The 57,671-nt window shown below is 36.2% G+C and carries 28 protein-coding genes (1 of these 28 only partly in view); all 28 read left to right on the forward strand.

Features of this window, described 5'->3' with window-relative positions; all coding sequences use genetic code 11:
• A protein-coding gene (locus BB050_RS16430) for a glycoside hydrolase family protein (protein WP_066034317.1) crosses the window boundary here: on the forward strand, positions 1-380 show its end. The gene continues 1,300 nt to the left of window position 1, outside the view; the window shows 380 of its 1,680 coding nt (coding positions 1,301-1,680); the start codon falls outside the window, past its left edge; it ends in the stop codon at positions 378-380.
• Positions 381-629: 249 nt separating this feature from the next.
• A complete protein-coding gene (locus BB050_RS16435) occupies positions 630-1,751 on the forward strand; it encodes a glycoside hydrolase family protein (RefSeq protein ID WP_066034318.1) in 1,122 nt (373 codons plus the stop codon).
• Positions 1,752-1,943: 192 nt separating this feature from the next.
• On the forward strand, positions 1,944-5,291 hold the full coding sequence (locus tag BB050_RS16440) for a glycoside hydrolase family 2 TIM barrel-domain containing protein (RefSeq protein WP_236940346.1): 3,348 nt from the start codon (positions 1,944-1,946) through the stop codon (positions 5,289-5,291).
• Between the two features lie 125 nt (positions 5,292-5,416).
• The gene (locus tag BB050_RS16445) at positions 5,417-8,806 is read left to right on the forward strand and encodes a glycosyl hydrolase (RefSeq protein ID WP_066034319.1); all 3,390 of its coding nucleotides are present in this window, start codon (positions 5,417-5,419) and stop codon (positions 8,804-8,806) included.
• Positions 8,807-8,886: 80 nt separating this feature from the next.
• The gene (locus BB050_RS16450; RefSeq protein WP_066034320.1) at positions 8,887-10,311 is read left to right on the forward strand and encodes a sialate O-acetylesterase; all 1,425 of its coding nucleotides are present in this window, start codon (positions 8,887-8,889) and stop codon (positions 10,309-10,311) included.
• A gap of 268 nt (positions 10,312-10,579) precedes the next feature.
• A complete protein-coding gene (locus BB050_RS16455; RefSeq protein WP_066034321.1) occupies positions 10,580-12,907 on the forward strand; it encodes a DUF5703 domain-containing protein in 2,328 nt (775 codons plus the stop codon).
• 15 nt (positions 12,908-12,922) lie between these two features.
• Positions 12,923-15,382, forward strand: a complete 2,460-nt coding sequence (locus tag BB050_RS16460; RefSeq protein ID WP_066034322.1) for a pectate lyase family protein — start codon at positions 12,923-12,925, stop codon at positions 15,380-15,382.
• 234 nt (positions 15,383-15,616) lie between these two features.
• Positions 15,617-17,632 (forward strand): aceric acid hydrolase, encoded by a 2,016-nt coding sequence (locus tag BB050_RS16465; protein ID WP_083219913.1) that lies wholly within the window; start codon positions 15,617-15,619, stop codon positions 17,630-17,632.
• Positions 17,633-17,818: 186 nt separating this feature from the next.
• Positions 17,819-18,805 (forward strand): pectinesterase family protein, encoded by a 987-nt coding sequence (locus tag BB050_RS16470; RefSeq protein ID WP_066035202.1) that lies wholly within the window; start codon positions 17,819-17,821, stop codon positions 18,803-18,805.
• A 672-nt stretch (positions 18,806-19,477) separates the two neighbouring features.
• Positions 19,478-22,807 (forward strand): SusC/RagA family TonB-linked outer membrane protein, encoded by a 3,330-nt coding sequence (locus BB050_RS16475; protein WP_066034323.1) that lies wholly within the window; start codon positions 19,478-19,480, stop codon positions 22,805-22,807.
• Between the two features lie 19 nt (positions 22,808-22,826).
• On the forward strand, positions 22,827-24,824 hold the full coding sequence (locus BB050_RS16480) for a RagB/SusD family nutrient uptake outer membrane protein (RefSeq protein WP_066034324.1): 1,998 nt from the start codon (positions 22,827-22,829) through the stop codon (positions 24,822-24,824).
• Between the two features lie 101 nt (positions 24,825-24,925).
• Positions 24,926-26,635 carry a polysaccharide lyase gene (locus BB050_RS16485; RefSeq protein ID WP_066034325.1) on the forward strand — a complete coding sequence of 570 codons (1,710 nt, stop codon included), beginning with the start codon at positions 24,926-24,928 and terminating at the stop codon, positions 26,633-26,635.
• 104 nt (positions 26,636-26,739) lie between these two features.
• Positions 26,740-27,429: a DUF3826 domain-containing protein gene (locus BB050_RS16490; protein ID WP_066034326.1), complete on the forward strand. Its 690-nt coding sequence runs from the start codon at positions 26,740-26,742 to the stop codon at positions 27,427-27,429.
• 48 nt (positions 27,430-27,477) lie between these two features.
• Positions 27,478-29,184, forward strand: a complete 1,707-nt coding sequence (locus tag BB050_RS16495; protein ID WP_066034327.1) for a polysaccharide lyase — start codon at positions 27,478-27,480, stop codon at positions 29,182-29,184.
• A 263-nt stretch (positions 29,185-29,447) separates the two neighbouring features.
• A complete protein-coding gene (locus BB050_RS16500) occupies positions 29,448-32,600 on the forward strand; it encodes a DUF6298 domain-containing protein (protein WP_236940347.1) in 3,153 nt (1,050 codons plus the stop codon).
• A gap of 237 nt (positions 32,601-32,837) precedes the next feature.
• On the forward strand, positions 32,838-34,244 hold the full coding sequence (locus BB050_RS16505; RefSeq protein ID WP_066034329.1) for a glycoside hydrolase family 140 protein: 1,407 nt from the start codon (positions 32,838-32,840) through the stop codon (positions 34,242-34,244).
• 225 nt (positions 34,245-34,469) lie between these two features.
• Positions 34,470-36,038 (forward strand): glycoside hydrolase family 28 protein, encoded by a 1,569-nt coding sequence (locus BB050_RS16510; protein ID WP_066034330.1) that lies wholly within the window; start codon positions 34,470-34,472, stop codon positions 36,036-36,038.
• A 64-nt stretch (positions 36,039-36,102) separates the two neighbouring features.
• Positions 36,103-37,020, forward strand: a complete 918-nt coding sequence (locus BB050_RS16515; protein ID WP_066034331.1) for a glycoside hydrolase family 43 protein — start codon at positions 36,103-36,105, stop codon at positions 37,018-37,020.
• A gap of 217 nt (positions 37,021-37,237) precedes the next feature.
• Positions 37,238-39,103 (forward strand): sialidase/neuraminidase family protein, encoded by a 1,866-nt coding sequence (locus BB050_RS16520; protein ID WP_066034332.1) that lies wholly within the window; start codon positions 37,238-37,240, stop codon positions 39,101-39,103.
• A gap of 157 nt (positions 39,104-39,260) precedes the next feature.
• A complete protein-coding gene (locus BB050_RS16525; protein WP_066035203.1) occupies positions 39,261-42,041 on the forward strand; it encodes a glycoside hydrolase family 78 protein in 2,781 nt (926 codons plus the stop codon).
• 268 nt (positions 42,042-42,309) lie between these two features.
• Entirely contained in the window at positions 42,310-43,728 is a 1,419-nt protein-coding gene (locus tag BB050_RS16530; protein ID WP_066035204.1) for an acetylxylan esterase, read from the forward strand.
• A gap of 310 nt (positions 43,729-44,038) precedes the next feature.
• Complete coding sequence (locus BB050_RS16535) at positions 44,039-46,489, forward strand: glycoside hydrolase family 95 protein (protein WP_066034333.1); 2,451 nt, start codon at positions 44,039-44,041, stop codon at positions 46,487-46,489.
• A gap of 178 nt (positions 46,490-46,667) precedes the next feature.
• Complete coding sequence (locus BB050_RS16540) at positions 46,668-48,236, forward strand: MGH1-like glycoside hydrolase domain-containing protein (protein ID WP_066034334.1); 1,569 nt, start codon at positions 46,668-46,670, stop codon at positions 48,234-48,236.
• Positions 48,237-48,502: 266 nt separating this feature from the next.
• On the forward strand, positions 48,503-51,253 hold the full coding sequence (locus tag BB050_RS16545) for a glycoside hydrolase family 78 protein (protein ID WP_066034335.1): 2,751 nt from the start codon (positions 48,503-48,505) through the stop codon (positions 51,251-51,253).
• A gap of 44 nt (positions 51,254-51,297) precedes the next feature.
• Positions 51,298-52,128, forward strand: coding sequence for a BRO-N domain-containing protein (locus BB050_RS16550; protein ID WP_066034336.1), 831 nt, complete (start codon positions 51,298-51,300; stop codon positions 52,126-52,128).
• A 247-nt stretch (positions 52,129-52,375) separates the two neighbouring features.
• A complete protein-coding gene (locus tag BB050_RS16555; protein WP_066034337.1) occupies positions 52,376-53,521 on the forward strand; it encodes a sialidase family protein in 1,146 nt (381 codons plus the stop codon).
• 156 nt (positions 53,522-53,677) lie between these two features.
• Positions 53,678-54,562 carry a sugar phosphate isomerase/epimerase family protein gene (locus BB050_RS16560; RefSeq protein ID WP_066035205.1) on the forward strand — a complete coding sequence of 295 codons (885 nt, stop codon included), beginning with the start codon at positions 53,678-53,680 and terminating at the stop codon, positions 54,560-54,562.
• Positions 54,563-54,742: 180 nt separating this feature from the next.
• The gene (locus BB050_RS16565) at positions 54,743-57,472 is read left to right on the forward strand and encodes an alpha-d-galacturonidase (protein ID WP_066034338.1); all 2,730 of its coding nucleotides are present in this window, start codon (positions 54,743-54,745) and stop codon (positions 57,470-57,472) included.
• Positions 57,473-57,671 lie beyond the last annotated feature (199 nt).

Genomic DNA, 57,671 nt, shown 5'->3' on the forward strand with positions numbered 1-57,671 from the left:
GTTTGGAACCCATTAAAACCATGCATCCGCTTTTTGTTGAAAATCCAATAGTGAGTCAATTGCCAAACGGTCTGTACATCGCGATTTTCGACGGAGGCCCAGACGGCTGGGGACATCATTTACCCAATATGATTGCGTATTCATTATCAGCAGACGGTGTTAATTGGGAAGAAGCGCATTATCTTCCAATAGAAACTAAAGTAGATAAATGGTGGGATATTATGAGAACTCCATTGTGCTTAATCCCAGAAGGAAATGATGTTTACACCATAGTGTATAATGCAATCGATTTGAAAAGAAGATTTCACCCAACAGGAATGGTAAAAGTAAAATTAAACAAAGACGTTATGGAGTCTAAATTGAAAGAATTGAAGAAATAATTGAGCATACATAGAACGCGGATTAAACGGATTTACTTCGTAAAGATGCTGATTTACACAGATTTTATTTTAATTGATTTGAACTAAGGAAATAAAGTAAAGTTTCCCGCAGATTTTGCAGATCAAGCAGAAAAATAATCAGCTAAATCTGCAAAATCTGCGAGAGAAATAAAATAAAAATCCTTAACAATCCGTGTCTTTACGAAGTAAATCAGCATCATCCGCGTACTAAAATATACATAAAGTAAAATGAAAATTAAATATCTAATCGTAGCCATTTCAGCACTTGCCCTAACTAGCTGTGCAACCAAATACAAGAAAAGAGAAATTACCGACAGCGTAATGCAGGAGATTTACGAAGAAATCAAAACGCCTTATAAATACGGTCTGGTGATGGTTCCTACCGATAACTCATACAAAATGGATTGCCCGAGTGTATTTAAAAAAGACGGAAAATGGTACATGACGTATTTAATTTACGACGGAAGAGGTTACGAAACCTGGTTAGCAGAAAGTGATAATCTTTTAGATTGGAAACATCTTGGAAAAGTAATGTCTTTTTCTGAAAACGAAAAACATTGGGATGTCAACCAAAAAGCTGGATATATTGCTATGCAAGACATGACTTGGGGCGGAAGCTACGAATGGGAAAAATACGATAACAAATACTGGATGAGTTATTTTGGTGGAGACAGCAAAGGTTACGAAGCAGGCGTTTTATCTATCGGAATGGCCTACACGAAAGAAGCACCGACAAAGCCGCATGAATTTCAAAGATTAGAAAATCCGGTTTTAACGCCAAAAGACAAAGATGCCAGATGGTGGGATAACAGCACGATGTACAAAAACAGCGTAATTCGTGATAAGGATAAACTAACTGGACACAATTTTATCATGTATTACAACGCCCGCGGAGACAGTATAAATCCTGCTAAAGGAGCAGAACGTATTGCGATGGCAGTATCAAACGACATGAAAACCTGGAAACGTTATGGTGATAAACCATTAATCAACCATCATAAAGGAATTTCGGGAGATGCTTATATTCAGCGAATTAATGATACTTGGGTGATGTTTTATTTCGGAGCTTTTTGGACGGGTTGGAATCAAGGTGCATTTAATCGTTTTGCCGTTTCAAACGACTTAGTAAACTGGACCGACTGGAAAGGCGAAGATTTAGTTAAATCATCTGAACCTTACGATGATTTGTTTGCGCATAAATCATTTGTGGTAAAGCATGATGGCGTTGTCTATCATTTTTACTGTGCTGTTAATAAAGCAGAACAAAGAGGAATCGCCATTGCAACATCTAGAGATTTAGGGAAAAGCAAATTGAATTTTGTGGCACCGCCAGAGAAAAAGAAGAAATAGTTATGAGTTATGAGTTATGAGTTATGAGTTATGAGTTATGAGTTATGAGTTATGAGTTATGAGTTATGAGTTATGAGTTATGAAATATCTTAATACTCCCAACTGAAACAACTCCGTTAGGAAGCTCTCGTCGGTAGAAAAAAACGAATTAATATGTATTTATGTCCCTTAGGGACATTTGAAACAATAATAATGAAATACAATATAAAAGCAATGTTTACATCAAAATTAAATTATAATAATCCATTTCTCAGATTACGATTTTTGACGTATGCATTTTACATTTTACTTTTCACAATTAACATAAAGGCCCAATCCGTTACAGGAGAACCTGCAGGAGTTCCAGAACTTCACAAAAAATACCAGTTTGCTCCTTGGGAAGACCCAACGATAACAAGTATCAATAGACAGCCAGCAAGAGCAACTGCTTATTCTTACGCAAGTGTAGAAGATGCATTAAAAGGTGACAGAACCAAAAGCCGAATCCAAATGCTAAATGGTGATTGGGATTTTAAATATGCTGTAAACCTAAAAGAAGCGTCTAAAGATTTCTATAAAAATACTGTTTCAGGATGGGATAAAATCGAAGTGCCTTCAAACTGGGAAATGAAAGGATATGATAATCCAATTTACAAAAGTGCCGTATATCCTTTTAGACCTATAAATCCGCCTTATATTCCTAAAGATTATAATGGAGTGGGTTCGTATCAAAGAAGCTTTACAGTTCCTGAAAACTGGAAAGATATGACTGTTACGCTTCATTTCGGTGCCGTAAGTTCAGGTTTTGAAGTTTGGTTAAACGGAGAATTTTTAGGCTATGGTGAAGACAGTTTTCTACCATCAGAATTTGATATTACGCCTTACTTAAAAGCAGGCGAAAATGTGGTTTCTGTTCGTGTAATTCGTTGGACAGATGGTTCTTATTTAGAAGATCAGGATCATTGGCGTATGAGCGGAATCCAGCGTGAAGTTTTCATTATGGCCGAGCCAAAATTGCGTATTCAGGATTTCTTTGTTCAAACGAAATTAGACAAAGAATACAAAGACGCTATTTTCAAATTACGTCCGAAAGTGGAGAATTTGACTGGAATGAAAATCAAAGATTACACGATGAATGTTCAGTTATACGATGCTAATAATACGGCGATGTTCAAAGAACCGCTTCAAAGACCTGTAATTGATTTGATTAACGAAAGTTATCCGCGTTTGGACAATGTTCGTTTCGGATTCTTTCAGGAAACGATCAAAAATCCTAAAAAATGGAGTTCAGAAGAACCAAATTTATACACAATGGTCATTTCCATAAGAGATAAAAATGGCAATGTCACAGAAGCCAAAAGCTGTAAAGTGGGTTTCCGTTCGATTGAATTTTCGAAAGAGAACGGGAAAATGCTCATCAACGGAAAAGAAACTTATGTGTATGGCGTAAACCGTCACGATCATCATCCAACACGAGGAAAAGCCGTAACGAGAGAAGACATCAAACAGGATATTACCACGATTAAAAAGTTCAATTTCAACTTTATACGAACAAGTCATTATCCAAACGATTCTTATTTCTACGAATTATGCGATCAATACGGAATCATGGTGATGGACGAAGCAAACCAAGAAACGCACGGAATTGGTGGTAAATTAAGCAATGATCCGCTTTGGACAAATGCTTATATGGAAAGAATGATTCGAATGGTCGAAAGAGATAAAAACCATCCCTCTGTTGTAATGTGGAGTTTGGGTAACGAAGGAGGAAAAGGCCCAAATCATGCTGCAATGTCAGGCTGGGTTCACGATTTTGACATTACACGTCCAGTGCATTACGAACCAGCGCAAGGAAATGCAAAATTAGACGGTTATATCGATCCGCTTGATTCACGTTATCCAAAAACAATCGATCACGCGTATCGATTCGAAAATCCGCAGGATGATTCGTATGTCGATATGGTCAGCCGTTTTTATCCGGGCGTTTTCACACCTAAATTTTTAGTCGATCAAAAGAAAGATACAAGACCGATTATTTTCGTTGAATATTCGCATGCCATGGGGAATTCAGTTGGAAATTTAAAAGAATTATGGGATGAATTCCGCTCGCTTCCAAGAGTTATCGGAGGCTGTATTTGGGAATTTAAAGATCAGGGAATCGTGAAATTTGATTCGAGATCAGGTCAGAATTATTTTGCGCATGGCGGAGATTTTGGCGAAAAATATCATGACGGAAATTTCAACACCAAAGGAATTGTAGATTCTTACGGAAAACCGAAAGGTTCGATTTTTGAGAATAAATGGGTGTACCAGCCAGCGATTTCAACTTTAAACGGAAATCAATTAGAAATTAAAAATCGTCAGGCTGTTAAATCTTTGGAAGGATATATTCCTGTTTTAAAAGTGTTGGAAAACGGAAATGTAATTAAAACTCAGATTTTAAAACCATTTAAAATAGAAGCAGGACAATCGACAACTTTAGATATCAGTTCTTATCTTCCAAAAATGAAAGCTGATGCCGAATATATTTTAAATATAGAATTTCAGCTTTCAAAAGACGAGCTTTGGGCTTCAAAAGGTTACACTGTAGCGGAAGATCAGTTTGTGTTGAAAAAGAAAGAAACTTCAATTGATTTTAGAAATGAAAAAGATGCAGCTTATAAAACAACTGAAACAGATTTTGATTTCCAAGTTAAAGGAAAATCTTTTGAAGTAAAAATCAGCAAAGAAAATGGAGCTTTGACTTCCTATATTTTTAAAGGGGAAGAACAGGTTTTTGCTCCTTTACTGCCAAATTTTGTTAGACCTTTAACTGATAATGATAAAAGAGGCTGGAAGTCTCAAAAATTATTAAAACAATGGTATAAAGCAAAGCCAAAAGTTTTAAGTACAACAATGGGAATTGGAATTGATGGTACTGTAATTACAAGTGAATATGAAATTATAAAAGACAGTGCGAAAGTGCAAGTTGCTTATAAAATCAATGAGAATGGAGTTATAAAAGTAGATTACAGTTTAAAAGCATCAGACAAACTGCCAAACATTCCAAAAATCGGAATGCAGATGGGAGTTAAAAGAAGTTTCGACCAGATTTCATGGTACGCAAAAGGCGAATTGGAAAATTACAGCGACAGAAGTTTTGGTTCGTTTGTTGGGAAATATTCGCTTCCAATAAATGATTTTATCGAACATTATCCAAAACCGCAAGAAAACGGAAACCGATGCGATGTAAGGTGGATGGCATTAAGTACTCCGCAGAAAAACAGCGGATTTTTAGTAGTTAACGATAATAAAGTTTTAAGTATGAGCGCATGGCCTTACACACAGGAAAACCTAAGCGCATCAGGACATACGTACGATTTGAAAGATCCAGGATTTTTGACCGTAAACATCGATTTAATCCAAATGGGAGTGGGAGGAAATGATAGTTGGACAATTGTAGCACAGCCATTAGAACAATATCAGATTAAATCTGGAAATTATGATTACAGTTTTTATTTGACACCTTTCAGCGGATCAAAGTATGAATTGGAAAATAGTTTGAAGAAGTTTAAATATTAGTCAATTGATAATTAAAAATTAAGAATTAATAATTAAAAGAAATCTGCAAAATCAGCTAAATCTGCGAGAGTAAATTTTTCCCGCAGATTTAGCAGATTGAGCAGATTGTAAAAAAACAAATAGCAATGTTTCAAAAAACACAGCTCTTTTTTATACTCCTTTTAGCAAGTATCGTCTCTGCACAGGAGATTCATAAAAAAGAAACCACTTTTCAGCCAACATTAGAATCCTCAAGACCTTGGGTGTATTGGTATTGGATGAAATCGGCGTATTCTAAAGCGGGAATTACAGCCGATTTAGAAGCGATGAAACAAGCTGGAATTGCAGGCGCTTATTTAATGACCATCAAAGGCCCAGCAAATCCGCCTTTGATAGATCCACCAGTTTTACAGTTGACACCTGAATTTTGGGATATGATTCATTGGGCTTTTAAAGAAGCCGATCGTTTAGGTTTGAAACTCGCTTTTCACGGAGCAGACGGATTTGCGGTTGCAGGTGGGCCGTGGATTACACCAGAAATGTCGATGCAGAAAGTAGTATGGTCAACAACTGAAATTTTAGGCGGAAAAAAAGTTGCGTCAAAATTGCTAGTTCCAGCACACTACAAAGAATATTATAAAGACATTGCCACTTTTGCGATTCCGATTAAAGAATACCAAATCACTTCGCAGACGCAACTGCCAAAAGTAACGACATCCAATAACACCGATGCTTCGTTTTTGGCTGATCCTAAAAAAGATGAAAACTTCAAGTTTGCAGATGCAGGTTGGATTCAGTACGAATTTGCGCAGCCTTTTACCTGTAAATCTATTGTAATTGAAACCAAAGGAAGAGATTTTCAGGCACAGCGACTGATTGTAGAAGTGAGTGATGATGGAGTTAATTTTAGATTCCACGAAAGAATGATCGCACCACGTCACGGCTGGCAGGATATGGATCTCCCAAATACACATACGATTACGCCTGTAACATCAAAATATTTCCGATTTGTTTATGATCCAAAAGGAACAGAACCAGGAGCAGAAGATTTGGATTTTGCGAAGTGGAAACAAAACCTGAAAGTGAGTAAAATTACACTTTCGAATCAATCGCTGATTAATAATTACGAAGGAAAGTCAGGAGTCATCTGGCGTTTGACCCCACAGACAACTGAAAAAGAAATTCCAAAATCTGATGCATTCAAAAAATCAGAAATCATCAATATTTCCAATTTTGTTGATGCATATGGAAATCTGAACTGGAAAGCACCAAAAGGAAAATGGAAAATTATCCGAATGGGACATACTTCTACTGGGCATGAAAATGCTACTGGCGGAGCAGGAAAAGGATTGGAAGTAGACAAATTTAATCCGGAATTAATTCGTTTTCAATTGGATCATTGGTTTGGAGAAGCCGTTCGTTCTGCTGGCCCGGAATTGGCTTCAAAAGTGCTGGAAATCCTTCATTTTGACAGCTGGGAATGTGGAAGCCAAAACTGGTCTTCGGTTTTTCAATCTGAATTTAAAAAGAGACGTGGTTATGATCTTGTAAATTATCTTCCAGTTATGGCAGGGATTCCGATAGAAAGTGCCGATTTTTCAGAGAAAGTTTTATACGATGTACGTAAAACAATTGCCGATTTAGTTGCTGATAATTTCTACGGAACTGTCGCTGAAATTGCAAAAGAATATAACGTTATGTTAAGTTCAGAAAATGTTGCGCCAACCATGATGAGCGATGCTTTGCTGCATTACAAATATGTTGATTATCCGGGTGGTGAATTTTGGCTGAAAAGCCCAACACATGACAAACCTTTTGATATGGTTGATGCCATTTCCGGGGGACATATTTACGGAAAAGATATTATTCAGGCGGAATCTTTCACGGCTTTGCGAATGGATTGGGACGAACATCCAGGAAATTTAAAAACTACAGCTGACCGTAATTATGCTCTAGGAATCAATCGTTTATTCTATCACGTTTTTGTGCATAATCCGTGGACGGATAGAAAACCGGGAATGACTTTAGACGATATCGGAACTTTTTTCCAAAGAGACCAAACTTGGTGGAAACCTGGAAAAGCCTGGTTTGATTATTGCCAAAGAGTACAGTTTCAATTGCAAAAAGGAAAACCTGTGATTGATTTGGCAGTTTTTATCGGCGAAGATTTCCCTTCACGTTCTTTTGTTCCAGATCGATTAGTTCCTTTTATTCCGAATGTGTTTGGAAAAGAAAGGTTAGAAAGCGAGAAAATCCGTTTAGAAAATGAAGGTCAGCCAACGGTCAAAATGCCAAAAGAAGTGACCTATTCTAAAAATATCACCGATTTATCACAATGGATTAATCCGCTAAATGGGTATCAATATGATTCTTTCAATGCTGATGTCTTGATCAATCGTGCGAAAGTCGTTAACGGAAAAATTTCATTTGAAGGCGGAATAGAATACGGAGCTTTATTGTTTCCGGGAAGTCATAAAATGGCACCCAACAAAATGTTGTCTTTAGCTTCTGCCGAAAAAATCCTGCAATTGCTAAAAGACGGAGCAACTATTTTTGTGGATGAAAAACCGAATCTTCAACCTGGAATTCATTTAGAAGCGGATCAAAAGAAATGGCAGAATATAATTGATGAAATTTGGAATAACGCCAATTCATCTTCATGGAAAATCGGAAAAGGAACGGTTGTCAAATTACCGTATTTAGGAAATGATTTTGCAGCAATTGGAATCACGCAGGATGTTTATTTTCCAAGTTTAAACAGAGCCGATTCAGAAACATTAGCGTGGACACATCGTAAATCGAATACTGAAGATATTTATTTCATTTCCAATCAAAAAGCGGAGAAACGTTCTTTTGAGGCGTCTTTCAGAATTTCAGGAAAAGTTCCACAATGGTACAATCCAGTTACAGATGAAACTTCGGCTTTAGCCAATTGGAAAATAGAAAACGGAAGAACAATTGTTTCAATAACTTTAGAAGCTAACGAATCTGGTTTTGTGATTTTTAAAGAAGGAACAAAAGAAGTTTTAGCAAAAGGAAAAATAGCTGAATTTGAAAAAGTTCAGGTTTTAGATGAAAATTGGGAATTGCAGTTTGATCCAGAATTCAAAGGTCCAAAAGAAGTTGTAAAAACTAATAAACTTTTTGATTGGAGTACTTCGGGAAATGATCAGATTAAATATTATTCTGGTACTGTGATTTATAAAAAAGAATTTGTTTGGAAAGGAAAAGATACCAATAAAATCTGGCTTGATTTAGGTGAAATTTCTAATATGGCAGAGATTTCCATTAATGGAAAGGACTGTGGAACGCTTTGGACTTTCCCTTTCAAAACTGATATTTCAAAAGCTTTACAAAAAGGAAAAAATTCAATAGAAATTAAAGTCACAAATACTTGGGCAAATAGATTAATCGGCGATCAAAAATTGTCAAAAGAAGAAAGATTGACGTGGACGACAGCGCCATTTCGATTAGAAGGAGAACCGTTGTTGAAAGCAGGATTATTCGGACCGGTTACAATTTTACAGGAGAAATAAATATTAGCCACGAATTCACGAATTTTTTATTAATCTCATTTATAAAAAATTCGTGAATTCGTGGCGAAAAAAAATAGAATATGAAAAAATCAATTATTGCATTATTAACGGTTTTAGCAAGTTTTCAAATCAATGCCAAAATCAAACTGCCGGCCTTATTCACCGACAATATGATGTTACAGCAAAAATCCAACGCACCAATTTGGGGTTGGGCAGAAAAGAACGCCACTGTCGTAATCAAAACTTCATGGGATTCTAAAACCTACAAAACAAAAGCAGATGCTTCAGGAAAATGGAAAACAGAATTACAAACCTCCTCTTTTGGCGGACCATATACAATAGAAGTTTCAGAAGGAAGTGAAAAAGTAACCATCAAAAATGTTTTGTTGGGAGAAGTTTGGCTTTGTTCAGGACAGTCGAATATGGAAATGCCGTTAAAAGGATTTCAGGGACAGCCTGTTAAAAATGGCAATGAAATCATCGTAAGGTCAACCAGTAAAAATATTCGTTTAATTACGATTCCAAGAGCAACAGTTTTAGAGCCATTGCAAGATTTCGAAGGAAAATGGGAAGAAGCTTCTCCAAAATCAACATCCAATTTTAGTGCAACGGCTTGGTATTTCGGATCGCTTTTACAGGAAGTTTTAAATGTTCCTGTCGGATTGATTCACGTCTCGTACGGAGGTTCAAGCATGGAAGCATGGATGAACAAAGAAATGCTGAAAGATTTTGCAAGTGCTAAAATTCCGACTACAAAAGAAGAATTAACAAAAGATCCAAATCGTGTTCCTACGACTTTGTTTAACGGAATGCTTTCACCTGTAATTGGTTATGGAATTAAGGGCTGTATTTGGTATCAGGGAGAATCAAATTACGAAAGAGCTTCTGAATACACCGCTTTAATGAAGAAAATGGTGGGCAGTTGGAGAGCCTTATGGAAACAGGGAGATTTTCCGTTTTATTTCGCTCAGATTGCGCCATTCAATTATGCTTCATTTCATCCAAAAGATTATCAGGAAAAATACAATTCGGCTTATTTGAGAGAAGCGCAGTTTAAAGCTTCGAAGGAAATTCCGAATTCGGCAATGGCGGTTTTAATGGACGTTGGAGAAGAAAACAACATTCATCCAATGGATAAAGAAAAAGGAGGAAACCGTTTGGCTTTTCAGGCTCTGGCAAGAACATACGGAATTGAAGGTTTTGAATTCGAAAGTCCGAAATACAAATCAATGGAAATTAAGGATGGTGCTGTAACCGTTTCTTTTGATGATGTTGCCAACGGAATAACATCGTATGATAAAGAAGTAACTGGTTTTGAAATTGCAGGAGAAGACAAAGTTTTCTATCCGGCAAAAACAGTTGTGAGAAGAAAATCAGTAGTTCTTACTTCAGATAAAGTAAAAAATCCAGTTGCAATTCGTTATTTATGGAAAGACTTCGCGAAAGCGGAATTGTTTAGCGCAGGAGGTTTGCCAGTTTCTTCGTTTAGAACAGACGAATGGTAATTATGAGTTTTGAGTTATGAGTTATGAGTTTTGAGTTTTGAGTTTTGGCGTCTAATTTGTCATTTCGACGAAGGAGAAATCTTCGCAAGTAGCTCCGCAAAGATTTGGACCAAGCATGATGATTTTTAAGGCAACTTAATTTATAACTCTCACAGATTTGGCAGATTTTGGAGATAAAAATAAATCTGCTCAATCTGCAAAATCTGCGAGAGAAAAATAAAAAATAAATAGCTACAAGGTTTTGAAAACCCTGCAGGAAAACGAAAAAATGAAATATATAAAATACATACTTTTCTTCACCACGCTTTGCCTCAAAGCTCAAATTCCTACGCTTGATAATTACAATCAAATCTGGACAAAGCAAAGTGATAATTCATCAGAATCGATGCCTTTGGGAGGCGGGGATATTGGTATGAATGTTTGGGTGGAAAAAGGCGATTTGTATTTCTATTTTTCACGAAGTGGGACTTTCGACGAACATAATACTTTATTGAAATTAGGAAGAGTAAAAGTGACGTTAAGTCCGAATCCATTTGAAGGAAAAGATGGTTTTCGTCAGGAATTGAAACTGAAAGATGGATATGTTTTAGTTGGACAAAATAATACTAAAATCAAACTTTGGGTAGATGTTTTTAAACCGATTATTCATGTTGATTTAGAAAGTAAAAATCCGTTGAAAATGACGGCTTCTTATGAAAGCTGGCGTTATCAAAATCGTTATCCAAAAGGAAAAGAAAACAATGCCAATTCTTATAAATGGGCACCTCAAGGAGAACTTATTACGTACAAAGATTCTATTTTATTTGAAAATAACGGAATCAAATTTTACCACAGAAACAGGGAAAATACGGTTTTTGATGTAGTAGTAAAACAACAAAAAATGGAATCGGTTAAAGACCAAATGCTGAACCCGATTGCGAATCTGACTTTCGGCGGATTTATGACAGGGAATAATCTGAAGCCAGACGGAACGTATTTAGGAAAATATCAATCTACCGATTTCAAAGGTTTTAATTTATCAAGTATAAAACCTGCAAAAAAGCATTCGTTAGAAATATATTTAAACACGAATCAATCTGATTTTTCAACTTGGAATAATGGGTTGAAAAGTTTGATTTCTGCTAACAAAAACACCTCGAAACAAGCCAAAAAAAACACGATAAAATGGTGGAATAATTTCTGGAACCGCAGTTTTATTTTTACTCAAAATAATCAATCGATTGAAAAAGATTCGGTTTACCAAATCGGACAGAATTATCAGTTGTTCCGATATATGCTTGGGTGCAATGCGTATGGAAAATATCCAACAAAATTTAACGGTGGACTTTTTACAGTTGACCCTGTTTTTACCAATAAAGATCTGAATTTTACTCCCGATTTCAGAAATTGGGGCGGAGGAACCATGACAGCTCAAAACCAACGATTGGTTTATTTTCCGATGGCAAAAAGCGGTGATTTTGATATGATGAAATCTCAATTGGATTATTATGTAAGTCTTCAAAAAAATGCTGAATTACGTTCAAAAGTATATTGGAATCATAATGGAGCATCATTCACAGAACAATTAGAAAATTTCGGACTTCCAAATCCTGCTGAATATGAATGGAAACGTCCCGCAGATTACGATCCGGGAATGGAATATAATGCGTGGTTAGAATATGAGTGGGATACGGTTTTAGAATTCTGCCAAATGATGCTTCAGCAAAAGGAATATGCAGGAGAAGATATTCAAAAGTATAATCCTTTTATTATAAGCTGTTTGCGTTTTTTTGATGAACATTATCAATATTTGGCCAAACAACGTGGAAGAAAAGCTTTAGACGGAAATGGAAAATTAGTTTTATATCCGGGTTCTGGAGCAGAAACGTATAAAATGGCGAGTAATGCCAATAGTACCATTTCGGCTTTGCAGGTTATTACAGAAAGCCTTTTAAACCTTTCTGGAAATCAATTGTCAAAAGAAGACTCAGAATATTTAAAAGGATTTCAAACTAGAATTCCGCCTTTGAATTTTGGGCAAATTGAAAACCATAAAGTTTTAGTTCCTGCAAAATCTTGGGAAAGAGTCAATAATTCAGAAGTTCCGCAATTATATCCCGTTTATCCGTGGGGAATTTATGGCATCGGAAAACCAGATTTAGAAACAGCTTTGAATACTTGGAAATACGATGCTGATGCTTTAAAATTTAGAAGTCACATTGGTTGGAAACAAGATAATATTTTCTCAGCTCGTTTGGGATTAACAGAGGAAGCGGCAAAATACAATACCATGAAAATGGCAAACTCAGAAAGACGTTTTCCAGCATTTTGGGGTCCGGGCTTTGACTGGGTTCCTGATCATAACTGGGGAGGTTCGGGAATGATTGGCATGCAGGAAATGCTTTTGCAGGAAGCAGACGGGAAAATTTACCTTTTTCCGGCATGGCCAAAAGAGTGGAACGTTCATTTTAAATTACATGCCAAACAAACTACTACGATTGAAGCCGAACTCCTAAATGGAGAATTGAAGGTATTAAAAGTTATTCCAGAAGAAAGAAAAAAAGACATTATAAATCTGCTTGGAAAATCTGAAGCAGAGAAAACGAAATTAAACTAACTATTACTAACAAAAATGATTAAGAAATTAATAAGTGGTGCTCTTTTGTCCATACTTTTAACCACAAACGGACAAGCACAATCAGTTCAAAATACTGATAAACAAATTATAAAAGTCGATTTTGACTTTTTTCAAAGAAGATTAGAAGAAGTACATGATCCGAGTTATGATTCTTGGGTGATTAACGAAGGAAAAGAAGCCGAAAAATCATTTAACAATGTGTCATTTAAACTAAAAGGAAACTTCACTTCAAAATGGTACAAAGTGGGCATTAACGCTCCATTTTACAATAAACTAGGAAGTGACGGTTTGGTTACAGCCGAAAATTTAGAATTAAAAATCAGCGGATTGAAAGCTGGAAAACATACGCTTTTGACGTTTCATAACGCTTTTGATGTCATTACGGGAAAAACATTTTCTCCGATAAAAATCTTCGTAAACGGAAAACTAGAGGAAACGGTAAATGCAAGTCAAAGGGCTAATGCTAAAGTTGATGCTTCGATGGCGTATATCACTTTTAATACTGAAAAAGGTAAAGATGTAATCGTCCGTTTTGAAATTGATCCGACCTCAAACCCTGATATCGTAAAACAGATCGTAATCAATGGTTTTGAATTGGATACGCCAAACTTAATGAATCAGGCGCGTACTCCAGAACCAAAAAATAGAGATGAACATGTTGAAGTAACCAAGAGTTTACTTTTAAAATGGGATGCTCCAAAAAACGTAGTAGCTCATAAAGTTTATTTTGGAAGCGATAAGAATGCGGTAGAAAATGCAACAGAAGCTTCAAAAGAATTCAAAGGAAAATTAACAGATAAAAGTTTCTCTGCTTCAGATTTATACAGCGGCACAACGTATTACTGGAGAGTGGATGAAGTAGATAACAATGGAGAGGTTACTTTAGGAAATGTCTGGTCGTTTAAACCAGCCCAATTGGCTTTTCCGGGAGCTGAAGGTTATGGGCGTTATGCCGTTGGAGGACGAGGCGGAAAAGTAGTAGAAGTAACCAATTTAAATGACGACGGGCCGGGAAGTTTACGTGATGCTATTAATCAGGAAATTGGGCCAAGAACGATTGTTTTTAATGTTTCGGGGAATATCAAATTGGCTTCGAGATTAGTGGTAAATCAGCCTTATATTACCATTGCAGGACAAACCGCTCCTGGAGAAGGAATTACAATCAGCAGGGCGCCAATCGGATTAACAGGAAATGATGGTATAATTCGATTTTTAAAGGTAAGAATCGGTGGCGGAACGACTTTTGACGGAATGGGATTAACAGGTGCCGATTATAGTATTATTGATCATTGCTCAATTAGCTGGACAATTGATGAATCGTTTAGTTCGCGAGGAGCCCATCATATTACACTACAAAGAACATTAATTTCAGAAGCTTTAAACGTGGCTGGCCATGATAAATACGAAGCAGGAAAAATGCATGGTTATGCTGCTACAATTGGCGGTGATATTGGTAGTTTTCATCACAATTTACTGGCTCATAATTACGGACGAAACTGGAGTATTGGCGGTGGTTTAAGCGGTGATGGATTTTATACAGGAAGATTAGATATCACCAATAACGTAGTTTACAACTGGGGAAAAAGAACAACTGACGGTGGTGCAAACGAGGTTAATTTTGTCAATAATTATTATAAGCCAGGTGCTTCGACAGGAATTTTTGTAGCGTTAAATGCACAGCACGAAGGCGTAGGGAAAGGTATGCAGCGTTATTATTTTGATGGAAATGTGATGCCAGGTTATTTTGACGAAAAATCTCAGGAGAAAGGGAGAAAATCTACTGTAACCAATAAAGAAAAAGTGGAATATGAGACTTTCGTAGACAAGCCATTTTTCCCTTCTTATGTAAATACACAATCTGCTAAAGGAGCTTATAAAAATGTGCTTTCAGATGTTGGGGCGAATCAGCCGTTTTTTGACAAACATGATAATCGAATCATAAATGAAACTTTAAAAGGAACTTTCACTTACAAAGGCAGTAAAAGCGGTTTAGGTGGCATGATCGATAATGAACAAGATGCAGGAGGATGGCCAAATTTTGTTGCAGAAACTCGTCCGTCAGATTGGGATACAGATCACGATGGATTACCAAATTGGTGGGAGAAAGCTTTTGGTTTGAATGAAAATTCAAAAGCTGGAGATTTTTCAGATGCTAATCAAGATAACGATAAAGACGGATTTACGCAGTTGGATAATTATTTAGACTGGCTGGCTCAGCCTCATTATTTTATTAATTTAAAAGATAAAAAAGTTTTAAATGTGGCAGATTATTTTAAAGGTTTTGAAAATAAACCCGTTTACACTTTCTCTGAAGTAAAAAATGGAAAAGCAAGTTTAAAAGGAAAGGAAATTCAGTTCACAGCTTCAGATAATGGTTTCGCTTCTTTCATAGTAACAGTAAAAGATGCAGATGGAGATTCTATGAGCAGAACTATTAATTTCTTTGTTAAGTAAAGAGATTTCACGCAGATTTAGCTGATTTAGGCAGATCTGCGCAGATTTTATTTATAGAGAAAAATCAAAAAATAATCTGCTAAATCTGTTGAATCTGCGTGAAAAAATAGACTGCAGAATAGAAGATTATAATAGATTAAAAAAGAAAAATAAATCAGCACAATCTGCCAAATCTGCGGGAAAAATTAATCTCCCGCAGATTTGGCAGATCTAGCAGATAAAATTAATATCAAAATGAAAAAGAATATCATTATCTCAAGTTTGTTTCTTTCAACCGTAATTTTTGCTCAGGACAAAGGTTTGGTTGCGAACTCACAAAGTCCGTATTCGAAATTACAAAGCGTAGGCTTACAAGATGTAAGATGGACAAACGGTTTTTGGAAAGAACAATTTGATGTAGAAACCAAAAATACCTTGCCGTACATGTGGGATTTGTATCATAGTGAAACATCTCATGCCTATAAAAACTTTGAGATTGCAGCAGGATTAAGCAAAGGAACTTTCAAAGGACCTTCGTTTCATGATGGTGATTTCTATAAGATTTTTGAAGGAATGGCAGCGACTTATGCTGTTACAAAAGATAAAAAACTCGATGCCGAAATGGATAAGGCTATTGCGCTTTTCGCGAAAGTACAGCGCAAAGACGGTTATATCCATACTCCAGTTTTAATTGACGAACGCTGGGGAACTTTAGGGCCAGAAGAAGTGAAAAAACAACTGGGGTTCGAGAAATACAATATGGGGCATTTAATGACTGCAGCCTGTATTCATTATCGTGCCACAGGAAAAACTAATTTCCTGAATATCGCAAAAGGTGTTGCCGATTTCTTGTACGATTTTTATAAAAAGGCTTCGCCAGAATTAGCGCGAAATGCAATCTGTCCATCACATTATATGGGAATCGTCGAAATGTACAGAACGGTAAAAGATCCGAAATATTTAGAATTAGCTAATAATCTGATTGACATTCGCGGAACTACAAGCGACGGAACTGATGATAATCAGGATAGAGTACCGTTTAGACAGCAGACAACCGCAATGGGTCACGCCGTAAGAGCGAACTATTTGTATGCAGGAATAGCCGATTTGTACGCAGAAACAGGAGAAAAGAAATTATTAGACAATTTAGAATCTATTTGGGATGATGTAACGTATCGCAAAATGTATATTACAGGAGGTTGCGGTTCTTTATACGACGGAGTTTCTCCAGACGGAACTTCTTATGATCCATCTGTCGTTCAGAAAATTCATCAAGCTTATGGAAGACCTTTTCAATTGCCAAACGCAACAGCTCACACAGAAACTTGCGCCAATATTGGAAACGTTTTATGGAACTGGAGAATGCTTCAAATTACTGGAGATGCTAAATATGCTGATATTGTAGAATTGGCACTTTATAACAGTGTACTTTCGGGAATGAATTTAGAAGGAGATAAATTCTTGTACAACAATCCGTTGAATGTTTCTAACCATCTGCCGTTTCATCAAAGATGGGGAAATGTGCGTGAAGGTTATATCGCTTTATCCAACTGCTGTGCGCCAAACGTAACGAGAACAATTGCTGAAGTTGGAAATTATGCTTACAATATTTCGAAAGATGGTTTGTATGTAAATTTATACGGAAGTAATCAGTTGAAAACAAAATCTTTAAACGGAGAAGAAATTGAAATTGAACAGCAAACCAATTATCCGTGGGACGGAAAAATAACTTTGAAAATCATTAAAGCTCCAAAAGATCTGCAGGCTTTCTTTTTAAGAATTCCGGGTTGGAGTCAAAATGCGGAAGTTTTGGTTAATAATTCAAAAGTTTCAGACAAAATTGTTTCAGGAACTTATTTGAAATTAAATCAAAAATGGAAAAAAGGTGATGTTATCGAATTGAATCTTCCAATGCCGGTTGAGTTGATGGAAGCCAATCCGTTAGTAGAAGAAGTTAAAAATCAAGTTGCAGTAAAAAGAGGACCTTTAGTGTATTGTTTAGAATCAGATCAATTGCCAGCAAATTCAAGTGTAAACGATGTGATTTTAAATTTGAATTCTGATTTTAAAACTGATTTTACGGAATTGAAAAACAGAAAATTAGTTACCATTGAAGCGACTTCGAAAATTTCCTCTGGTAATTCTTGGAATAAAACGCTTTATAAACCTATTTCAACAAAAGACGGAAAATCGGTAACTGTAAAATTGATACCGTATTTTGCGTGGGGAAACAAAGGACAGGGAGAAATGACGGTTTGGATGTCGCATTAAGTTTTGTACGCAGATGAAACGGATTGCCCTTGACAAAACGCGGATTTAAACGGATTTTTAATTTATTGAAATACAATCATCTTTGTCAAAGTTTTAAACTTTGACAAAGATTTTTTGCAGTAACCATAAAGTTTGTTATTTCTCCTTCGTCGAAATGACAAAATAGACTGGAAAAAACAAAAACACATGAAATACATCCTAACCTTATTTTTAATAACAAAAATTTCCCTATCAGCTCAAACGCTCGATAACAAGTTAGCATTAACCGTTGCCCAAGATGGCTCAGGAGATTTCAAAACGATTCAAGAAGCGATAAATAATGTAAAAGACAATTCAGAAAAACGAGTTATAATAACTATAAGGCCCGGAAAATATGTGGAGAAATTGGAAATTCCGGTTTCTAAAACATTCATAACCTTAAAGGGAACAGACAGAAATAAAACCATAATTTCATTTGATGATTATTCTGGAAAACCACTTCGTGAACCAGATCCATCAGGTAAAAAAGAATTTGGAACATCAACTTCCTATTCTTTTTTAATTAAAGGAAATGACTGCACGCTTGAAAATCTTACTGTCGAAAATACTGCAGGTAGAGTAGGGCAGGCGGTTGCACTACACATTAAAAGTGATAGAGTTATAGTGAAAAACTGCAATCTTTTTGGGAATCAGGATACGCTTTATTTATCAGAAGGAAATACCAGAACTTATTTTGAAAACTGTTTTATTAACGGAACAACCGATTTTATTTTTGGAGCCGCAACTGCTTACTTTTATAAATGTACTATCGAAAGTTTAATAAATTCTTATATCACAGCTGCTTCAACGCCCAAAGGACAAGCTTACGGTTTTGTTTTTGTAGATTGTAAATTAACTGCAAAAGACAAATCAGTAGAAAAAGTGTTTTTAGGAAGACCTTGGAGACCTTATGCGCAAACTGTTTTCATCAATACAGATTTAGGTTCTCACATTATTCCCGAAGGCTGGAATGCTTGGATTGATTCGCGATTTCCTGATAAAGACAAAACAGCTTATTATGCTGAATATGGAAGTAAAGGTGCGAGTGCAAAAAGTATTTCGCAACGAGTGTCATGGTCTCATCAGCTAAAAAAAGAAGATATTCAAAAATACAGTAGAAATTCAGTTTTAAACAGTTGGAATCCGAATAAGTAAAATAATCTTTCAATAAAATAAAGTAAGCTCGCTAAATAAAGGATTTGGCGGGCTTTTTCTGTTTTTATTTTAAAATGAAAGAGCAGAAATTAGTCGTTTACATTTTGTTGGTCAGAATTTACGTTTAAAAAAATAGTCTTTTATTAAAAAATATTAATGTTTTTTTTGGAGTTGTCTGCAAGTGTCCTGTGGCTTATTTTGTAAGTTTTTTAAAGTGAAAAAAATATATTTTGAGTATTTTTCTCTATCGTTTTCGTAAAAAATCGTATTTTATAAGCTGTTATTTATCAGATGTTATCATGTTGAGTTTTGAAGAATATATACTATATGTTTATTTTTGGTAACAATCTTATTGTTTTTTATTCAAAATGCGTTTGTATATTTTATTTTAAGCAAACAATTGTCTTAATTATTTTGGTTCGTCTATTTTTTCCATTCGTTTTTTATTAATATTGTTTTTTTTCAGTTGTTTTTTTTGAGATAACATGATTAAAACAGGATAGAGCAGGACGGTTCTAATGTGTCATCATCATATTTTTGGAATACTAAAATAAATGTGTTTTAGACATTTAATAAAATTAATTTAAGATTCCGTTAATAAAAATTTTATTAATAGCTGGGGCACATTAAACATGACTAACTAACATTAATAACCTAACCAAAAAAACATTTATGAAACAAGCACTTATAAAAAGATGTAGTTTTCTTTTGTTTACACTGATGAGTGTATTGAGTTATGCTCAAAGTAATCAAGTTACAGTAACTGGAGCTGTTACAGATAATGTATCAGGGCTTCTTCCAGGAGTAAACGTAACAGAGAAATCTACAAAGAATACAGTTACAACAGATTTTAATGGTAAGTATCAGATTAAAGTAAAACCAGGTGCTACTTTGGTATTTTCATTTATTGGAATGAAAAAATTAGAAATTCCAGTTAACGGCCGTGCAATAGTAGACGCAAAATTATCTGAAGATTCTAATGTACTGGATGATATTGTTGTTGTTGCATACGGTACACAGAAAAAAAATAATATTACGGGAGCTATTGCAACTTTAAAACCAGACGATTTTCAGGATCTACCTGTGTCAAATTTATCAGAGTCATTAAGAGGTTTGACTCCTGGTGTAAGCGTATCAGGAGGATCTACTCGTCCAGGCGATGCTGCATCTCTTCAGATACGTCAAACTTTTGGATTTTCAAAAGATGGTAACTCAAATATTCCATTAATCGTTATTGACGATATGGTACAGGTTGATCCACAGAACGGAAAACCTACTTTAGATACCTTTAATCAATTGGACCCTTCAGAAATTGAAAGTATAACAGTTTTAAAGGATGGTTCTGCAGCTATTTACGGATCAAGAGCCTCACAAGGAGCGGTTATAGTAAAGACAAAGAGAGGAAAATCAGGAAAAACAAAATTTACTTACTATAGCCAATATGCGATCAACGATGCTGTAAGCCATAGCAAAACAATGGATGCGTATGAGCATGGAATTTGGAAAAACCGTTTGTTAAATTCTAATTTGGAAGCTGATAAATCAAAATACTTTTCTGCAGCAGAGCTTGAGCAAATGAAAGGTTTAGATTATGATTGGCTTAAAAAGGCATGGAAACCTGCAATTCAGCAAAGACAGTCAATCTCTGCAAGTGGTGGTACTGAAAAAGCAACTTACTTTGCAGGTGTTACCTACTTTGATCAAGGTGCTAACTTAGGAGAGCAAGATTATAAAAAATGGAATTTTAGAACAGGAACGAATATTAAAATCTCTCAGGATTTAGAGTTTTCTGCTTCAGTTTCGGCTATTACAACAGACGTTAATAAATCGTTCTCTAAAGCTTCAGCAAACTTAAATGATAGCAGTTTTGGTTCGGCAGCAGGAGGTGAACAAGCAGATTATGCTTATTTATTGCACATGCCAAAATATATTCCGTGGGATACTACCGTAAATGGTAAAACCTATTGGATGTCTCCGTTTCCACGTACAGATCGTAACTTAGGAAGTGCGAACTCTAATACAACTATTGCAGGATGGAACTATTTTGCTGGCTTAGATGCTGGAAAACAGATAGAAGAGCAGTTTTCATATAATGTAAATTTATCTTTAGAATATAAAGTACCATTCTTAAAAGGTTTAAGTTTAAAAGGAAGCTTTGCAAGAAGCCAATCTAGCAATTACACAGAGCAATATCAATTGCCTTATGATTTAGCTAGAATAACAAATTATCAATTAGCTGATAATCACTTAGAAAATCCTAATTCTATATATGCTGTTGAAACGAATATTCGTGGATCAAGAGTTTATTATACTACAGATTTGGATAAATTAATTCAAGCTAACTTTTTTGCAACATACGCAAGAACATTTGGAAATCATAATGTATCAGCTATGTTTGGATATGAGCAATCAGAAGCATGGAACAAAAATGTTCGTTTAGCTTATGAAGGAACTTCAAAAGACTTTTTAGGCAATAGTACGACTGCTGGTCCTATTAGTACAAACTCACAAGCTGTAAAGGTGGAGTCAGGTACTCAGTCTTACTTAGGGCGTTTGAACTATAGTTTTAAAGACAAATATCTTGTTGAATTTATCTTTAGAAGTGATGCTTCTACAAAATTTGCTCCTCAAAATTACTGGGGATTCTTCCCAGGCGCGCAATTAGGTTGGGTTGTGTCTAAAGAAGATTGGTTTACTGATAATGTTTCTTGGATCAATAACTTGAAATTGCGTTATTCAATTGGAAAAACTGGTAAGGACAATATTGACTATTGGAGATGGTTACAATTTTATGAGCCATTGCCAGATAAAGGAGTTCAATTTGGATCGAATGGTGGTCTTTTAGGAGGTGGAATCACGCCACGTCCAAATCCAAATGAGAACGTACATTGGGATACTACTATCAAAAATAACTTTGGTATTGACGTATCTTTCTTGAAAAACAGATTGGCAGTTTCAGCAGATTTTTACTATGATAAATCTACAGATATGTTGATTGGATTGGCTGGAGAAGCTGGAACTCCGATTACTGTGGGAGGTGGTTTTGCAGAGGTTAACTATGCAGCTATCGATGCTTGGGGATCTGAATTTAGTTTAAACTGGAATGATAAGATAAAAGATAATTTCAGCTATAGTGTTGGAGTGAACTTTGGATTTTCAAATAACGAAGTTAAAAAATACCCAGATTTAGCAAGAACAGATGCAAATACTAATATAACAGAGGTTGGTTCTTCTACCTATTTTCCAACATATGGATTTAAAACTTGGAAAGGAACTTCAACTGGTGATGGTATTTTAAGAACAGACGAGGATGTTACAAACTATTGGAACTATTTGACAGAAAGAGCAACAGCGGTTGGAGGTGTTCCAACGTATATGGGAATCAATAACGTTACCGCAATGCGCAAAGGTATGTTGGCTTATGAAGATACAGCAGGTGTCTATAATGCTACAACGGGAACTCAAGCAGGTGCTGACGGAAGAATTATGAGAAACGAAGATTATGTTAAATTGGCAAACAATAGCAGAGTTTACGGTTTTACAACTAACTTAGGATTCAAGTATAAAACAGTTTATTTCAAAACTCAAATTCAAACTTCTTGGGGCGGTTACAGAGCTATCGATTTAGTAAAACAAGGGACTTCATCTGCTCATAATGACTGGGCACACGAATCTTTCTGGACAGATATGTATGATGCTACCGATAACCCTAATGGTAAATATCCGAACATGGCACAACAAGATTATATTTTTGCTCCATCTGATTTTTGGCAATTGGATACCTTTAGATGTGTAGTTAGAAATTTGACTGTAGGATTTGAACTTCCAAGAGAAGCAATGAAACAGATAAATATTCAAAAAGCTACTTTAGGTATAACAGGTAATAACCTTTGGGATTTGTATAACCCTTATCCAGATCATTATAGAAATATGTATGATGATTCAGCTTCTAGATATCCAACTCTTAGAACTTGGTCAATTAATTTGAATGTATCATTCTAATTTTAATTAAAAAACAATTATGAAAGCAAAATTTTCTACATATATTACAATGATACTTTTAATGGTATTAGGAGTTTCATGCAGTGATGACTTTTTAGAAGACAAAAAACAATATAAGTATTACGATGCAGAGTTTTTTCAAAGTGAAGAACGTGTCAACTGGTACGTAAACAATTTATATTACGATTTTTATGATGGTTATAAAACTCCAACTGCAGTAGTAGTTGGATCTTTTACCACTACTCAAACCACTTATACAGAAGAGATTGGTGGAATTTCTGCAATGATTAATCCAAATATCACTTTGGAGAATGCATCTGATGGATCAGGCTATTTCGGAAAAACATTAGTAGAAAATCCTTCTAATGATCCTTACAACAGAATTAGAGATATTAATGTAATGTTGGAGAGAATTGATGTAGACGGAGCCAACTTAAGTCAGACATTCCGTGATCAGATTAAAGGGCAAATGTATTACTTACGTGGAATTCAATATTTTGATTTAATGCGTACTTATGGTGGTGTTCCAATCGTAACAACAGTTCAGACGCCTTCTAAAGATGATCCATCTATCAAAATACCAAGAGCAACAGTTACAGAAGTAGTGAATCAAATTGTAGCAGATTTAGATCAAGCTGCAGCTTTATTGCCACGTACATGGCCTGCGAGTGACTATGGTCGTTTTACAAAAGGAGCAGCAATGGCTCAAAAATCACGTGTTTTATTAACTTACGCTAGTCCATTATTCAATAAAAATTGGGATTCGTCAACAGAACGTTGGGATGCAGCTTTAGCAGCTGGATTGGCAGCGGAAACAGAATTGTCTGCAGCAGGAAATAGTTTATACGGTTCGACAGCAAGAGATTGGGAAAGAATGTTTTATGTTAATGATAATGCATTTATTTCAGAAGCTATTGTTGTAAAGCTTTTAGCAAGCAGCACTACGGTTACTACGTCTTTGCAGTCTAATAACTCTTGGGAAAGATCAATCCGTTTGGCTAGCCAAGGCGGACAAGCAGGAGCAGGTGTTAAAGCTCCAAAAAGTATGATTGATTTATTTCCTATGGCAAGCGGAAAAAGACCAACTGCAGCGAATAATTATGATCCATTCTTATTCTTTAAAGATCGTGATCCGCGTTTTTACAGAACATTTGCTTTCTCAGGAAGCTACTGGCCTTACAATAATAGCTTATCTACAGCTGCGGCGCCTACTGTTTGGGCATACCGCTGGTCAACGAATGCTACTACAGGTGTAGCCTTCAGTATGGGTAATGATGTGCCAAGCCCAGCTTTTATTCGTAAAATGTCAAGTCCTACAGTTAGTAATGCATCTAACTTCCAACTTTCTGGAACAGATATTATCGAATATCGTTTTGCAGAGTTAATATTGAATATTGCAGAATGTTATGCTGCAAAAGGGGATATCGGAAATGCAGTTAGTTATTTAGGTAGAATTCGTAAACGTGTGGGAATTCCTGCAACAGATAATTACGGAATTGGAACATTAGGAGACAAATATGCAGCTCTTGAAGCTTGTTTATATGAGCGCAGAGTGGAGTTAGCTTATGAAGGAAAACGTTTTTGGGATACTCAAAGATGGATGCTTTACAGCGACGATGCTGCAATTAATGACCAAACCAATGCAAAACTTGGTATTCCAGTTATAAATGGCACGCAGCGTATTGGTAATTATTTACACTACAAAAACGGAACTAGTCCAGCAGGTACAGATCCATTAGCTTCTGCTCGTGCTTCTATTTCTGTAGATCCAGATGCTGCAAACTTCCAAACTCAAATTAATGCTTTAGCTACTTTCTATACTAATAATTTCGAATTGCGTTCTCCTCCAACACCTATGGATAACGTTAGTGGTGTAGCCACTCCTATTTCTTGGAAATCAAATTATTATGTAATGGGACTTAATCAAAGTGCATTGGTGAGCAACCCATGGCTGACACAAACCATCGGATGGAAAGACGGCAATGGAGCTGCTGGAACATACAACTACCAAGATTAAATTTAAAAAAAACAGAAATTACATATCAAGCTTTTCACCTGTATTTGTCAAAAAAATACAGGTGATTTGTTTAAAAAGAATTACCACAACTAGAAATTAACATGAAAAATTCCGCATTATTTATCGCATCTCTGCTTTTTTTAGGAAGCGCAAAATGTTTTGCTCAATATCCGAAGATAAGTCCAGAAGTTCAAGCTCAGGAAAAAGCAATTAAAGAAGAAGCGCAAAGACTTTCTGATGAAGCTTGGGCAAAAGCTTTAGTAGTTATTGAAGAAGAAGCAAAACATGGGAAACCTTATATTCCGTGGGCAGCAAGACCAACTGATTTACCTCAAGCTGAAATTCCAGCTTTCCCAGGTGCCGAAGGTGGCGGAATGTACACATTTGGAGGCCGTGGCGGAAAAGTATACACCGTTACAAGTTTGGAAGATCGTGGGCCTGGAACTTTGCGCGAAGCTTGCGAACAGGGAGGTGCAAGAATTGTGGTATTTAATGTTGCTGGAATTATCAGATTAAAAAGTCCGTTGATTATTCGTGCGCCATACATTACAATTGCAGGACAGACAGCTCCTGGTGATGGTATTTGTATAGCTGGAGAGTCAACTTGGATTGATACGCATGACGTAATTATCAGACACGTACGATTCCGTCGTGGAGAAACTTTCGTAGGACGCCGTGATGATGCAATTGGTGGAAATCCTGTCGGAAATATCATGATCGATCACGTTTCCGCAACTTGGGGATTAGATGAAAACATGTCAATTTACAGACATATGTACAATCCAGGGCCAGGTTATCCAGATATTAAAGTGGGAACGGTAAATATTACTATCCAAAATAGTTTATTCGGAGAAGCTTTGGATACTTACAATCATGCTTTTGGAAGTACTTTAGGAGGGGAAAACTGTTCTTTCATGAGAAATATGTGGGCTAACAATGCAGGAAGAAACCCTTCTATCGGATGGAACGGAATTTTCAATTTTGTGAATAATGTCGTTTTCAACTGGTACAACAGATCAACAGACGGTGGAGATTATACTGCAAATTACAACATAATTAACAACTTCTACAAACCAGGTCCTGTAACCGATTTGACACAGCCAATCAGTTATAGAATTTTAAAACCAGAATCGGGAAGAAGTAAATTGCCTTATATGGTTTTTGGTAGAGCTTATGTAAACGGAAACGTTATTAATGGAAACGAAAAAGTTACTAAAGATAACTGGGACGGCGGAATTCAGCTAGAAAATAAAAAAGGTGAATTGATGGCATATGACGAGGCAAAAGAATACTTCGCTAAAATGAAAGTGAATAAACCTTTCCCAATGCCATGGTTCAACAAATTTATGACTGCTGAAGATGCTTATGAATTTGTTCTTAAAAATGTTGGAGCGACTCTTCCAATAAGAGATAAAGTAGACGAAAGAATCGTAAGAACTGTAAAAACTGGAGTTCCTGAATATGCAAAAGGATTAGAAAAAAAGACTTTCTACCAATTTGAACACAGACGTCTACCGATGGATTCTTATAAAAAAGGAATTATCACTGATATTTCGCAAGTGGGCGGCTATCCAGAATACAAAGGAAAACCGTATGTAGATACAGACAAAGACGGAATGCCGGACGCATGGGAGAAAAAATACGGTTTAAACCCGAACGACCCATCTGATGCGCAAGGAGATTTAAACGGAGACGGATATACAAATATCGAAGATTACATCAACGGTGTAAATCCAGCGATAAAAGTAGATTGGAAAGATTTGGCTAATAACAAAGAAACATTAGTTAGACCTTTATTAGATTTAAAATAAGAAAAACTGAAATAATTGTTAAACACATAGAAACATAGAATTTTAATATAAAAAAGGAAATAAAAGAAAATCTAAGCTACTATGTGTTTAAAAAAACAAAGACAATGGCACTAAATAAAATAAACGCAGGTTTGTTATCGCTGGTTTTTGCATTTTCAACTTTAAATGCGCAACAGCATTTAGATCCTGAATATGTAAAGGTTACCAACGAAAGAGCTGCAAAAATCGTTACCAAATTAGATTTGAAAAACGAAGCTAAAGAAAAAGCGGTTTCAAACATTATTGCACAACAATTCAGAGATTTAACTGAAATTCAAGATGGAAGAGATGCTGAAATCAAAAAAGTAAAAGAAGATACTTCTTTAGCAAAAGAAGATAAAAACAAGAAAATTGATAAACTGAAAGCAAAAACAGACGAATCAATTGCAAAATTGCATAAATCTTATATCAAAAAATTAGGTAAAGAATTATCAGAAGAAAAAATTACTGAGGTTAAAGACGGAATGACATACGGCGTACTTCCTATAACAGTGGCAGGTTATAATGATATGTTGCCAAATTTAACAGCGGAACAAAAAGACTACATTTATAAAGCTTTAGTAGAAGCCAGAGAACATGCAATGGATGCTGGTTCATCTAAAGAAAAGCACGGATGGTTTGGTAAATACAAAGGGAGAATCAATAACTATTTATCAAAACAAGGTTACGATTTAAATAAAGAAAGTGCTGATTGGCATAAACGTATTGAAGAAAGAGAAAAGAATAAAGCAAAAGATTCTACTTCAAAAGAATAATCTCTTAAAACTTTACACCAAAAACTATTAACGACACCACACAATTCAATGCAAAATATTTTTCCCAACCGTACTTTAAAGAGAACATTTATGGCGCTGTCATTTTGTTCGCTTGTTTCGTCGGCCTATGCCCAATATCCTGTAATTCCAAAAGATGTTCAAGCAAAAGCAGATGCTATTTTGGCTGATGAAGAAAAAAGACTAAGCGAAATTTGGAATGCTAATCTGCATATAATCAAAGAAGAAGCAAAGCAAGGAAAACCTTATTTACCTTGGGTTTCATATCCAAAAGATTTTGTTCAGGCAGATATTCCTGCTTTCCCAGGTGCAGAAGGCGGTGGCGCATACACACAAGGCGGACGTGGCGGAAAAATATTTGTGGTAACGAGTTTAGAAGACAGCGGAAAAGGAACTTTCCGTGAAGCTTGCGAAGCAGTTGGAGCAAGAACAATTGTTTTCAATGTTTCAGGAATAATTCAGTTGAAAAAAAGAATCAGCATGCGTGCGCCGTATGTAACGATTGCTGGGCAAACGGCTCCTGGTGACGGAATCTGTATTGCAGGGGAAACTCTAGAAATCGATACACACGATGTTATCATCAGACACATGCGTTTTAGACGTGGCGCTACAGAAGTTACCAGAAGAGACGATGCATTAGGCGGAAATCCGATGGGAAATATTATCGTTGACCATTGTTCAGTAAGCTGGGGGCTTGACGAAAATATTTCTTTATACAGACATCAATTTGCAGCTAATGCAAAATCAAAATTGGAAAAACTGCCAGCTTGTAATATCACGATTCAAAACACCATTTCATCAGAAGGTTTAGATACGTACAATCACGCTTTCGGAAGTACAATCGGCGGATTAAATAGTACTTTTATGCGCAATCTTTGGGCTGACAACATTTCTAGGAATGCTTCTATCGGAATGTATGGCGACTTTAATTTTGTGAATAACGTAGTATTCAATTGGTGGAACCGTACCTTAGATGGCGGTGATTATCGTTCGATGTTGAACATCATCAACAACTATTTTAAACCTGGGCCAATTACACCGCAGAACGAGCCTATTGCATATAGAATTGTAAAACCTGAATCGGGTTATATTGAACCAAAACAATACGGAAGAGCTTATGTGTCAGGAAACTTCATCGTGGGTTCGCCTGAAGTTACAGCGGATAACTGGAATGGCGGCGTGCAGTTGGAAAATCTTCCTGAAGCTGAAACAAAGGAATTTTTAGCAGCAATCAAACAGCCAAAACCTTTTTCAATGCCAGCATTCAAAATTATGGGAGCTGAAGAAGCATACGAATATGTTTTAGCGAATGTTGGAGCCACAATACCAAAAAGAGATGCTGTCGATGAACGTGTTATCAAACAAGTTCGTACAGGAAAAATCGAAGTTAAAGACGGTTTAGAAAATAACATCGGAAAAGAATATATCAAAAGAAGATTACCAGCTGACTCTTATAAAAAAGGAATTATAACACATCCTGACCAAGTTGGCGGATATCCAACTTACAAAGGAAAAGCCTACAAAGATTCAGATAACGACGGAATTCCAGATGCATGGGAGAAAAAATACGGTTTAAATCCGAATGATGCTTCAGATGCTAATAAAGATGCAAATGGAGACGGATATACCAATATCGAAAAGTATTTTAACGGAATCGATCCAACCAGCAAAACAGATTGGACGAAAATCGAAAATAATACGGATACTTTAGCTAAGTTAAAATCATTATTACAATAGAAAAATTAGGAAGACCTAACAGGTTTTTAAAACCTGTTAGGTCTCTTAAATGAAATATCCGCTTAGTTTGTCATTTCGACGAAGGAGAAATCTTCGCAAGAAACTCCACAAAGTATATCAATCTTTGGCGATATAGCAACGAAGATTTCTCCTTCGTCGAAATGACAAGATTGGAGAAAATAGGATTTTATAAATTTATTGTTCTTTAAAAGGTTAATTTTAAGAATATAAAATCTAAACTCTGAAATTTAAAATAAGAAAAAGTGAATTTCAATCAATTACAAAATATAGTTTCTTCTTATAAAAACGCATTTTCATTAATGTGTATCACTCTTTTCATTAGCGGAAACATCACAGCCCAAAACACTTTCCCAGACATCGTTAAAACAAAAGAAGGCAAACTTTCTTTTACGACAGATAATCAAGGAAATCAAATTCCAGACTTTTCTTTTGCAGGATATAAAAACTCAGAAGTTGCAATTCCGAATCTGGATAACAAAATTTTTGTTTCCCAGCAAGAAGAAGATGCAACTCAGAAAATCCAAAATGCAATTGATTATGTGAGTTCTCTAAAACCAGATAAATCAGGTTTTCGCGGAGCGGTTTTGTTAGATAAAGGAACTTTCAAAATCAGCGGAATATTATACATCAGAAAATCAGGAGTTGTTTTAAGAGGAAGCGGTAATAACGAAAACGGGACTGTACTTTTAGGAACGGGATTAGAAAGAGAAGCCTTAATTAGAATTTTAGGGGTAAACGATAAAGTGTATAAAGATTCATTTGAATTTGCAAACGCTTACACACCGCTTGGAACACAGAAAATCCAATTAAAAAATACAGCAAAATTAAAAGTTGGTGACGAAATTGAAATCAGTAAACCTTTAACGGATAATTTCATTAAAGAAGTAAACATGCAGGATTTCGGCGGAGAAACTTCTTGGATTGGCTGGAAAAAAGGAGACTGGACTACAACTTGGAATCGTGTCGTAACAAAAATAAACGGAAATGAAGTAACCGTTAACGCTCCAATTACCATGTCTTTGGATGATGTTTTTGGAACTTCGAAAGTAACCATTTATTCATGGACAGGAAGAATTGAACACATCGGAATTGAAAATATCCTAATAAAATCAACCTACAACCCTTCAAACTTAAAAGACGAAGAACATCGTTGGCAGGCAATCAGTATTGAAAACACTAGAAATGCTTGGGTGAAACAAGTGAATTTCAAACACTTTGCAGGCGGAGCGGTTACGGTTTTAAAAACAAGTCAGCAAATTACGGTTGAAGATTGTATTGCGACAGAGCCTATTTCGGAAATTGCTTCATTTAGAAGACATACTTTTTACACAGAAGGTCAGCAAACACTTTTTCAACGTTGTTATTCAGAATTCGGATATCATGATTTCGCTGTAGGCGGATTTGGAACAACAGGTCCAAATGCGTTTGTTCAGTGTGAATCGCATTTGCCATTCGAAAACAGCGGAGCAATCGGAAGCTGGGCAACCGGCGTTTTGTTTGACATTGCCAATATCGACGGAAAAGCATTAAGCTACAACAACAGAGAACAAGGCGGAAGAGGAGCAGGCTGGACAGCAGCAAATTCTGTAATTTGGGAGTCTTCGGCATCAAAAGTAGAATGTTACAGTCCGCCAACAGCGCAAAATTGGGCTTTTGGAGTTTGGGGACAATTTGGAGGAAATGGACATTGGAAAGATGTAAACGGACATATCAGCCCAAGGAGTTTATTTTATGCGCAGTTAGAAGCCAGATTAGGAAAACTTCCCGTTCAGCCCTTTATTTATGATTTAGGTTCTGAGCCTTCATCAAGTCCAACAATTGAAGTAGCACAAGAACTGACTAAAAATTCTGCAACAACAGCAAAAAGTTTACAAGAATGGATTGCAGAAGCTTCAAAAGCAAATCCGATAAACATAGACAGCAAAGGTTTAAAAAATGCAAACAACTTAAAAGTTGCTCCAAATAAAACAGAAAAATCAACTTCTAAAGTAACAACCCAAAATGGTTGGCTAACTTTTGAAGGAAAAGTAATTGCAGGAAAACAAACCAACGTTGCATGGTGGAGAGGAGATTTAACGGACGATTTCGTAAACAAATCTACACCGCACATAACTCGTTTCGTTCCAGGAAGAACAGGAAACGGATTGACGGACAAAGTACAGGAAACAGTAGATTATTTGACTAAAAATAATATCGTTGCTTTAGAACATAATTATGGTTTATGGTATGACAGAAGAATGGACGATCACGAACGCGTACGACGAATTGATGACGATGTTTGGCCACCGTTTTACGAACAGCCTTTCGCAAGAAGCGGACAAGATTTTGCTTGGGATCATTTGAGCAAATACGATTTGACAAAATTCAACGATTGGTATTGGAGCCGTTTAGCACAGTTTGCAACGTTTGCAGAACCAAACGGGCAATTGTTAATCAATCAGCAATATTTTCAGCACAATATTTTAGAAGCTGGAGCACACTGGGCAAGTTCACCTTGGCGTTCAGCAAACAATATCAACAATACAGGATTTCCTGAACCGCCGCCTTACGCAGGAGACAAACGTATTTTCATGGCGGAGCAGTTTTACGATATTACGAATGCTCAAAGAAGAAAATTACACGAAGGTTTCATTAGAAAATCATTCGAAAACTTTCAGGAAAACAGCAACGTAATTCAGTTAACAAGCGCCGAATATACAGGTCCACTTCATTTTATGGAATTTTGGTTAGACCAAGCTCAAAAATGGAAAGACGAAACGGGTAAAAAAGGCTTAATTGGTTTAAGCGCAACAAAAGACGTTCAAGACGCTATTTTAAAGGATGCTAAAAGAGTAAAAACTGTTGATGTTATCGATATTCGTTATTGGTATTACAAAGAAGACGGTTCGGCTTATGCACCGCAGGGAGGTGTAAATTTAGCGCCAAGACAACACGCCAGAAAGCTTAAAACCGGAAAAGAAACCGACAATCAAGTATATCGTGCCGTTCGTGAATACCGAGAAAAATATCCAGAAAAAGTCATTTTATATTCAACAGACGGCTCTTCAAGATTCGGATGGCCGGCTTTAATGGCGGGAGCTTCATTGCCAAATATCCCAAAAATTGAACTTCCTCAGTTTTATGCCGCTTTAAGCGAAATGACATTAGTTGACGGAAATACCTTTTCAGACAATCTTTGGAAACTGGAAAACAAAGGAAAAAGCTATCTTTTTTATCAGAAAAACGACCAAGATATTACAATCGATTTATCAAACGAAAAAGGAACATTTGAAGTATTTGCAATCAATGCATCAACAGGAAATATAACCAAAAAAGCCAACATCAGCGGAGGAAAGCAAGTGACAATTCCACAAGCCGAAATAAAAGAAAAAGTGCTTTTTGTAGTAAGAAAGTAAAAGTTTATTCGCCACGAATTCACGGATTATTTTTAAATAAATCTGCTTAATTTGCCAATCTGCGAGAGTAAAAAATTTTCACGCAGATTTAAAAAGATCAAAGCAGATTCAAAAGATTTTAAAAATTTAATCTGCGCAAATCAGCTAAAATCTGCGAAATCTGCGTGAAAGAAAAACACAAAGTGAATAAAAGTAATTCGTGAATTCGTGGCTATAAAAAAAATTAAACAACATAAAATGAATCTGAAAATTAAATCTTTATGCGCCCTTTGTATAAGCTTTGTGTTTACAGCACAAAACGGATTTTCGCAATCTGCTAAAGCAAAAGCATCTCTGCCAGAAATCAAAGTATCTAAAAATCAGCATTATTTTGTTACCGAAAACGAAAAACCATTTTTCTGGCTAGGCGACACAGGCTGGTTGGCATTTGGAAAATTGGATAGAGCAGGAATTGAGAAATATTTTAAAGACAGAAAAGACAAAGGATTTAATGTAGTTCAGGTCATGGTTTTGCATAACATCAATGCCGTTAACGTTTATGGCGCTTCGGCTTTAATCAACGAAGACGTTTCAAAACCGTTGATTACGGCTGGAAATGATTTCAAAGATGCAAAGCAATACGATTACTGGGATCATGTAGATTATACTTTAGACGTGGCTCAGAAAAACGGAATTTACTTAGCAATGGTTCCAGTTTGGGGAACCAACGTTTCAAAAGGAAATAAAGTAAGCAAAGAACAAGCAACAGAATATGCTCAATTCTTGGCCAATCGATATAAAAACAGAACCAATATAATTTGGTTAAACGGTGGAGACACACACGGAAACGAATTTCAGGATATTTGGAATGCCATCGGAAATACTTTAAAAACCAATAATCCAAACCAGTTAGTGACTTTCCACCCGTTTGGAAGAACCGATTCTTCTGAGAATTTTCATAATGCAAAATGGTTGGATTTCAATATGTTCCAATCTGGACATAGAAGATACGATCAGGATTCTGTAAAAACGAATTTCAAAGAAGACAATTACAAATTTGTTCTTAGAGATTTCGAATTAAAACCAACAAAACCTACACTTGACGGAGAACCATCTTACGAAGGAATTCCACATGGTTTGCACGATACTTTACAGCCAAAATGGACAGCAAATGACGTACGCCGTTACGGATATTGGTCGGTTTTATCAGGTGGAGCAGGTTATACCTACGGGCACAACGCCGTAATGCAGATGTTCAGAAAAGGCGATAAACCCGCCTATGGAAATAAAGAATTATGGACATCAGCCATTAATGCGCCTGGTGCAAAACAAATGGTTTACATCAAGAAATTAATGGAAGAATTTCCATTTTTAGAAGGAACTCCAGACGTTTCTTTAGTGGTGAATCAGGGAGAAAAATACGATTATATTCCAGCGATAAGAGGTGAGAAATATGCTTTGCTTTACACATACAACGGTAGAATAATAGAAGTAAAACTTGGAAAAATTGCCGGTGATAAATTCGAAGCAATTTGGTACAATCCAAGAAGCGGCAAGAAAATGAAAATCGGAATATTTGATAACAAAGAAGGAACTCAAAACTTTCAACCAGAAGGTAAAAAAGAAGATGGCAATGACTGGGTTTTGATTTTGAGATCTATTTAAACGCAAAGTTTTGTCCTCCCGAGCGAAGTCGAAGGACCGCAAAGATTGGACATAAAGTTTAATATAGCATACTTCCTTCGACTTCGCTCAGGGTGACAAGAATGAGAATATAATACTCTCGCAGATTTTGCTGATAAAGCAGATAAAAAAAATCCATTTAATTTGTGGCAGAAAAAATAATCTGTAAAATCTGCTAAATCTGCGAGAGAACAAAAACACACAACTATGAAAAACATACTAATAATACTCTGCTTCATAATCGGATTAAACACCACTTTCGCAAACGACGGCTGGTACAACATGCTAAAGGAAGGCGGAAACAACAAAGGAATAAAATGCACCCAAGCGATTCAGAATGCCATTGAAAAAGCATCTAAAAGCGGTGGTGGAACTATCTTTTTTCCAGCAGGTGAATACTTAACAGGAGCTTTAACATTAAGAAGCAACATTACAATTCACTTAGATTCTGGAGCACTTTTAAAGTTTTCAGAGAACTTTGATGATTTTCTGCCTTACGTAGAAATGCGTTACGAAGGAATTGTAATGAAAAGTTTCCAACCTTTGTTTTATGCCAAAGATGTAGAAAATATCACGATTACAGGAAGAGGTATAATCGACGGACAAGGTAAAGCTTGGTGGAATGAAGTATACCGAATTGAAACGGCAAAGGAACCGCTTCCTCCAACAAAATACCAAACCATGTGGGAAGAGCAAAACAAAGGCCTTTACACAGAACCATACTACAAAAGAACGGTTGATAAGAAATTTTTCAGACCTTCTTTTTTTCAAGCATATAACTGCAAAAACATTTTGATTGAAGGTGTTACTTTCAAAAATTCGCCTTTCTGGACGATTAACCCAGAGTTTTGTGATAATGTCAGAGTAACTGGGATTTCAATTTTTAATCCGCATTCACCAAATACAGACGGAATCAATCCTTCTTCTTGTACCAATGTTCACATTTCTGATTGTCATATCAGTGTTGGAGATGATTGTATTACTATTAAATCAGGAAGAGACGGCGACGGACGTAAATATGGAAAAGCAACAGAAAATGTAACGATCACAAACTGCACAATGTTAAGCGGTCATGGCGGAGTGGTTATCGGAAGTGAAATGTCAGGCGGAATCAAAAAAATCACGATTTCAAACTGTGTTTTTGACGGAACAGATCGCGGAATCCGTATCAAGTCGGCTCGTGGAAGAGGTGGAGTTGTAGAAGAGATTCGTGTGGATAATATTGTTATGAAAAATATCAAAGAAGAAGCAATTGTATTAAGTCTTTTCTATGATAAAGGTACCACAGTTGAGCCTGTAACCGAGAAAACACCGATTTTCAGAAACATTCATATGAGTAACATCACAGCTTCAAACGTAAACAAAGCTGGACAGATTTTGGGAATTACTGAAATGCCAATTCAAAACATTACTTTCTCGAACATCAATATGGACGGAAAAGAAGGTTTTACCGTAAGTACAACAACAGATGTTGAATTTCATGATGTAAAAATAAACGCAACAGTTGGTTCTTCTTTCAAAATTTCCGATTCGAAAAATGTGATTTTAGACAATGTCGGTTCTTCAACACCTATAAAAGGCGTTTCGGTTATTAAATTAGATAATGTTTCGAATGCATTAATAAGTAATAATTTTCCATTCAATCCAACCGATATTTTTATCGAAGCTGATGGAAAAGACAGCAAAAATATTTTCTTGAAAAATAATGTGTTTAACAACGTAACAACAAAGATTAAAAAAGGAGCTTCTCTAGATAAAAAAGCAATTACAGAATAATAAAATTGTCGAGTCAACTTTGTCAAAGTTCGAAACTCTGACAAAGTTTTAAACGGAACACAATATGAGAAAAATATTCATCATACTAACCCTTTCGCTTTTTGCGATATCTTACGCACAGAAAGAGAAAGAACTCTATCTTTTTACGTCGTTTAGAGAACCCGCAACAGAAGGTTTATATTTGGCATACAGCGAAGACGGCTACAATTGGAAAGGTTTAGAAGGCTCATTTTTAAAACCTGAAATCGGAGCCAGTAAAATTATGCGTGACCCGTCCATCACAAAAGGAGCAGACGGAATCTATCACATGGTTTGGACAACCGATTGGAAAGGCGGAAACGGTTTTGGCTACGCAAGTTCTAAAGATTTGATTCATTGGTCAGAACAGCAATACATTCCTGTAATGAAAAATGAACCAGAAGTCGTAAACGTTTGGGCGCCTGAGATTTTTTATGATGATGTAAAAAAAGAATACATAATTATTTGGGCATCAACAATTCCGTTCCGATTTGAAAAAGGGGTGGAGGACGAGAAAAACAACCACAGAATGTATTACGTAACGACTAAGGATTTCAAAACGTTTTCAGATACAAAATTGTATTACGACCCAGGTTTTAGCGTAATTGATTGTGTGATTGTCAAAAAAGGAAAGAAAGATTATGTTTTGGTTTTAAAAGATAACACAAGACCCATGCGAAACATAAAAGTAGCTTTCGGAAAATCGCCTTTAGGGCCGTTTGAAAAAAGCTCAGAACCTTTAACAAAATATTTATCAGAAGGTCCGACAGTGGTGAAAGTGGGTAAAAATTGGTTGTTGTATTATGATAATTACGGTTCAAAAAATTATAAAGCGTTAAGCACAACAGATTTTGTTCATTTTGAAGATGTTTCGTCTAAAATAAGCCTTCCTGAAGGACACAAACACGGAACGATTACAACAATTTCAAACGAAGTTTTAAAAGGATTAATTGAAAAGAAATAGTATTTCACGCAGATTTAAAATGATTAAGCAGATTAAACAGATTTTTTATTCATCTGCGTGAAATAATACTCTCGCAGATTAGGCAGATTTAGCAGATTAATATTTAAGATGATAAAAATAAAATCTGCGCAATCTGCTAAATCTGCGAGAGAAAAAAGAGAGATCAGCGCAAATCAGCTAAAATCAGCAAAATCTGCGTGAAACCAAAAATATAAATATGATTGCTTTCCAAAACATAAAAACCAACATCATTACAACAGCCACAATCCTTTTGGCTTGTACCGCTGTAAATTCGCAGAACGACACGGTGCGTTATGTTGGTAAAACACTTTCTAACATCGATTACCATCACGGGATGTTAAGTCCAGCAGTTGGAGTTCACGCCACACAAATTATGCGTGCTAGCCGTGAACACCCAGAAAAAGCAGATGGTTTCGGATGGACATACAACCACCAGCCAATGATGGCGTATTGGAATAATACTTTTTATCTGCATTATTTAAGTGATCCTTCTGGGGAACATATTCCGCCAAGCCAAACTTTATTGATGACATCTAAAGATGGAGTAACTTGGACAAAACCAGAAGTGATTTTCCCAATTTACCGAATTCCTGACGGATGGAAAAAAGAAGGAGTAGAAGGAGTTGCTAAAAATCTCGATGCGATCATGCACCAGAGAATGGGTTTTTATACCTCAAAAGACAAACGACTTTTTGCTTTGGCTTATTACGGAATTGCAATGGATGAAAAAGATGATCCAAACGACGGAAAAGGAATTGGTCGTGTAATTCGTGAAATCAAGAAAGACGGAAGTTTCGGAGAAATTTATTTTATCAGATACAACAAAACTTGGGATAAATCGAAATCGAAATTCCCATTTTATACCGCATCAAAAGACAAAGGTTTGAAAAAAGCCTGCGAAGAAATTTTATCTGAACCACTAGTTTTACAGCAGTGGGTGGAAGAAGCCGATCGCGACGATGAACTTATTCCGTTGCAGAAACCTTACAAAGCATTTAGTTATTACCATTTGCCAAACGGAAATGTGGTGGGTTTATGGAAACATGCTTTAACTTCAATCAGTAGAGACGGCGGAAAATCGTGGGATTATATGCCATTGCGTGCGCCAGGATTTGTAAACAGCAATGCTAAAATCTGGGGACAAAAAACGTCTGATAATCGTTATGCAACCCTTTACAATCCATCAGAATATCGTTGGCCTTTGGCGATTTCAACTAGTGATGATGGACTGAATTATAAAGATTTATTGTTAGTTCACGGAGAAGTAAGTCCAATGCGTTACGGCGGAAACTACAAATCGGCTGGCCCTCAATACGTTCGTGGAATCACAGAGAAAAATGGAACTCCGCCTGACGGAAAAATCTGGGTGGGTTACAGTATGAACAAAGAAGATATTTGGGTGGCGTCGATTCCCGTTCCTGTAACTTCGGTGGTCACAGAACAAGCAAATGATGTTTTCAATATGCTTCCAGACGGAGAAGAATTGAAAATGTGGAATACGTACGATCTTTCATGGGCATCAACAAAAATCGAAAAGAAAGCCGATGGCAAAAAATGGCTGACTTTGAGAGACCAGGATTATTTTGATTATTCTCGTGCTGAAAGAGTAATTCCTTTTACATCAAAAATGGAAGCCATTTTTACAGTAAAACCGGAACAAAACAATCACGGTTTATTACAAATTGAGTTTCAAAATAAACAAGGCCTGCCTTCAGTAAGATTGGTTTTTGACAGCGACGGTCAATTGAAAGTAAAAACGGGAGCACGTTTTAATACAATTGCTAAATACGAAGCCAATAAAACGTATAAAGTAGTTGTAAAATTAGATGCTAAAAACCGTCAGTACACTGTAAAAGTAAATGACGAAAAAGAATCAACCAAGATATTTTACGCGCCAAGAGATGGTTTTGAACGAATCATGTTTCGCACAGGAGAGCAGAGACATAATCCAAATCCGGACACAGCGCCAGACACAGACGATTATGACGACCTGCCTCAAACCGGAAAATTAATCCCAGAAGCAGTATTTAATATCGAATCGTTGATTACTAGAAAATTGTAAAAGTTGAAATAGCCACGAATTCACGAATTGTTTTTATAATCGATACGTAGTTTTTGTCATAAATTAATCGAATTATATTTTGGTAAAAATTCGGAAAATCAAACACAAAGAATAATTAGAGAAAATTCGTGAATTCGTGGCGAAAAAAAAATACAAAGTGAAGTTTTTTAAAAACATATTATTAGCCGTTTGTCTTTTAGTTACTGTAGTTTCTAAAGGACAAATTTTGCCTGTACGCTTAACGACGGAAATGGCTGAAAACCCATTAGCAGTTGTGGAGAATAAGCCGAGATTGGGTTGGCAGTTGGTTTCAAAAGAATCCAATGCATCGCAAATTGCCTATTTGATTTTAGTTGCCTCTTCTGAAGAAAAACTAAATAATGACGATGGAGATATTTGGAACACAGGAAGAGTAAATACCGATAAAAACCTACATATTGTTTATAACGGAAAGCCATTAAAAAGCGAAACCAAATATTTTTGGAAAGTGAAAGTCTGGAGTCAGGAAGGTAAAGTTTCAAAATGGAGTAAGAATGCTTCCTTTAGAACTGCTCCGTTAGAATCAGATTTAAATCCAACTTGGATTGGTGCGATTACAAAAGCAGACAGTCATTTGCCAGAAGGAAGAACCTATCACACAGCCACTTTCAATAGAGAAAAAAAGAATTCGTTTATCAATGCTTCCGATTCTTTGGCGCGAAGAAGTATCATGCTTCGTAAACCTTTCGAAGTTGAAAAAGCAGTCAAAGAAGCCTTTGTTTATATTTCAGGTTTAGGACATTACGAATTGACAATCAACGGTAAAAAAGTGGGCAACAGTCAATTTGCTCCACTTTGGACAGATTATGATAAAACGGTTAATTACAACGTTTACGAATTAAGCGCAAAAGATTTTCAAAAAGGCGATAACGTAATTGGCGTTTTGTTAGGAAACGGAATGTACAATACGCTTGCCGAAAGATATACCAAATTCTTCGTGAGTTTTGGTCCGCCGACTTTATTCTTCAAAATGAAAATCAAATACAATGATGGCTCGGAAGAAATTGTAAAATCAGATGGAACTTGGAAATACAGTAAAAGTCCGATTACCTACAACAGTATTTTTGGGGGAGAAGATTACAATGCTAACCTAGAACAAAAAGGTTGGGGAAATAAAGGTTTCAAAGATAGAGATTGGAAAAAAGTTGTCGTTCAAGAGGCCCCAAAAGGAGTTTTAAGGCCACAAACTGCTCCGCCAGTTACAATTCAAAAACAATACGAAGTTAAAACGGTAAAAGAGCTGAAACCGAATTTCTATGTTTTTGATATGGGACAGAATCTTTCTGGATTTCCAACGATTAAAGTAAAGGGAAAAAGAGGACAGTCGATTCGTGTTTGGGTTGCGGAAGGATTAAATGAAGAAGGTACAATTGCGCAAGGAAGATCTGGAAAACCCTATTATTACGACTATACTTTAAAAGGTGATGGAATAGAAGAATGGACGCCAAAATTCAGTTATTATGGATATCAGTATGTTCAGATTGAAAACATTAATTATAAAGAAGATAAGAATAAGGAACTTCCAACTTTGGTTGATTTAAAATCAAATTTTATTTACAATTCGGCTGGAGAAGCGGGAAGTTTTGCCTGTTCGAATGAAATTTTCAACAAAACACACGAACTGATCAATAACTCGATAAAAAGTAATTTTCAAAGCGTTTTTACCGATTGTCCGCAACGTGAAAAGTTAGGCTGGCTGGAAGAAATTCAATTGAATGGCCCAGGTTTGATGTTCAATTATAATTTGCAGACTTTCTTTCCTGCAACGATGCAGAACATTTCTGATTCACAACGTGATAACGGTTTAATTCCGACGATTGTTCCAGAATATGTGATTTTCGGTGGCGATTTTACCGATTCTCCAGAATGGGGCGTAACAGGCGTGATTTTGCCTTGGATGTACTATGAATATTACGGAGATGTTTCATTATTAGAGAAATATTTTCCTGTAATGAAGAAGTATGTGGATTATTTAGGAACAAAAGCGACAAACAACATCGTTTCTCACGGATTAGGCGATTGGTACGATTACGGAACACATGCAGCTGGATATTCAAAAAACAGTCCGATTGCGCTTTCGGCGACTTCGCATTATTATTACGGAACTTATTTGACGGCCAAAGCAGCTAAATTATTAGGCAAAACCGGAGATTTTGAAAAATACAATGCATTGGCTTCGGAGATTAAAACAGCTTTCAATAAGGAGTTTTTCAACGAAGAAACTAAACAATACGGAACCAATAGTCAGTTTAGCAATGCTGTTCCAATTTTTATGGACATTGTAGAACCGCAGTATAAAGAGGCAGTTATGCAGAATCTTTTAGCCGATATCAAAGAAAAAGGAGATCGTCTGACAACGGGAGATGTTGGAAATCGTTACTTATTCCAAACTCTAGCACAGAACGGCGAAAACGAAACGATGTACAGAATGCATAATCATTACGATGCACCAGGTTATGGTTTTCAGATTAAATTTGGCTTGACCACTTTAACAGAACAATGGGATCCGAGAAAAGGAAATTCGTGGAATCACTTTATGTTAGGACAGATCGAAGAATGGTTTTACCAAAGTTTAGCCGGAATCAAATCGGATCCTGACAAACCGGGTTTCAAACACTTTTTTATTCAGCCAGAAGTGGTTGGTGATATGACTTTTGCAAAAGCTGAATATCAATCGGTTTACGGAAAAATTGCTTCTTCTTGGGAGAAAAAAGACGGCAAATTTATTTTGAATGTTAGAATTCCTGTGAATACGACAGTTACGATAAAACTTCCTGTTTCTAAAAGTTCTGAAATAAAAATTAATGATAAAAGGGCTAGAGCAGGTTTTAATGAAAAAGATAAAAAACAGATTTTAGAATTAGGTTCAGGATTTTATACAATAGAATGTCAATTGTAATTATGAGTTATGAGTTATGAATTATGAATTATGAATTATGAATTATGAATTATGAATTATGAATTATGAATTATGAATTATGAATTGTAATTAAGCTCAAAAAAAAAGAGAATCAATTGTCTCCAGCTTTAGCTGGAGGTTCAAAATAAGACAAATGAAAGGGCTTTAGCCAAATGAATAAGTTAGGCTAAAGCTAATTTAGAAATCAATTTGTTTTCCTCCAGCTAAAGCAGGAGGCAATTCAAAAAATGTGTTGAATTACATCAAAATGAAAAATTTAAAATACATCTTAATAGCTTCCATTTTTGCTTTGACATTTGCTCATGCCCAAAGTACTTCTGATACTAATTTTAGAAAACCGGTATCAGAAACGCTTAAAAAAATAGAAACGGTTTTTAACGTAACCATCAACGATGACAGAGGTTTGTTGAAAGGAAAAGAACTGGACTATGCCGATTGGAGAATTGAACCGGGAAACCTGCCACTTTCGCTGACCAATATTTTGGCGCCGTTTGAATTGATGTATTTTAAACAACCCGATGGAACCTACATCATACGCAAGTATGAAAACCATAAAGTTTCGGTAGATAAAGGAAAAGAACGCTTGTTTTACTTAGAAAGCCTTTATTCGACAAAAGAAGAATGGGAGAAACGCAAAACGGAGTTAAAAGCTTGTATGATTGAATCATTTGGATTAGAAAAGGCACCCCCAATGCCCAAGTCTAAACCACTTTTAACTCCAAAAAGAATTTACAAAGACTACAGTGTAGAAAATATTGCTTTGGAAATTCTTCCGGGAGTTTATGCCACAGGATCGATTTACAAACCGTATCCGTTAAACAAAAAAGCAGCGGTTATTCTAACTCCTGACGGACATTTTGGTGACGGAAGATATAGAAAAGACGAGCAGTTCAGATGTGCGATTATGGCAAAAATGGGTGCCATTGTTGTAGCTTACGACTTGTTCGCGTGGGGAGAATCGTTATTGCAGTTTCCTGAAGAAACGCACAGAAACAGCATCGCATCTACCGTTCAGGTTTTGACTGGAATTCGTTTTCTGGATTATTTAGCAACGGTTAAAAATGCGGATATGTCAAGAGTTGGTGTTACTGGAGGCTCTGGCGGAGGTTCGCACACGATGTTTTTGGCAGCGATTGATGATAGAGTGAAAGTTTCGGCTCCGGTTGTAATGGTTTCATCACACTTTTCAGGCGGTTGTCCATGCGAAAGCGGACGCGGCATTCACTTATGCGGAAACGGAACTAATAACGCCGAAATTTCAGCAATGATGACGCCAAAACCGCAATTGATTGTTTCGGATGGAAAAGATTGGACATTGGCGGTTCCAGAATTGGAATTTCCTTTTATCCAAAGAACGTATAAATTGTACGGAAAGAAAGATTTAGTAGAGAATGCCCATTTTGCCAAAGAAGGACATGATTTCGGAATCTCTAAGCGCATGGCTTTGTATCCTTTTATGGCGAAATATTTAGATCTAGAATTGAATAAAGTGAAAAACGATAAAGGCGAAATTGACGAATCAACTTGTGTGATTGAACCAAAAGAAAAGTTGCTGGTTTTTGGAGATAAAGGCGAAAAACTGCCTAAAAATGCTCTGAAAGACATCAACAAATTATATGAAATGTTCGGAGAAAAAAATCTGAAAGTTTGCGAAGTTAAAAAATAGCCACGGATTCACGAATTATTTTTTATATACGATGCTTTTTGTTTTAAATTACTTGAATTCAGGGTTTTGGTGAAAATTGGAGAAATAAAACGCAAAGAATAATTAGAGCAAATTCGTGAATTCGTGGCGAAAGAAAAGAGATTTATTGAGCTAAAAAATAGCCACGAATTCACGAATTATTTATTATAAACAAAACGCAATTTTTACCTAAAATTACTCGAATTAATCTTTTTGGTAAAAATTAGAGAAATAAAAACGCAAAAAATAATTAGAGCAAATTCGTGAATTCGTGGCGAAAAAAAAATATACTATGAAGTTAAAAATTAAAATAACGGCGATTTGTCTTGGAATTTTTTCCATAACTGCAACAGCTCAAAACGACCTAAAATTATGGTACGATAAACCTGCGTCTATTTGGAACGAAGCTTTGCCTTTGGGCAACGGACGTTTAGGCGCAATGGTTTTTGGCGACCCAGCGGTGGAGCGTTTGCAATTGAACGAAGAAACGATTTGGGCGGGTTCTCCAAACAGTAATGCGCATACAAAATCAATTGAGGCTTTGCCAAAAGTGAGACAGTTGATTTTCGAAGGAAAATTTGATGAAGCGCAGGATTTGGCTACCAAAGATATCATGTCGCAAACCAATGACGGCATGCCGTATCAGACTTTCGGAAGCGTTTATATTTCATTCAACGGACATCAAAAATATACCGATTATTACCGTGACTTAGACATCAGCAATGCTACAGCTAAAGTAAAATACAAAGTAAACGGAGTTGAATTTACAAGAGAAATTCTAACCGCATTTTCAGATCAAGTCATTGTGGTGAAGCTTTCTGCGAGCAAACCAGGACAGATTACTTGTAACGTTTTCATGAACAGTCCGATTGATAAAACGGTAACTTCGACAGAAGGAAATCAGATTATACTTTCTGGAACGGGAACTAACTTTGAAAATGTAAAAGGAAAGGTAAAATTTCAAGGAAGACTTACTGCTAAAAACAAAGGAGGAGAAATTGATGCGAGCAATGGCGTTTTAAGTATTAACAAAGCAGATGAAGTGATTTTATACATTTCTATTGCAACAAACTTCAAAAACTATAAAGATATTTCTGGAGATGAAATTGCAAAAAGCAAAGACTATTTAGCGAAAGCGGAAATAAAAGATTTTGAAAACATAAAAAAAGCGCATGTTGACTATTACCAAAATTTCTTCAACAGAGTTGCTTTAGATTTAGGTTCAAACGAATTGGTAAAGAAACCAACAAACGAAAGAATCAGAGATTTTTCGAAACAATTCGATCCGCAGTTAGCCTCTTTGTATTTCCAATTCGGGCGTTATCTTTTAATTTCAAGTTCTCAGCCGGGCGGACAGCCAGCGAATTTACAAGGAATTTGGAACGATATGGTTACACCGCCTTGGGACAGTAAATATACCACAAACATCAATGCCGAAATGAATTACTGGCCGGCACAAGTAACTAACTTGCAGGAAATGCACGAACCGTTTGTACAAATGGCAAAAGAATTGAGTGTGACAGGTGCAGAAACGGCCCGAATGATGTACAATACCAGCGGATGGGTTTTACACCACAACACCGATATTTGGCGTGTGACCGCCCCGGTAGATTCAGCTGCGTCAGGAATGTGGCCGACTGGTGGCGCTTGGGTTTGTCAGGATTTATGGGAAAGATATTTATATACTGGCGATAAAAAATATTTGGCTGAGATTTATCCAATCATGAAAGGCGCTGCCGATTTCTTTTTAGATTTCATGATTGTGGATCCAAATACAGGATATTTGGTGGTTGTTCCGTCAAGTTCTCCTGAAAACACACATGCAGGAGGAACAGGAAAAGCCACAATTGCATCGGGAACTACAATGGACAATCAGTTGATTTTTGATTTGTTTACGCATGTTATGGAAGCTTCGGCTTTGGTTGCTCCAGATGTTGCTTATGTGAAAAAAGTAAGCGATGCTTTGGCAAAAATGCCTCCAATGAAAGTAGGGAAACACAATCAGTTGCAAGAATGGCAGGACGATTGGGACAATCCGAAAGACAATCACAGACACGTTTCGCATTTGTACGGATTGTACCCAAGTAATCAGATTTCGCCAATAAAAACACCTGAATTATTTGAAGCCGCCAAACAATCACTAATTTATAGAACAGACGAATCTACAGGTTGGTCAATGGGATGGAAAGTGAATCTATGGGCAAGATTGTTAGACGGAAATCATGCCTATAAATTGATTCAAGATCAATTACATTTGGTAACAGCAGATCAAAGAAAAGGTGGCGGAACGTATCCGAATATGTTGGATGCGCATCAGCCTTTCCAAATTGATGGAAATTTTGGTTGCACTGCTGGTTTTGCCGAAATGCTGATGCAGAGTCAGGAAGATGCGATTCAGTTACTGCCTGCTTTGCCAACGGTTTGGAAAGACGGAAGCATAAAAGGTTTAGTAGCAAGAGGCGGTTTTGTAATCGATATGACTTGGAAGAACAATAAAGTTTCGGAGTTGAAAATCTATTCTAAAATTGGAGGAAACTGCCGATTGAAAGTGGAAAATACTTTAAAAGGTTCTTCGCTTAAAAAAGCAAAAGGGAAAAATACAAATCAGTTGTTTTATGATGTAGAAGTGAAGAAACCGATTATTTCGAACGAAGCAAAACTGGAGAAAGTAAAACTGCCAAATTACAATATTTACGATGTGAATATGAAAGCTGGGCAGACGTATGTTTTTACGGGGAATTAATATAAAATTAAGTCTAGTTTGTCATTCCGAGGAACGAGGAATCACACTCGAAACTCATCAAAGAAAAGCCAAACTGTGTAGATAAACTAGTGTGATTTGCTTCGCCTGTTCGCTATCGCTCGGGTCTCCTTACGTCGAAATGACAAAACTGTGAGAAAAGATATAAATTATAAAAATCATGTTGACAAATTTCAAACATAAAATAATAACACTTTCAATAGTAATCGCTTGTATAAACAGCGGTTGCAAATCTGGCGCAGGATCTTCACAATTAGGAAAATCGGCTATTTTAAAAGAAAAAAACTTCAAACATTATGTTGATTATTTCAACACAATGGAAGATGAAAATTTAAAATTTGCCATTCCGAATGACAGTGCTTGGGCTTGGATGGAAAAGAATATTCCGTTGTTTGAATGTCCGCAGCAGAATTTTGAGGAAATTTATTATTATCGATGGTGGACGGCTCGAAAACACATTAAAAAAACACCGCTAGGTTTCGGGATTACAGAGTTTTTGGTAGACCGTTCGTACGCCGATAAATACAATTTGATTGCTTGTGCTTTGGGACATCATATCAACGAATTCAGATGGGTTCATGATCCGAAATACATCGAACAGGATGTGAAAATTTGGTACCGAGGAAATGATGGAAAACCGATGAATAAATTGTATAAATTCAGCAGTTGGACAGCCGACGCTTTATACAATCGTTATTTAGTAAATAAAGATGAAAAATTCTTATTGGATTTGTATCCAGACATGGTTACAGATTATGCCGTTTGGGAAAAAGACCGCCAGCGCAAAGATGGTTTGTTTTGGCAGCATGACGTAAAAGACGGAATGGAAGAGTCTTTAAGCGGCGGACGAAAAGTTCAAAATGCAAGACCAACGATTAACAGTTATATGTATGGCAATGCAGTAGCGATTTCTAAAATGGCTGCTATGAAAGGCGATAAAGAAATGCAAGTAAAGTTCAAAGCTAAAGCTGATGAGCTACAGCAGTTAGTAGAAACAAAATTGTGGAATCCTAAAAGTGAATTCTTTGAAACTTTAACACAAAAAGATACGCTCGCGCAAGTTCGCGAGGCCATAGGATTTATTCCGTGGTATTTTAATCTTCCTGAAAAAGGAAAAGGTTTTGAAAAAGCTTGGGAACAAATTAAAGACGAAAAAGGATTTTCGGCTCCGTTTGGATTAACAACGGCAGAAAGAAGAAGTCCGAGATTTAGAACACACGGAACAGGAACCTGTGAATGGGACGGTGCAATTTGGCCATTTGCAAGTTCACAGACGTTAACAGCTTTGGCGAATGTCTTGAATAATTACGATCAGAATTTTGTTGGTAAAACGGACTATTTTAAACAAATGGAATTGTACGTACAATCGCAGTATTACAGAGGAAAACCTTATATTGGAGAATATTTAGATGAGATTACGGGGTATTGGTTAATGGGCGATAGAGAAAGAAGCCGTTATTATAATCATTCGACTTTCAACGATTTAATGATTACAGGATTGGTTGGTTTACGTCCGAGAGAAGATGAAAAAATTGAAGTGAATCCGTTGATTCCGCGAGAAAAATGGGATTGGTTTTGTTTGGATAATGTTCTGTATCACGGAAATATTATTACGATTCTTTGGGATAAAACAGGAGAAAAATATAAAAAAGGAAAAGGTTTTAGAATCTTTAAAAACGGGAAAGAAATTGCAGTTTCTGAGAAATTGGAACGAGTTGTTTCTGAGTAGACCTAATTGTTGTGTCGAATTGTTTCACGCAGATTTAAACAGATTTGAGCAGATTAAAATGATTTTTTTCATTTAAAAGTTTAGTTTGTCATCTCGGGGACAAGGGATCACCCAAGCAGGTCGGCAAAAGATTGTCGATTTACGTTGAGGAATTTCTAGTGTGATTTCTCGTTCCTCGAAATGACAAAAAAATCTGCTTATATCAGCTTAAATCTGCAAAATCTGCGTGAAATAAATATCATCGCAAAAGCAATAAAAATAAAATCATGAAAAAGTTTTTTTTACATCTTACACTAATCATTTTGCTTTCTACCATTTCGGCGAAAGCCCAAAACAAAATAATTGTGAGTGATTTAAAATGCGAAATGCTGACCAATCCAGAAGGAATTGATGTTTTACAGCCAAGATTAAGCTGGAAAATAAAAGCAGCTGTAAACGATGTAAAACAAACGGCGTATCAAATTATTGCTTCTTCAAGTTTAGAGAAATTGAATGCTGGAAATGGTGATTTATGGGATAGCGGGAAAGTGCAAAGTGATGCTTCTATAAACGTAATTTACAACGGAAAAAAACTAAAAGACCGACAAGACGTTTACTGGAAAGTAACTGTTTTTACCAATAAAGGCGAAGTTCAATCAAAAGAAACAGCGCATTTCAGTATCGGGATTTTGACTTATGCCGATTGGAAATCGACTCGATGGATTGGTTATGAAAAAACTTCAAAGGGAGATAGTATTTCCCAGTATTCGAGATTATCTGCTAGATATTTACGAAAAGAAATCGACTTAAAAAAGAAAGTCAAAAATGCCAAGGTCTATATCATGGGAATGGGCTTGTATGAGCTATACATTAACGGAAATAAAATTGGCGATCAGGTTTTGGCACCCGTTCCGACCGATTATACCAAGAATGTAAAATACAATGTTTTTGATGTGACTTCGCAGCTAAAGGAAGGAAAAAATGCGTTAGGAACGATTTTAGGAAACGGACGTTTTTTTACCATGCGTCAGGATTATAAACCGTATAAAATCAAAACTTTTGGTTATCCGAAAATGGCTTTGCAGTTATTTGTAGAATATACAGATGGGAGCAAAGATGTGATTCGCACAGATGATACTTGGAAAATTACAACTGATGGACCAATCCTATCCAACAACGAATACGACGGAGAAGAATACGATGCCCGCAAAGAAATGAAAGGCTGGAATACCATCAATTTTGATGATAAAAAATGGCTTTCAGTAGAATACGTTCAGGAACCAGGCGGATTCTATGAAGGACAGATGTCGGCTAATATGAAAGTGAAGCGTGAAGTAAAACCGATTTCAATCAAACAAACGCCAAAAGGAACTTATATCTTGGATATGGGACAAAATATGGTAGGTTGGCTGCAATTGAAAGTGAAAGGAAATACGGGAGATAAAATCACGATGAAGTTTGCTGAATCTTTACAGCCAGACGGTTCGTTGTACATTGCCAATCTTCGTGATGCCAAAACAACTGATATTTATACTTTAAAAGGCGGAGGGGAAGAAGTTTGGGAACCTCGATTTGTTTTTCACGGATTCAGATTTGTAGAGATTTCAGGATTTAAAAGCAAACCCGCTTTAGAAAATTTTGTTGGAAAAGTCGTTTACGATGATATTGCAACAATAGGAACTTTCGATTCTTCAAATCCGATAATGAATCAGATTTTTAAGAATGCGTGGTGGGGAATCAGCGGAAATTATAAAGGAGTGCCAATTGATTGTCCGCAGAGAAACGAGCGTCAGCCTTGGTTGGGAGACAGAACAACGGGAGCTTACGGAGAAAGTTTCTTATTCGATAATCAGACTTTATATGCAAAATGGCTGGACGATATTAAAAATTCACAAACCATAGATGGCGGAATTCCAGATGTGGCACCTGCTTTCTGGCGTTATTACGGCGATAATGTGACTTGGCCAGGAACGTATATTACCGTTGCAGATATGCTGTATCAGCAGTTTGGAGATGCAAAAGTGGTGGGAAAACAATATCCGTACATGAAAAAATGGATGGATTATATGGAAGAAAATTATTTGGTCGATGATATTATGACCAAAGATAAATACGGCGATTGGTGTGTTCCGCCTGAATCTTTAGAATTAATCCGTTCAAAAGATCCTTCTCGTTTAACTGATGGAGAATTGATTTCAAGCGCGTTTTATTATCAGCTTTTAAATATCATGAGAAAGTTTGCTGTGATTGCCAATGCTCAAAATGATATCAAACATTATGATGAATTAGCTTCAAGAATTAAAAAAGCATTTAATGCCAAATATTTAAATGCATCAAAAAATAATTATGCTAATAATACAGTAACGGCTAATTTACTGCCTTTGACTTTCGGAATGGTTCCGAAGGAATTAGAGCAAAAAGTTTTTGAAAATCTGGTTCACGAAGTGGAAGTAACCAAAAACGGTCATGTCAGCACAGGCGTTATCGGAACACAGTTTTTAATGCGAACATTAACCAATTTCGGTCGTGGCGATTTAGCTTTCAAACTGGCCTCAAACAAAACTTATCCAAGTTGGGGTTATATGGTGGAAAATGGTGCAACAACAATCTGGGAACTTTGGAACGGAAATACTGCAGATCCTGCAATGAATTCGCAAAATCACGTCATGCTTTTAGGCGATTTATTGATTTGGTATTACGAAAATATGGCGGGAATTAAGAGTAATCCGGAAACTCCAGGCTTCAAACAAATTGTTATGAAACCAGATTTTAATGCTGGATTGACTTATGTAAATGCTTCTTACGAATCGGTTTACGGTACAATTAAAAGTAACTGGAAAAAAGATAAAAAAGGTTTGGTTTGGAATATCTCGATTCCTGCTAACACAACGGCTGTAGTGTATTTGCCAAAAGCGAATGTTTCATTAATAACAATTAATAAGCAAAAATTGACTCAGTTTTCGACTTCTATTAAAATAGATATTACTAATACTATTATAATGTTACCTTCGGGATCCTATATTTTAAATGTAAAATAAGGAAGTTTTTTCGTACTATTGCAGACTGTTATAAAAAGTAATTTATGGATGCCATTAAAGTTTTTGAGGATAAAAAAGTACGAAGCCATTACGATAAGGATAATGAGATTTGGTATTTTTCTATAGTGGATATTGTTGAAGCTTTAACAGATTCTAAAAACCCTACAGATTATTTAAAAAAAATTAGAAAAAGAGATGTTGAACTTGGAAGTTACATAGGGACAAATTGTCCCCAGGTAACAATGTTGACTAATGGGAAAAAGCGTAAAACACTGGCAGGCAACGTTGAGAATATTTTTAGAATAGTACAATCAATTCCATCTCCTAAAGCAGAACCGTTTAAATTATGGTTGGCAAAAGTTGGTTATGAACGTATTCAGGAAATTCAAGATCCGGCACAAAGTATTCACCGTGCCAGAGAAAACTGGAAACAGCACGGAAGAAGCGAAAAATGGATTCAGCAACGCATGATGGGACAGGAAACCCGAAATAAACTAACAGATTATTGGAAAGAAGCCGGCATTGAAGAGAAAAATGAGTTTGCAATTCTAACTAATATTATTCATCAGGAATGGACCGGTCTTTCTGTGAAAGAACATAAAGAAGCAAAAGGGTTAAAGTTACAAAATCTTAGAGATCACATGAGTGAGGCCGAACTCATTTTTACAGCACTAGCCGAACTTTCTACAAGACAGATAGCGGAAAATGATGAAGCAAAAGGATTAATCGAAAATGCAGTGGCAAGTAAAAAGGGCGGAGCAGTAGCTAAAAATGCACGACTAGAACTTGAACAGCAAACGGGTAAAAATGTAGTGACAAATCAGAATTTTTTGCCTCCTTTAGAAACAGAAAAGACTTTACCTAAGAATAAATAATGTTTTTTTCAAAAAGTTTAACTCTAAACAAACTACTTTAATACATAAAAATGATTGGACTATTACGTTTTCGTCAGGAAATTTTGCGATTTACGTTAAATCAGCGGCATTTTTAATAATTCGGGACAGTACAGGATACATTGTTAATTTTTCAGTGTTATTTTTACACTTATTAAATATTTTTACCTAAAAAAATGTTAGGTATATATTTATAGCCAGAAAAAATAATTCATAATTTAAATTGATAATGAAGGTAACAAAATTAGCATTTGTCTTGTTTGGACTTTTCCTTTTAGGAAGTTGTAAATCTGCTTTAGAGAAAAAGACTTGGAAAGAAGGAATTTTAGTAGATCAGTTTGTTTACGATAAAGCAACTTATCCGTCTTGTCATGCGATTACAATCGTCGAAGCTACAAATGGTGATTTAGTTGCTTCTTGGTTTGGAGGAACTCACGAAAGAAATCCTGATGTCTGCATTTATGTTGCTATCAAACCAAAAGGAAGCGATACTTGGAACGAGGGCATAAAAGTTGCCGATGGCGTCATGAAAGACGGACCAAGATTACCAACTTGGAATCCGGTGTTATATCAAATTCCGGGTGGCGATTTAATGCTTTTCTACAAAATCGGACCAAAACCATCAGAATGGTGGGGTGTAATCAGGACTTCATCCGATGGTGGAAAAACTTGGTCTGAGGCGCAAAAAATGCCTGATGGTTTCTTAGGGCCAATCAAAAATAAACCTGTTTTATTAAGCAACGGAACTTTATTGTGTCCGTCAAGTATCGAAGGTGATGGCTGGAGGCTTCGTATGGAATCTACTCCAGATTTCGGAAAAACTTGGGTAATGGGCGATACGCTTCCAAGAGGAAAACAAAAAATCAATGCCATTCAGCCAAGTATTTTATTTCATAAAGACGGAAGCATTCAGGCTATCGGAAGAACTAGAAACAGAGCTATTTTTAGCACTTTCTCAAAAGACAACGGAAAAACTTGGTCAAATGTTGAGTTAATCGGACTACCAAATAACAACTCAGGAACTGATGCTGTAACTTTAAAAGACGGAAGACATTTACTAGTTTACAACCACGTTCTTCCTCCAGGAAAAGAAGCTAAAGGGCCACGAACGCCTTTAAACGTTTCGGTTTCAAAAGATGGAATTCACTGGAACGCAGCTTTGGTTTTAGAAGATTCAAAAATCAGCCAATACTCTTATCCATCGATCATTCAGAGTTCAGACGGAATGGTGCATATCGTTTATACTTGGAGAAGAGAAAAGCTGAAGTACGTAAAAGTTGATCCGAGTAAATTAGTGGCGCTTCCAATTAAAAACGGAATCTGGCCAGGCGAAGAAGGAAAAGTGGTGACAGCGGTAAAAGCGGAAGAAGAATAAATGAATTGAACCATTAAGAGATTAAGAAAGTTAAGTTGCTGTGTTTAATATATTTTTAAAGAACATTAAGCTTAACTTTCTTAATCTTCTAATGCAGAAATAATAAAAGTATTTAAGCTTAATTTCCTTAATATCTTAATGGTAAAACCAATTAACATGAAGCTAAATAAAAACTTAATTGTTGCAATACTTGTTCTTGTAGCATCAACATTCAACAGCTGTGCAACGGCTCAGTTTTCGAATAAAAAGCAGAAATATAAAGTGGCGGTTTGCGACTGGATGATTTTAAAAAGACAAAAACTAGGCGCTTTTGGTTTGGCTTCTGAAATAAAAGCTGACGGAATCGAGCTCGATATGGGAGGTTTAGGAAACCGTCCGACTTTTGACAGCAAATTGGGCGATCCTATAGAAAGACAAAAATTCTTGGACAAATCGAAAGAAACTGGCGTTGCAATCAGTTCAATTGCCATGTCAGGATTTTATGCTCAGTCATTTGCCACAAGAGAAATCACGCCAATGATTAACGATTGTATTCAGACGATGAAGAATATGAAAGTAAAAGTGGCGTATCTTCCGTTAGGAACACAAACCGATTTGGTTAAAAATCCAGAATTACGTCCAGAAGTGATTAAAAGACTGCAATGGGCAGGAAAAGAAGTGGGTAAAATAGGAGGAGTTATCGCAATTGAAACTTCTTTGAGCGCGACAGACGAGAAAAAACTTTTAGACGAAATCGGTTCAAAATACATTAAAAGCTCTTTCAACTTTGCAAATGCTTTAGACAATAAAAGAGATATTTCTTCAGAATTAAAGATATTAGGAAAAAAATATTTAGCTCAGATTCACGCTTCCAATACCGATCAATTTTGGTTAGAAAATGATCCTGCGATCGATATGCCAAAAATCAAACAGACTCTGGACGGAATGAAATGGAGCGGATGGCTGATTGTGGAGCGTTCAAGAGACGTGACACAAGTACACAATGTAAAAGCCAATTACGGAGCAAATGTGGCTTATTTGAAGAAGATTTTTCAGAATTAATATTTTTTAGCCACATATTAAAATGATTTTTTAATCTGTGGAAATCTTTTATCCCGATAGCTATCGGGAGTGGCAAAAGAATCAATATAAAATCTGCCAAATCTGCTGAATCTGCAAGAGATAATTTTTTCACGCAGATCTAGCAGATTATTTTAGAATGAATACCCAAAACAGCATACCATGAAATATTTACAATTACTTTTTTTATGTCTTTACGTTTCTTTCGCGACAGCACAAAACATCACAGTTGTGAGTGATGCAAATTCGCCAAGAGCAAAATTTGGAGCAGAGAAATTATCAGAAACGCTTACGTCAAAAGGTTTCAGCGTAGTTTCTTCTGATAAATTCAAAAAATTAAAAGATAAAGTAATTGTTATTGGAGAAAAAGGAACTGACTTTTGGAAGAAAAATGCTAAAAGCGCTAAAATCGACGATAGCAAATTAACCAAGAAGGAAGGTTTTCAGATTCGTACTCAGAACAATGTAATTTATGTTGAAGGAACAGATGCAAGCGGAACATTATATGGCGCATTAGAATTGGCAGACAGAATCAAAAATTCAGGTCAGCTTCCGTCAGAAATCAATATTGAAGACAGTCCGGAAATGGTTTTACGTGGCGCTTGTATCGGAATGCAGAAACCCGTTTATCTTCCAGGTCGCGATGTTTACGAATATCCGTATACGCCAGAAACTTTTCCTTGGTTTTATGATAAAGCGCTTTGGATTAAATATTTAGATATGCTGGTAGAAAACCGCATGAATTCTTTGTATTTATGGAATGGACATCCTTTTGCATCTTTAGTAAAATTAAAAGAATATCCGTTTGCAGTTGAAGTAAGTGATGAAGATTTCAAAAAGAACGAAGAAATCTATAAATTCTTAACGGTTGAAGCCAACAAACGTGGAATTTGGGTCATTCAGATGTTCTATAACATTCTTGTTTCTAAACCATTTGCAGAGCATTACAACATTAAAACACAAGATCGTTCTAGACCGATTACGCCATTATTGTCCGATTACACCAGAAAATCTATTGCAGCTTTTATCGAAAAATATCCAAATGTGGGTTTGATGGTTTGTTTGGGGGAAGCAATCAATACGGTTGATGACGACGTAGAATGGTTTACCAAAACGATTATTCCAGGTGTCCGCGATGGTTTGCAGGCATTAGGAAAAACAGAAGAGCCTCCAATTATTTTGCGCTCTCATGATACAGACGGACCTTTGGTAATGGAAAAATCGCTTCCATTATACAAGAATCTCTATACTGAAAGTAAATATACGGGTGAATCTTTAACGACTTACACTCCAGGCGGACCTTGGGGAGAAACGCACAAACAATTGAGCGCTCTAAAATCGATCCATATTGAGAATGTTCACATTTTGGCCAATTTGGAACCTTTCAGATACGGTTCGCCCGACTTCATTCAGAAAACGGTAAAAGCCATGCACAACATTCATGGAGCAAATGCACTGCATTTATACCCGCAGGCATCGTATTGGGACTGGCCTTATTCAGCAGATAAAACAAAATCAGGCGAACGTTTATTAGAAATGGATCGTGACTGGATTTGGTACAAAGCTTGGGCAAGATATGCTTGGGACAGTAAAAGAGATAGAAACGAAGAAGTTCAGTTTTGGGATAAAGATTTAGCGAAGAAATTCGGAACAAGTCAAGAAGCGGCTAATAATATTTTAAAAGCTTACGAAGAAACTGGAGAAATTGCACCAAAAACCTTAAGACGTTTCGGAATCACAGAAGGAAACCGTCAGACTTTATTGCTAGGAATGTTCGAAAGCCAATTGGTAAATCCATCAAAATGGAGAGTGTATCCTGGATTCCACGAATCTTGCGGGCCTGCGGGAGAATTGCTTTTGGAATATGCTAAAAAAGAATGGAACAAAGAACCGCATTCTGGCGAACTACCAACGCAGATTATTGCTGAAATTACAGAGCACGGAAGACTGGCTGTTGAAGCCATTGATAAAGCCGAAGCAAGTGTTACGAAAGACAAAGAAGAATTTGCGCGCCTTAAAAATGATATTCATGCTTATAAAGCGTTTGCTGATTTCTTCTCAGAAAAAGTAAAAGCAGCATTATTGGTTTTAAGATATAGTTATTCAAATGACATTACCGATTTAGACAAAGCAATGCCTCATTTAGAAAAAAGCATCGAGTACTATGAATTATTGGTAAACTTGACAAAAGATACGTATTACTATGCCAACAGTATGCAGACTGCTCAACGCCGAATCCCAATTGGAGGAGACGACGGAAACAACAAAACTTGGGCTGAATTATTACCGCACTACGAACGAGAATTGGCTAATTTCAAGAGAAATTTAGAAAAGCTAAAAGCATCAAAAGATGGTAAAATTGAAACCAAAGAAGGAAAACCTTGGAAAACTGCTGATGTAACTTTTATCGACGAAAAACCGGGAAGTTATTTAGTAAAAACAGGAACAAAAGTATATGGAACAGATATTTCTGAATTAACGAAAATTGCTCCAGAGCTTCAAAATTTAAGAGGATATTCGTTTGTAGAAAATGAGCAAAACGAAAAAGGAACGCATTTGAAGTTTAGAAACACAAAAGCGGTTAAATTAGTGGTGGGGTATTTTAATTCAGATCAAAAGAGATTTTTATTACCGCCGAGTTTGGAAACTGATGCTGCAGGAAATGCTCATGGCCAAGCCGAAGTTATTCTAGCAAGTGCCATGAATTTAAAAGAGCTTCCAAGAGTAAATATTCATACGTATACTTTCCAGCCGGGCGAGAATAAATTAGATTTAGGAAAAGGAAAGGTATTGATTTTAGGTTTTATCGACGCAGATCAAACCATAACACCACGTGATGTAGGCTATATCGATGCAGGAGAAAAAGCAGCTATTGACTGGTTGTTTTATTAAAGACAATGTTAAACCTAACAGGTTTATTCAGGAAGTATAAGCACAACTTGTCATCCCGAGAAACGAGGGATCTCCGCAAGAAGCTCGACAACAGTTTGTCGAAATTTCCTATGCGGAGCTACTTGCGGAGATTTCTCCTCATATCTAAATGACAAAAAAAGCGAGACAATTTCGTAGAAATAAAAACTTAAATTACCTT

This window comes from Flavobacterium anhuiense (genome assembly GCF_001705175.1).
In the GTDB taxonomy this organism is placed as follows: Bacteria; Bacteroidota; Bacteroidia; order Flavobacteriales; family Flavobacteriaceae; genus Flavobacterium; species Flavobacterium anhuiense.

Bases quoted from the DNA above. Each gene is read 5' to 3' on its own strand.
- BB050_RS16475 (WP_066034323.1), top strand. From the start codon at position 19,478: ATGAAACAAGCACTTATAAAAAGATGTAGTTTTCTTTTGTTTACACTG.
- BB050_RS16565 (WP_066034338.1), top strand. From the start codon at position 54,743: ATGAAATATTTACAATTACTTTTTTTATGTCTTTACGTTTCTTTCGCG.
- BB050_RS16505 (WP_066034329.1), top strand. From the start codon at position 32,838: ATGAATCTGAAAATTAAATCTTTATGCGCCCTTTGTATAAGCTTTGTG.
- BB050_RS16535 (WP_066034333.1), top strand. From the start codon at position 44,039: ATGAAGTTAAAAATTAAAATAACGGCGATTTGTCTTGGAATTTTTTCC.
- BB050_RS16440 (WP_236940346.1), top strand. From the start codon at position 1,944: ATGAAATACAATATAAAAGCAATGTTTACATCAAAATTAAATTATAAT.
- BB050_RS16470 (WP_066035202.1), top strand. From the start codon at position 17,819: ATGAAATACATCCTAACCTTATTTTTAATAACAAAAATTTCCCTATCA.
- BB050_RS16445 (WP_066034319.1), top strand. From the start codon at position 5,417: ATGTTTCAAAAAACACAGCTCTTTTTTATACTCCTTTTAGCAAGTATC.
- BB050_RS16515 (WP_066034331.1), top strand. From the start codon at position 36,103: ATGAGAAAAATATTCATCATACTAACCCTTTCGCTTTTTGCGATATCT.
- BB050_RS16455 (WP_066034321.1), top strand. From the start codon at position 10,580: ATGAAATATATAAAATACATACTTTTCTTCACCACGCTTTGCCTCAAA.
- BB050_RS16485 (WP_066034325.1), top strand. From the start codon at position 24,926: ATGAAAAATTCCGCATTATTTATCGCATCTCTGCTTTTTTTAGGAAGC.
- BB050_RS16560 (WP_066035205.1), top strand. From the start codon at position 53,678: ATGAAGCTAAATAAAAACTTAATTGTTGCAATACTTGTTCTTGTAGCA.
- BB050_RS16460 (WP_066034322.1), top strand. From the start codon at position 12,923: ATGATTAAGAAATTAATAAGTGGTGCTCTTTTGTCCATACTTTTAACC.
- BB050_RS16510 (WP_066034330.1), top strand. From the start codon at position 34,470: ATGAAAAACATACTAATAATACTCTGCTTCATAATCGGATTAAACACC.
- BB050_RS16450 (WP_066034320.1), top strand. From the start codon at position 8,887: ATGAAAAAATCAATTATTGCATTATTAACGGTTTTAGCAAGTTTTCAA.
- BB050_RS16530 (WP_066035204.1), top strand. From the start codon at position 42,310: ATGAAAAATTTAAAATACATCTTAATAGCTTCCATTTTTGCTTTGACA.
- BB050_RS16555 (WP_066034337.1), top strand. From the start codon at position 52,376: ATGAAGGTAACAAAATTAGCATTTGTCTTGTTTGGACTTTTCCTTTTA.
- BB050_RS16480 (WP_066034324.1), top strand. From the start codon at position 22,827: ATGAAAGCAAAATTTTCTACATATATTACAATGATACTTTTAATGGTA.
- BB050_RS16465 (WP_083219913.1), top strand. From the start codon at position 15,617: ATGAAAAAGAATATCATTATCTCAAGTTTGTTTCTTTCAACCGTAATT.
- BB050_RS16520 (WP_066034332.1), top strand. From the start codon at position 37,238: ATGATTGCTTTCCAAAACATAAAAACCAACATCATTACAACAGCCACA.
- BB050_RS16540 (WP_066034334.1), top strand. From the start codon at position 46,668: ATGTTGACAAATTTCAAACATAAAATAATAACACTTTCAATAGTAATC.
- BB050_RS16550 (WP_066034336.1), top strand. From the start codon at position 51,298: ATGGATGCCATTAAAGTTTTTGAGGATAAAAAAGTACGAAGCCATTAC.
- BB050_RS16435 (WP_066034318.1), top strand. From the start codon at position 630: ATGAAAATTAAATATCTAATCGTAGCCATTTCAGCACTTGCCCTAACT.
- BB050_RS16490 (WP_066034326.1), top strand. From the start codon at position 26,740: ATGGCACTAAATAAAATAAACGCAGGTTTGTTATCGCTGGTTTTTGCA.
- BB050_RS16495 (WP_066034327.1), top strand. From the start codon at position 27,478: ATGCAAAATATTTTTCCCAACCGTACTTTAAAGAGAACATTTATGGCG.
- BB050_RS16545 (WP_066034335.1), top strand. From the start codon at position 48,503: ATGAAAAAGTTTTTTTTACATCTTACACTAATCATTTTGCTTTCTACC.